The organism is Actinosynnema sp. NPDC037264 (assembly GCF_055603705.1).
This window is the reverse complement of the sequence record NZ_JBVJVK010000037.1, coordinates 1-55,877: the sequence shown is the minus strand read 5'-3', so window position 1 is coordinate 55,877 and position 55,877 is coordinate 1. Positions and strand designations below refer to the sequence as shown.

The 55,877-nt window shown below is 71.6% G+C and carries 55 protein-coding genes and 1 riboswitch (1 of these 56 running past the window's edge); of the genes, 38 read left to right on the top strand and 17 right to left on the bottom strand.

What is annotated here, in order from left to right:
* Together mraY and murD are read left to right on the top strand one after the other, a co-directional pair.
* Positions 1–378, top strand: the end of a protein-coding gene (mraY, locus tag ACZ7GX_RS31020; RefSeq protein WP_230570221.1) for a phospho-N-acetylmuramoyl-pentapeptide-transferase. The gene continues 711 nt to the left of window position 1, outside the view; 378 of the gene's 1,089 nt are visible here — the last part of the coding sequence; the start codon falls outside the window, past its left edge; its stop codon occupies positions 376–378.
* 2 nt (positions 379–380) lie between these two features.
* Positions 381–1,745 (top strand): UDP-N-acetylmuramoyl-L-alanine--D-glutamate ligase, encoded by a 1,365-nt coding sequence (murD, locus tag ACZ7GX_RS31015; protein ID WP_498781757.1) that lies wholly within the window; start codon positions 381–383, stop codon positions 1,743–1,745.
* Here the strand turns inward: murD and ACZ7GX_RS31010 are convergent.
* Positions 1,733–2,053 carry a hypothetical protein gene (locus ACZ7GX_RS31010; protein WP_498781756.1) on the bottom strand — a complete coding sequence of 107 codons (321 nt, stop codon included), beginning with the start codon at positions 2,051–2,053 and terminating at the stop codon, positions 1,733–1,735. The two genes, murD and ACZ7GX_RS31010, sit on opposite strands and share 13 nt — an antisense overlap.
* Positions 2,054–2,156: 103 nt before the next feature.
* Here ACZ7GX_RS31010 and ACZ7GX_RS31005 point away from each other — a divergent pair, with 103 nt between their 5' ends.
* Both ACZ7GX_RS31005 and ACZ7GX_RS31000 read left to right on the top strand, forming a co-directional pair.
* On the top strand, positions 2,157–3,002 hold the full coding sequence (locus tag ACZ7GX_RS31005; protein ID WP_498781755.1) for a helix-turn-helix domain-containing protein: 846 nt from the start codon (positions 2,157–2,159) through the stop codon (positions 3,000–3,002).
* Between the two features lie 19 nt (positions 3,003–3,021).
* The gene (locus tag ACZ7GX_RS31000; RefSeq protein ID WP_498781754.1) at positions 3,022–3,255 is read left to right on the top strand and encodes a DUF397 domain-containing protein; all 234 of its coding nucleotides are present in this window, start codon (positions 3,022–3,024) and stop codon (positions 3,253–3,255) included.
* A 90-nt stretch (positions 3,256–3,345) separates the two neighbouring features.
* Here ACZ7GX_RS31000 and ACZ7GX_RS30995 read toward each other — a convergent pair whose 3' ends face one another.
* Positions 3,346–3,834 carry a hypothetical protein gene (locus ACZ7GX_RS30995; protein WP_498781753.1) on the bottom strand — a complete coding sequence of 163 codons (489 nt, stop codon included), beginning with the start codon at positions 3,832–3,834 and terminating at the stop codon, positions 3,346–3,348.
* A gap of 125 nt (positions 3,835–3,959) precedes the next feature.
* Between ACZ7GX_RS30995 and ftsW the strand changes: the two genes are divergently transcribed.
* The 14 genes from ftsW to ACZ7GX_RS30925 all read left to right on the top strand — a co-directional run bounded on the left by ftsW (position 3,960) and on the right by ACZ7GX_RS30925 (position 19,957).
* Positions 3,960–5,408, top strand: a complete 1,449-nt coding sequence (gene ftsW, locus ACZ7GX_RS30990; RefSeq protein ID WP_498781752.1) for a putative lipid II flippase FtsW — start codon at positions 3,960–3,962, stop codon at positions 5,406–5,408.
* A gap of 42 nt (positions 5,409–5,450) precedes the next feature.
* Positions 5,451–6,554 (top strand): undecaprenyldiphospho-muramoylpentapeptide beta-N-acetylglucosaminyltransferase, encoded by a 1,104-nt coding sequence (gene murG, locus ACZ7GX_RS30985; RefSeq protein WP_498781751.1) that lies wholly within the window; start codon positions 5,451–5,453, stop codon positions 6,552–6,554.
* A complete protein-coding gene (murC, locus tag ACZ7GX_RS30980; protein WP_498781750.1) occupies positions 6,551–7,948 on the top strand; it encodes a UDP-N-acetylmuramate--L-alanine ligase in 1,398 nt (465 codons plus the stop codon). Before murG ends, murC begins: the two co-directional genes overlap by 4 nt.
* A gap of 63 nt (positions 7,949–8,011) precedes the next feature.
* The gene (locus tag ACZ7GX_RS30975) at positions 8,012–8,773 is read left to right on the top strand and encodes a cell division protein FtsQ/DivIB (protein ID WP_498781749.1); all 762 of its coding nucleotides are present in this window, start codon (positions 8,012–8,014) and stop codon (positions 8,771–8,773) included.
* A gap of 111 nt (positions 8,774–8,884) precedes the next feature.
* Positions 8,885–9,397: a DinB family protein gene (locus tag ACZ7GX_RS30970; protein ID WP_498781748.1), complete on the top strand. Its 513-nt coding sequence runs from the start codon at positions 8,885–8,887 to the stop codon at positions 9,395–9,397.
* A gap of 209 nt (positions 9,398–9,606) precedes the next feature.
* A complete protein-coding gene (gene ftsZ, locus ACZ7GX_RS30965) occupies positions 9,607–10,947 on the top strand; it encodes a cell division protein FtsZ (protein WP_498781746.1) in 1,341 nt (446 codons plus the stop codon).
* A gap of 187 nt (positions 10,948–11,134) precedes the next feature.
* Positions 11,135–11,839 carry a peptidoglycan editing factor PgeF gene (gene pgeF / locus ACZ7GX_RS30960; RefSeq protein ID WP_498781744.1) on the top strand — a complete coding sequence of 235 codons (705 nt, stop codon included), beginning with the start codon at positions 11,135–11,137 and terminating at the stop codon, positions 11,837–11,839.
* Positions 11,836–12,534 (top strand): YggS family pyridoxal phosphate-dependent enzyme, encoded by a 699-nt coding sequence (locus ACZ7GX_RS30955; protein WP_498781743.1) that lies wholly within the window; start codon positions 11,836–11,838, stop codon positions 12,532–12,534. Before pgeF ends, ACZ7GX_RS30955 begins: the two co-directional genes overlap by 4 nt.
* Positions 12,535–12,604: 70 nt before the next feature.
* On the top strand, positions 12,605–13,222 hold the full coding sequence (locus ACZ7GX_RS30950; RefSeq protein ID WP_498781741.1) for a cell division protein SepF: 618 nt from the start codon (positions 12,605–12,607) through the stop codon (positions 13,220–13,222).
* Between the two features lie 20 nt (positions 13,223–13,242).
* Positions 13,243–13,527, top strand: coding sequence for a YggT family protein (locus ACZ7GX_RS30945; protein ID WP_033437765.1), 285 nt, complete (start codon positions 13,243–13,245; stop codon positions 13,525–13,527).
* Positions 13,528–13,572: 45 nt separating this feature from the next.
* On the top strand, positions 13,573–14,388 hold the full coding sequence (gene wag31, locus ACZ7GX_RS30940) for a DivIVA-like cell division protein Wag31 (protein ID WP_106613404.1): 816 nt from the start codon (positions 13,573–13,575) through the stop codon (positions 14,386–14,388).
* Between the two features lie 28 nt (positions 14,389–14,416).
* Positions 14,417–14,941, top strand: coding sequence for a hypothetical protein (locus ACZ7GX_RS30935; RefSeq protein ID WP_498781739.1), 525 nt, complete (start codon positions 14,417–14,419; stop codon positions 14,939–14,941).
* A gap of 318 nt (positions 14,942–15,259) precedes the next feature.
* Complete coding sequence (gene ileS, locus ACZ7GX_RS30930) at positions 15,260–18,367, top strand: isoleucine--tRNA ligase (RefSeq protein WP_498781737.1); 3,108 nt, start codon at positions 15,260–15,262, stop codon at positions 18,365–18,367.
* A 366-nt stretch (positions 18,368–18,733) separates the two neighbouring features.
* Positions 18,734–19,957 carry a chymotrypsin family serine protease gene (locus ACZ7GX_RS30925; RefSeq protein ID WP_498781735.1) on the top strand — a complete coding sequence of 408 codons (1,224 nt, stop codon included), beginning with the start codon at positions 18,734–18,736 and terminating at the stop codon, positions 19,955–19,957.
* A 75-nt stretch (positions 19,958–20,032) separates the two neighbouring features.
* On the opposite strand, the gene ACZ7GX_RS30920 is transcribed toward ACZ7GX_RS30925, so the two are convergent.
* Complete coding sequence (locus tag ACZ7GX_RS30920) at positions 20,033–20,599, bottom strand: RNA polymerase sigma factor (protein ID WP_498781783.1); 567 nt, start codon at positions 20,597–20,599, stop codon at positions 20,033–20,035.
* Between the two features lie 98 nt (positions 20,600–20,697).
* Entirely contained in the window at positions 20,698–21,258 is a 561-nt protein-coding gene (locus tag ACZ7GX_RS30915) for an RNA polymerase sigma factor (RefSeq protein WP_498781734.1), read from the bottom strand.
* 125 nt (positions 21,259–21,383) lie between these two features.
* On the opposite strand from ACZ7GX_RS30915, the gene ACZ7GX_RS30910 reads away from it, so the two are divergent.
* Both ACZ7GX_RS30910 and ACZ7GX_RS30905 read left to right on the top strand, forming a co-directional pair.
* Positions 21,384–21,932, top strand: a complete 549-nt coding sequence (locus ACZ7GX_RS30910; RefSeq protein WP_498781732.1) for a TetR/AcrR family transcriptional regulator — start codon at positions 21,384–21,386, stop codon at positions 21,930–21,932.
* Entirely contained in the window at positions 21,925–22,206 is a 282-nt protein-coding gene (locus tag ACZ7GX_RS30905; RefSeq protein WP_498781731.1) for a DUF167 domain-containing protein, read from the top strand. The genes ACZ7GX_RS30910 and ACZ7GX_RS30905 overlap by 8 nt, the downstream gene beginning before the upstream one ends.
* On the opposite strand, the gene ACZ7GX_RS30900 is transcribed toward ACZ7GX_RS30905, so the two are convergent.
* On the bottom strand, positions 22,203–23,150 hold the full coding sequence (locus tag ACZ7GX_RS30900; RefSeq protein WP_498781730.1) for a M28 family metallopeptidase: 948 nt from the start codon (positions 23,148–23,150) through the stop codon (positions 22,203–22,205). The genes ACZ7GX_RS30905 and ACZ7GX_RS30900 overlap by 4 nt on opposite strands.
* A gap of 197 nt (positions 23,151–23,347) precedes the next feature.
* On the opposite strand from ACZ7GX_RS30900, the gene ACZ7GX_RS30895 reads away from it, so the two are divergent.
* From ACZ7GX_RS30895 to ACZ7GX_RS30875, 5 genes are all read left to right on the top strand, one after another.
* Positions 23,348–24,829, top strand: coding sequence for a potassium/proton antiporter (locus ACZ7GX_RS30895; protein ID WP_498781728.1), 1,482 nt, complete (start codon positions 23,348–23,350; stop codon positions 24,827–24,829).
* 139 nt (positions 24,830–24,968) lie between these two features.
* Positions 24,969–25,083: riboswitch (SAM riboswitch) on the top strand.
* A 40-nt stretch (positions 25,084–25,123) separates the two neighbouring features.
* Positions 25,124–26,446 carry an aminotransferase class V-fold PLP-dependent enzyme gene (locus ACZ7GX_RS30890; RefSeq protein ID WP_498781727.1) on the top strand — a complete coding sequence of 441 codons (1,323 nt, stop codon included), beginning with the start codon at positions 25,124–25,126 and terminating at the stop codon, positions 26,444–26,446.
* Positions 26,447–26,469: 23 nt separating this feature from the next.
* A complete protein-coding gene (gene lspA, locus ACZ7GX_RS30885; RefSeq protein ID WP_498781726.1) occupies positions 26,470–27,054 on the top strand; it encodes a signal peptidase II in 585 nt (194 codons plus the stop codon).
* Positions 27,055–27,127: 73 nt separating this feature from the next.
* Complete coding sequence (locus tag ACZ7GX_RS30880; protein WP_498781724.1) at positions 27,128–28,063, top strand: RluA family pseudouridine synthase; 936 nt, start codon at positions 27,128–27,130, stop codon at positions 28,061–28,063.
* Positions 28,064–28,171: 108 nt separating this feature from the next.
* The gene (locus ACZ7GX_RS30875) at positions 28,172–29,404 is read left to right on the top strand and encodes a multidrug effflux MFS transporter (RefSeq protein WP_498781723.1); all 1,233 of its coding nucleotides are present in this window, start codon (positions 28,172–28,174) and stop codon (positions 29,402–29,404) included.
* 25 nt (positions 29,405–29,429) lie between these two features.
* On the opposite strand, the gene ACZ7GX_RS30870 is transcribed toward ACZ7GX_RS30875, so the two are convergent.
* Positions 29,430–30,341 carry an AsnC family protein gene (locus ACZ7GX_RS30870; protein ID WP_498781722.1) on the bottom strand — a complete coding sequence of 304 codons (912 nt, stop codon included), beginning with the start codon at positions 30,339–30,341 and terminating at the stop codon, positions 29,430–29,432.
* Between the two features lie 155 nt (positions 30,342–30,496).
* On the opposite strand from ACZ7GX_RS30870, the gene dnaE reads away from it, so the two are divergent.
* From dnaE to ACZ7GX_RS30855, 3 genes are all read left to right on the top strand, one after another.
* Positions 30,497–34,027 (top strand): DNA polymerase III subunit alpha, encoded by a 3,531-nt coding sequence (gene dnaE / locus ACZ7GX_RS30865; RefSeq protein ID WP_498781721.1) that lies wholly within the window; start codon positions 30,497–30,499, stop codon positions 34,025–34,027.
* An 88-nt stretch (positions 34,028–34,115) separates the two neighbouring features.
* A complete protein-coding gene (locus ACZ7GX_RS30860) occupies positions 34,116–35,345 on the top strand; it encodes a cytochrome P450 family protein (RefSeq protein ID WP_498781719.1) in 1,230 nt (409 codons plus the stop codon).
* Complete coding sequence (locus tag ACZ7GX_RS30855) at positions 35,332–36,600, top strand: adenosylmethionine--8-amino-7-oxononanoate transaminase (protein ID WP_498781717.1); 1,269 nt, start codon at positions 35,332–35,334, stop codon at positions 36,598–36,600. The genes ACZ7GX_RS30860 and ACZ7GX_RS30855 overlap by 14 nt, the downstream gene beginning before the upstream one ends.
* On the opposite strand, the gene ACZ7GX_RS30850 is transcribed toward ACZ7GX_RS30855, so the two are convergent.
* Positions 36,580–37,203: a hypothetical protein gene (locus tag ACZ7GX_RS30850; RefSeq protein WP_498781716.1), complete on the bottom strand. Its 624-nt coding sequence runs from the start codon at positions 37,201–37,203 to the stop codon at positions 36,580–36,582. The two genes, ACZ7GX_RS30855 and ACZ7GX_RS30850, sit on opposite strands and share 21 nt — an antisense overlap.
* A 1-nt stretch (position 37,204) precedes the next feature.
* Complete coding sequence (locus ACZ7GX_RS30845; protein ID WP_498781715.1) at positions 37,205–37,444, bottom strand: glutaredoxin family protein; 240 nt, start codon at positions 37,442–37,444, stop codon at positions 37,205–37,207.
* A 60-nt stretch (positions 37,445–37,504) separates the two neighbouring features.
* Here ACZ7GX_RS30845 and bioD point away from each other — a divergent pair, with 60 nt between their 5' ends.
* The 5 genes from bioD to ACZ7GX_RS30820 all read left to right on the top strand — a co-directional run bounded on the left by bioD (position 37,505) and on the right by ACZ7GX_RS30820 (position 41,470).
* Positions 37,505–38,221, top strand: coding sequence for a dethiobiotin synthase (gene bioD / locus ACZ7GX_RS30840; RefSeq protein WP_498781714.1), 717 nt, complete (start codon positions 37,505–37,507; stop codon positions 38,219–38,221).
* Positions 38,222–38,333: 112 nt separating this feature from the next.
* On the top strand, positions 38,334–39,557 hold the full coding sequence (locus ACZ7GX_RS30835) for an RNA-guided endonuclease InsQ/TnpB family protein (protein ID WP_498781712.1): 1,224 nt from the start codon (positions 38,334–38,336) through the stop codon (positions 39,555–39,557).
* Between the two features lie 53 nt (positions 39,558–39,610).
* Positions 39,611–40,627 (top strand): biotin synthase BioB, encoded by a 1,017-nt coding sequence (bioB, locus tag ACZ7GX_RS30830; RefSeq protein ID WP_498781711.1) that lies wholly within the window; start codon positions 39,611–39,613, stop codon positions 40,625–40,627.
* The gene (gene bsaP, locus ACZ7GX_RS30825) at positions 40,624–40,833 is read left to right on the top strand and encodes a biotin synthase auxiliary protein BsaP (protein ID WP_498781709.1); all 210 of its coding nucleotides are present in this window, start codon (positions 40,624–40,626) and stop codon (positions 40,831–40,833) included. The genes bioB and bsaP overlap by 4 nt, the downstream gene beginning before the upstream one ends.
* 40 nt (positions 40,834–40,873) lie before the next feature.
* Complete coding sequence (locus ACZ7GX_RS30820; RefSeq protein WP_498781708.1) at positions 40,874–41,470, top strand: DUF2567 domain-containing protein; 597 nt, start codon at positions 40,874–40,876, stop codon at positions 41,468–41,470.
* Between the two features lie 12 nt (positions 41,471–41,482).
* Here ACZ7GX_RS30820 and ACZ7GX_RS30815 read toward each other — a convergent pair whose 3' ends face one another.
* The 5 genes from ACZ7GX_RS30815 to ACZ7GX_RS30795 all read right to left on the bottom strand — a co-directional run bounded on the left by ACZ7GX_RS30815 (position 41,483) and on the right by ACZ7GX_RS30795 (position 45,834).
* Positions 41,483–42,235, bottom strand: a complete 753-nt coding sequence (locus ACZ7GX_RS30815) for a putative hydro-lyase (protein ID WP_498781782.1) — start codon at positions 42,233–42,235, stop codon at positions 41,483–41,485.
* A 2-nt stretch (positions 42,236–42,237) separates the two neighbouring features.
* The gene (locus ACZ7GX_RS30810; protein WP_498781706.1) at positions 42,238–43,497 is read right to left on the bottom strand and encodes an MFS transporter; all 1,260 of its coding nucleotides are present in this window, start codon (positions 43,495–43,497) and stop codon (positions 42,238–42,240) included.
* A gap of 204 nt (positions 43,498–43,701) precedes the next feature.
* Positions 43,702–44,427: a type I 3-dehydroquinate dehydratase gene (gene aroD / locus ACZ7GX_RS30805; RefSeq protein ID WP_498781781.1), complete on the bottom strand. Its 726-nt coding sequence runs from the start codon at positions 44,425–44,427 to the stop codon at positions 43,702–43,704.
* A gap of 40 nt (positions 44,428–44,467) precedes the next feature.
* A complete protein-coding gene (locus ACZ7GX_RS30800) occupies positions 44,468–45,148 on the bottom strand; it encodes an LON peptidase substrate-binding domain-containing protein (RefSeq protein ID WP_498781704.1) in 681 nt (226 codons plus the stop codon).
* Entirely contained in the window at positions 45,145–45,834 is a 690-nt protein-coding gene (locus ACZ7GX_RS30795; RefSeq protein ID WP_498781702.1) for an NUDIX hydrolase, read from the bottom strand. Before ACZ7GX_RS30795 ends, ACZ7GX_RS30800 begins: the two co-directional genes overlap by 4 nt.
* Before the next feature lie 64 nt (positions 45,835–45,898).
* Here ACZ7GX_RS30795 and nadA point away from each other — a divergent pair, with 64 nt between their 5' ends.
* The 3 genes from nadA to nadC are packed head-to-tail and all read left to right on the top strand — an operon-like array spanning position 45,899 to position 49,397.
* Positions 45,899–46,918, top strand: a complete 1,020-nt coding sequence (gene nadA, locus ACZ7GX_RS30790) for a quinolinate synthase NadA (RefSeq protein ID WP_498781700.1) — start codon at positions 45,899–45,901, stop codon at positions 46,916–46,918.
* Positions 46,915–48,537 (top strand): L-aspartate oxidase, encoded by a 1,623-nt coding sequence (locus ACZ7GX_RS30785; RefSeq protein ID WP_498781699.1) that lies wholly within the window; start codon positions 46,915–46,917, stop codon positions 48,535–48,537. Before nadA ends, ACZ7GX_RS30785 begins: the two co-directional genes overlap by 4 nt.
* Positions 48,534–49,397: a carboxylating nicotinate-nucleotide diphosphorylase gene (gene nadC, locus ACZ7GX_RS30780; RefSeq protein ID WP_498781698.1), complete on the top strand. Its 864-nt coding sequence runs from the start codon at positions 48,534–48,536 to the stop codon at positions 49,395–49,397. Before ACZ7GX_RS30785 ends, nadC begins: the two co-directional genes overlap by 4 nt.
* Positions 49,398–49,455: 58 nt before the next feature.
* On the opposite strand, the gene ACZ7GX_RS30775 is transcribed toward nadC, so the two are convergent.
* Complete coding sequence (locus ACZ7GX_RS30775; RefSeq protein ID WP_498781697.1) at positions 49,456–50,391, bottom strand: DUF2382 domain-containing protein; 936 nt, start codon at positions 50,389–50,391, stop codon at positions 49,456–49,458.
* A gap of 113 nt (positions 50,392–50,504) precedes the next feature.
* Positions 50,505–51,284 (bottom strand): carbon-nitrogen hydrolase family protein, encoded by a 780-nt coding sequence (locus ACZ7GX_RS30770; RefSeq protein WP_498781695.1) that lies wholly within the window; start codon positions 51,282–51,284, stop codon positions 50,505–50,507.
* 29 nt (positions 51,285–51,313) lie between these two features.
* On the opposite strand from ACZ7GX_RS30770, the gene ACZ7GX_RS30765 reads away from it, so the two are divergent.
* On the top strand, positions 51,314–52,858 hold the full coding sequence (locus tag ACZ7GX_RS30765; RefSeq protein WP_498781693.1) for an ABC transporter substrate-binding protein: 1,545 nt from the start codon (positions 51,314–51,316) through the stop codon (positions 52,856–52,858).
* A gap of 63 nt (positions 52,859–52,921) precedes the next feature.
* Complete coding sequence (locus ACZ7GX_RS30760) at positions 52,922–54,052, top strand: aminotransferase class V-fold PLP-dependent enzyme (RefSeq protein WP_498781691.1); 1,131 nt, start codon at positions 52,922–52,924, stop codon at positions 54,050–54,052.
* Between the two features lie 24 nt (positions 54,053–54,076).
* On the opposite strand, the gene ACZ7GX_RS30755 is transcribed toward ACZ7GX_RS30760, so the two are convergent.
* On the bottom strand, positions 54,077–55,075 hold the full coding sequence (locus ACZ7GX_RS30755) for a hypothetical protein (RefSeq protein ID WP_498781689.1): 999 nt from the start codon (positions 55,073–55,075) through the stop codon (positions 54,077–54,079).
* Positions 55,072–55,686 carry an RNA polymerase sigma factor gene (locus ACZ7GX_RS30750; protein WP_498781688.1) on the bottom strand — a complete coding sequence of 205 codons (615 nt, stop codon included), beginning with the start codon at positions 55,684–55,686 and terminating at the stop codon, positions 55,072–55,074. Before ACZ7GX_RS30750 ends, ACZ7GX_RS30755 begins: the two co-directional genes overlap by 4 nt.
* Positions 55,687–55,877: the final 191 nt, after the last annotated feature.

The following is a 55,877-nucleotide window of genomic DNA, read 5'->3' as shown; positions in this document are numbered from 1 at the left end:
GCCGCCGCCGCGATGGCCGGCTGCATCGGCTTCCTGTGGTGGAACGCCGCGCCGGCCAAGATCTTCATGGGTGACACGGGCTCGCTCGCGCTGGGCGGTCTGGTCGCCGGCCTGTCCATCGCCACGCGCACCGAGCTGCTGATGGTCGTCATCGGCGGTCTGTTCGTGGTCGAGGCGCTGTCGGTGGTCCTGCAGGTCGCGGTCTTCCGGACGTCACGACGGCGGTTGTTCCGCATGGCGCCGTTCCACCACCACTTCGAACTCGCCGGGTGGGCGGAAACCACGGTGATCATCAGGTTCTGGCTGCTCGCGGGCATGTGCTGCATGCTCGGGCTCGGCCTGTTCTACAGCGAGTGGCTGACCGCGGTCGAGAGCTGACGATGGGATTCCTCGCAGGTCGTCACGTCCTCGTGGCCGGCGCCGGGGTGACCGGCCGGTCGGCGGCGGAGGCGTTGCTGGCGGCGGACGCGGTCGTCACCGTCACCGACGGTTCGGCCGACCGCCTCGCCGCGCTGGAACAGCTGCTGCCCGGCGTGACGCTGACGCCCGGCCTGGTCGAGCCGCCCTCGGGGACGGACCTGGTCGTGACCAGCCCGGGGTGGCGTCCGTCCAGCCCGCTGCTGGAGGCGGCGACGTCGGCGGGCATCGAGGTGATCGGCGAGGTCGAGCTGGCCTGGCGGATGGGGCTGGAGCTGGCCGACCCGCCGACGTGGCTGGCCGTGACGGGGACGAACGGCAAGACCACGACCGTCGGGATGCTGGAGTCGATCCTGCGCGCGGCCGGGATCGACGCGGTGGCGTGCGGCAACGTGGGCCTGCCCGTGGTGGACGCCCTGCTGGCCGGGCGCCGGGTGCTGGCGGTGGAGCTGTCGAGCTTCCAGCTGCACTGGTCGCCGTCCGTGCGGCCGTTCGCCGGGGTGCTGCTGAACCTGGCCGAGGACCACCTCGACTGGCACGGCACGTTCGAGGCGTACGCGGAGGCGAAGGCCGGTGTCCTGACCGGTGAGGTCGCCGTCGGCGGGGTGGACGACCCCGTGGTGGCGCGGCTGCTGGCCTCGTCGCCGGCCGCCGCGCACGTCGGGTTCACGCTCTCCTCGCCGGAGGAAGGCCAGCTCGGCGTCCACGACGGGCAGTTGGTCGACCGGGCGTTCGGGCCTGCCGACGAGGTGTTGCTGCCGGTCGCCGACGTCCACCCCGGTGGGCCTCCCGGGATCGCCGACGCCCTGGCGGCGGCGGCGCTGGCCCGTGCGCACGGCGTGTCGGCGGCGGCGGTGGCCCAGGGCCTGCGCGACTTCACGCCGGGGGCGCACCGGGCCGTGCTCGTGGCGACGGTGGACGGGGTTTCGTACGTCAACGACTCGAAGGCCACGAACCCCCACGCGGCGGCGGCGTCGTTGCGGTCGCACGAGAGCGTCGTGTGGTTGGCGGGTGGGCTGCTCAAGGGTGCGTCGGTGGACGAGCTGGTGCGGGATGAAGGTCATCGGTTGCGCGGGGCGGTGCTGATCGGCGCGGACCGCGAGGTGATCGCTTCGGCGCTGGCCCGGCACGCGCCGTCGGTGCCGGTGGTGGTGCTGGACGAGGGCTCCATGGCCGACGCCGTGCACGAGGCCCGTGCGATGGCGAAGCCCGGGGACGCCGTGGTGCTCGCCCCGGCCGCCGCGTCGATGGACATGTTCACCGACTACGCCCATCGCGGGCAGGCGTTCGCCGACGCGGTGGTGGGGCTGGTCGGTCAGCGCGGGTAGATGCTGTCCGGGTCTTTCAGGTAGGTGTGGGCGGCGTCGACCACCGGGCACGGCCACGGCGTGCGCGTGAACCGGCCGTCGAGCCAGGTCGGCGCGCAGCCCAGGCACAGCCCGAAGGCGTCGGCCTGGTGGTTGCCGAGCGTGCCGCGCAGGGCCGCGACCAGGCGCGGGACTTCCGTGCGTGCGATGGCGCGGACCGTGTCGTCGTCGGTTTCGTGCTCGTTGGTCAGCAGTTCGACGGCGTCCAGGTAGCCGAGCATGTCCTGGTCGAGCAGGTGGAAGGCGCGGGCGAGCGCATCGGAGATCATGCGCCCAAAGGTGCTCTTCAGCGGCTTTCGATGCAACACGGCAATGTGCGTATCGGCAGAAGTTCACCCGGTCAGTGGCCCTGTTTCCCGCTAATGTCGCACCATGCCGCAGAACCAAGGCCCTGGAGTCCGGCGGCGCGTCCTGGCGAGCGCGCTGACCCAACTCCGCGAGGAGGCAGGGCTCGACTTCGACGACGTGGTCGAGAACCTGGGCTACTCGAAGTCGAAGATCAGTCGCATCGAGTCGGCGTACACCGGTGTGTCCATAGTGGACACCCGGGCGCTCGCGGAGCTCTACGGGGCCACACCCGAGAAGACGTCCTGGTTGCTGCGGTTGGCGAAGGTCGCCAAGAAGCGCGGCTGGTGGCACGTGTACGGCGATGTCCTGTTCGACTGGTTCTCCGAGTACGTGGTCCTGGAGTCCGAAGCCACGGCGGTCAACATCTTCGAGATCGACCTCATCCCAGGCCTGTTCCAAACCCCGGCCTACTCGTGGTGGTCGATGCGCGCCTACGCACCCGATGCGACGGACGAAGTCATCAACAAGCGCGCTGAGCTGCGCCAGACCCGGCAGCGCCGAGTGGAAGACGGGTCGCTGTCGGTGTGGGCGATTGTCGACGAGGCAGCGCTGCGCCGGGCGGTCGGCGGCCGCGAGGTGCATCTGGAACAGCTGAACCACCTGTCGAAGGTGGTCGAGCGGCCCAATGTGACACTCCAGGTGTTGCCTTTCGGCAAGGGCCAGCACATGGCCATGGGCACCGCGTTCCACCTGTTGAAGTTCGAGGACTTCCCGAGTGTGGTCTACATCGAGAACCTGACCGGCGGCCTCTATTTGGATGAAGAGGCCGAGGTCGAGCGGTATAGCCTGGTGTTGGATCACCTGCGAGCTGCGGCGCTCGACCCACACGAGTCGGTCGCGCTGATCAGGAGGGTGATCGAAGATCTTTAGCTCGCCGAGGGGGAACGCGATGTGGTCGGAGTGGCGGAAGAGCACCCGTAGCAACGGCGGCGGTGCCTGCGTCGAGGTGGCCGTGTGGCGTAAGAGCAGCCGCAGCAACGGCACCGGTGCCTGCGTCGAGGTGGCGGTTTCGGCTGACGCGTTCCGGGTTCGGGACAGCAAGAACACCGCCGGCCCGGCCTTGACGTTCGGCGGCCGGGCCATGGCGATCTTCCTGGCCGGTGTCAAGCGGGACAACGTCTAGCGTTCAGGGTCTAGTCGGTGGGTGGTGCAGTGGCGAACGCGCCACTCCGCGCCCACGGCGGTGGTGCGACCGGGTCGCCCTTCTTCGGGCTCACGCGGTGGTCGCTCCCGGTTCGGGGACGTCACCCGGGTCCTCGCCGTCCTGCTGAAGGATCGCGAGGAGCCGTGGATCGGCGTGGACCTCGGCTGTGTGCTGCCACTCGCTGATGAGCTGCGTGACCGGGGCCGGCGTGCCCAGGGAGTCGGCGGCCTCCAACGTCTCCACGAGTTCCACGACGAACGCCCGCATGTCCTCGCGCGGCAGGAACCGAACCCACGGGAACGCCTTGGGCATCACGTCGGTCACCAGGTCCCGGACGCTTTCGCTGTGCTGCACAAGAGCCACGAAGAGGGCGGTCGTGGTCGAGATGACCTCGCGCACCTCCTCGGCTCTGCTCACGGTGGTGAGCACCAGGTCTTCCTCGTCGCCGCGCCGGTGCACGAGCAGCGTCCGGCTCGGCGACTCCTGGAGCTTGCGGACCGAGTCGGCCGGCTTGTTCGACAGGTCGCTGAAGTTGATCTCGGACGCCGAGATGCCCATAGTTGCAAAGTACTTTGAAACTCGCGGGAGTGCCATCCGGGCCACCGGGCAGTGATCGCGGTCGCGTCGCGCGACACGCGGCCGATTGGCGGCGTTCGCCGGGCCGCGCGGGAGACGATGGGCGCATGACTGCGGTGGACCGGAAGCCGGTGGGGGAGCGACCGCCCAGAGCGCAGCGCAAGCGCGTGGTCGCGGTGCGGACGTCGTTGACCGCTTGGCTCGGCCGTCCGCTGGCGGACTTCCACCTGCTGCTCGCGATCTTCGGCATGCTCACCGTGCTCGGGCTGATCATGGTGCTGTCCGCGTCCGCGCCGGGCGAGGTCGCGGAGGGCGCGTCGGCCTACAGCGTCTTCAAGAAGCAACTGCTGTACGTGGGCGTCGGCGCGATCGTCTTCCTGATCGTCCTGCGCATCCCGCTGCGCACGATCCGGCACGGCAGCACGATGGCGATGCTCGTCTGCGTCATCCTGCTCGTCCTCGTGCTGACCCCGCTCGGCTCGGTCCTGGGCGGCGCGCAGTCGTGGTTCACCATCGGACCCGTCTCGTTCCAACCCATCGAACCCGCGAAGCTCGCCCTCGCGCTCTGGGGCGCGCACGTCCTGGTGACCAAGCGCGCCCTCCTCGACCAGTACCGGCACCTGCTGGTCCCGGTCGTCCCCGTGGCGATGCTGGTGTTCGCGCTGGTGATGCTGCAACCCGACCTCGGCGGCACGATCACGCTGGGTGTCGTGCTGATGAGCCTGCTCTGGTTCGTGGGCGCGCCCATGCGGATCTTCGGGATCATCGCGATCGGCGCGGTGACGGGCGCGTTGGTGCTCGCGCTCGGCTCGGACTACCGGTTCAAGCGCGTGCAGACCTTCCTGAACCCCGCCGCCGACCCGCAGGGCGACGGGCTCCAGGCGTTGCAGGCGCTCTACGCCCTGGCCGAGGGCGGGTTCTTCGGCAAGGGCCTCACCAACGGCAGCTCGAAGTGGCGCTACCTGCCGAACGTGCACAGCGACTTCATCTTCGCCGTGATCGGCGAGGAGCTGGGCTTCATCGGCTGCGTGCTGGTGCTCGGCCTGTTCGTCCTGCTCGCGGTGGTAGGCCTGCGGATCGCGGCGCGCAACACCGACCCGTGGATCCGCATGGTGTCCGCGACGCTGACGGTGTGGCTGGTCGCGCAGGCCGCGATCAACATCGGCTACGTCGTGCAGCTGCTACCGGTCACCGGCATCACGCTGCCGATGATCTCCTCCGGCGGCACGTCGGTCGTCACGACGATGTTCGTGTTCGGCATCCTCGCCAACTGCGCACGTCACGAGCCGGACGCGGTCTCGGCGTTGCGGTCGTTGGGCCCCGGCCGGGTCGGCGGGGTGCTGAAGCTGCCCGCGCCCGTGGTCTACAAGCCGCCGCCGAAGCGGCGCCCGGTGCGGCCGTCACCGCCTCCCCGCGGCCGCAAGGCCGCGCCGCCTCCCGTCGACGAGCGGAGGATGGCCGGTCGTCACGCTCCGCCGTCGGAGTACCGTCGTCGCGAATCCCGAAAGGCCGGCCAGGACCGGGACGCGCGGTCCAGGCGGCGTGACGGGCGTTAGCGGTACCGGACACAGCGGTACACCGACGCGAGGAGGAAATGCGTGACCGGGGTTCCCCAGCAGGCCGGACCGTGCGTGGTGGTCGCCGGAGGCGGCACCGCCGGGCACATCGAGCCAGCCCTGGCCCTGGCCGACGCGGTCATGCGGCTTCGGCCCGACGCGCGGGTCGTCGCGCTCGGCACAGAGCGCGGTCTGGAGAACAGACTCGTGCCGGCCCGCGGCTACCCGCTGGAGCTGATCCCGCCGGTGCCGATGCCGCGCAAGCCGACGCCCGACCTGCTCAAGCTGCCCCTGCGGGTGCGCGGCGCCGTGAAGCACACCCGTGAGGTGCTCGAACGGGTCCGCGCCGACGTCGTGGTGGGCTTCGGCGGCTACGTCGCCCTGCCCGCCTACCTCGCCGCGCGCGGCCGGGTGCCGATCGTGGTGCACGAGGCCAACGCCAAGGCGGGCCTGGCCAACAAGGTCGGTGCGAAGTTCGCCGAACGGGTCGCCGCCGCCGTGCCCGACTCGGGCCTGACCGACGCCGAGATCATCGGCATCCCCCTGCGCTACTCGATCACCTCGCTCAAGCGCGCCGAGCTGCGGCAGCAGGCCCGCGCCCACTTCGGCCTGCACCCGACCGCGCCCACGCTGCTGGTGTTCGGCGGCTCGCAGGGCGCCCGGTCGATCAACAACGCGGTGTCCGGCGCCGCGTCGGCGTTCGCCCAGGCCGGTATCGGGGTGCTGCACGCGCACGGCCCCAAGAACACCGTCGCGGTGCAGTCGGTGCCGGGCGCGCCGCCGTACGTGCCGGTGCCGTACCTGGACCGGATGGACCTCGCCTACGCGGCGGCGGACGCGGTGCTGTGCCGGTCCGGTGCGATGACGGTGGCCGAGGTGTCCGCCGTGGGCCTGCCCGCGGTGTTCGTGCCCCTGCCGATCGGCAACGGCGAGCAGTCGCTCAACGCGAGCGCGGTCGTGGCCGCCGGCGGCGGCCTGCTGGTGCCCGACGAGCAGCTGACGCCGGACTGGATCACGGCGAACGTGGTCCCCCTGGTGTCCGACCGCAACCGGCTGGCCGCGATGACCGCGGCCACGCTGAGCACCGGTCACCGCGAGGCGGACGAGGTGCTGGCCCGCATGGTGCTCGAGGTGGTCAAGAAGTGAGCGACGTCCTGGACCGCGTGCACCTCGTCGGCATCGGCGGGGCGGGCATGAGCGGCATCGCCCGGATCCTCCTCGCCCGCGGGGCCCAGGTGTCCGGCTCGGACGCCAAGGACTCGCGCACCGTGCTCGCGCTGCGCGCGCAGGGCGCGGCGATCGCGGTCGGCCACGCCGGCGCGAACCTCGACCAGCTGCCCGACGGCCCCACGGCGGTCGTGGTGTCCACCGCGATCCGCGAGGACAACCCGGAGCTGGTGGAAGCCCGCGCCCGCGGCACGGTCGTGCTGCGGCGGGCCGAGGCGCTGGCCGCGTTGATGCTCGACCACCGGGTGGCGTGCGTCGCCGGCACGCACGGCAAGACGTCGACCACGTCCATGCTCACGGTCGCGCTGCAGCACTGCCGGATGGACCCGTCGTTCGCGATCGGCGGCGACCTCAACGAGTCCGGCGCGAACGCGCACCAGGGCGCCGGCGGCGTGTTCGTCGCCGAGGCCGACGAGAGCGACGGCTCGTTCCTCTACTTCTCGCCGTCGGTCGCGGTCGTGACCAACGTCGAGGCCGACCACCTCGACCACCACGGCACCGTCGAGGCGTACGTGGCGGTGTTCGACTCGTTCCTGGAGCGCATCACGCCCGACGGCGTGCTGATCGCGTGCGCGGACGACCCGGGCTCGGCGGCGCTGGCCGAACGGGCCGCCAAGCTCGGCATCCGGGTCCGCACCTACGGCCGCACGGCCACCGGCGACGGCTCGGTCCGCATGCTCGACTACCGGCCCGCCGACTCCGGCGGCGTCGCCAGGGTCGAGCTGGACGGCGAGGTCGTGGACGTGCGCGTGGCCGTGCCGGGCGAGCACATGGCGGGCAACGCCATCGCCGCCCTGATCGCCGCGCTGGAGCTGGGCGCGGACCGCCAGGGCGTGCTGATCGGGCTGGCCGCGTTCGGCGGCGTCCGGCGGCGGTTCGAGTTCAAGGGCCAGGCCAGGGGGGTGCGGGTCTACGACGACTACGCCCACCACCCCACCGAGGTCGCCGCCCAGATCGCCGCCGCCCGGCCGGTCGCGGGCGACGGCAAGCTGGTCGTGGTGTTCCAGCCGCACCTGTACTCGCGGACGCGGCTGTTCGCCGAGGAGTTCGCCGCCGCGCTCGGCGCCGCCGACGGCGTCGTCGTGCTCGACGTCTACGGCGCGCGGGAGGAGCCGGAGCCCGGCGTCACCGGCGCGCTGGTCTCGGGCCTGGTGCCGCTCGACGTCGGCAAGGTGGTCTACGAGCCGTCGTTCGACCGGGTGCCCGCGCTGGTCGCGAGCATGGTCGGCGAGGGCGACCTGGTGGTGACCATGGGCGCGGGCGACGTGACCATGCTCGGGCCGGAGATCGTCGGCGAGCTGGACCGGGCATGAGCGGGCTCGCGAGCGCGGCGCCCGGCGCCCCGGTCCCGTCGTCGGGCGCGGGCGAGGCGTGACATGAGCACACAGGCGGCGCGTCGTCGTCCGGGCGCTTCCTCCGGCCCGGGTTCCCGGCCGCCGGCGCGCCGTCGTCCCACCCGACGTCCGACGCGGGCCGAGCTGTACCGGCGCAAGGTGGTCCGCCGCCGCGTCGGCGCGATCCTCGCGATGCTCGTGGTGACCGTCGTCGTCTGCACGGTCTGGTTCACGCCCGCGCTCGGCGTCCGCGAGGTCGAGGTGCGCGGCGTGGCCAACCTGACCGGCGACGAGGTCCGCACGGCCGCCGCGATCGAGCCGGGCACGCCCCTGGTGCGGCTGGACGTCGACGCGGTCGCCGCCCGGGTCCGGGAACTGCCGCGCGTGGCCGGTGTCGAGGTCGAGCGGGTCGTGCCCGGCACCGTGCGGCTCACCGTGGACGAGCGGGAACCGGTCGCGGTGGTCATCGCGCCCGACGGCGCGCACCTGGTCGACGTGACCGGCAAGGACTACGCGACCGTCGTGCAGCCGCCGGCCGGCCTGCCGGAGCTGAAGGTGTCCGCGGACGCGGTCGCCGCGGCGGTGTCCGTGCTCACGCAGGTGCCCGGGGCGTTGCGGGAGGACGTGCTCAGCGTCACCGCGGACTCGCCTTCGGACATCCGGCTGATGCTGAGCGGCAGCCGTGAGGCCCGCTGGGGCTCGTCCGCCGACACCGTGCGCAAGGCCGCCGTGCTCGACGTGCTGATGACCCGCAAGGGCACCGTGTTCGACGTGTCCAGCCCCGAACTGCCCACGGTGTCGTGAACCCGGTCCCGGGAACGGGGCCGGTAAACCCGGTCACGTGGTGAAACCCGCCACACGAGGTATCCGGGAAAGTCGATCGTCCGGGCGTGGTCGCGCGGTGATACTTCCGGTATGACGCAGACGCCGGTGGACAACCGGATCGAACTCCCGTACACCGGCGACGAACGCGCCCTGCTGTCGGGTTTCCTCGACTTCCTGCGCGGGACGATCGAGTTCAAGTGCGCCGGGCTGTCCGACGACGACGCCGCGCGATCGGTGCTCCCGTCGCAGCTCAACACGGCCGCGGGCATCGTCAAGCACCTGCGGTGGGTCGAGCACTACTGGTTCGAGGTGGCGCTGGCCGGCCGGCCTTCGCGCGCCCCCTACACCCGCGAGGACCCGGACGCCGATTGGCGCATCGAGCCGGGCGAGACGATCTCGGGATTGATCGCCGACTACGCTGAGCAGTGCACGGCGAGTCGGGAACTCGTCGCGGGCCTCGACCTCGACCACGAGGTGGCGTTCCGCGGCGACAAGCGGCTTTCGGTGCGCTGGGTGCTGATCCACATGATCGAGGAAACGGGTCGGCACGCGGGGCACCTGGACGTGGTGCGGGAACTGCTCGACGGGGTGACCGGCGAGTAGAGACCGCTCACCCGGTCAGGACACAACACGGCGTGGCTGCTGGACCGAGGCATTCGCGATGCATAACGTCCAGCAGGAACATACGGGGTTGACATAACTCTGAACCTCTGGTTGAGAGTTTCAATCCGGGTGGAGATCCGTCCGGGCTGTGACACCGGTGGTCATCCACTCCAGCACATGAGCACGGACACGATCAGGAAGGCGGACCGATGACGCCCCCGCACAACTACCTCGCGGTGATAAAGGTCGTCGGCATCGGCGGTGGCGGTGTCAACGCCGTCAACCGCATGATCGAGGTCGGGCTCAAGGGCGTCGAGTTCATCGCGGTGAACACCGACGCCCAGGCGCTGCTCATGTCGGATGCCGACGTGAAGCTCGACATCGGCCGCGAACTCACCCGCGGCCTCGGTGCAGGCGCCAACCCCGAAGTCGGCCACAAGGCCGCCGAAGACCACCGCGAGGAGATCGAGGAAGTCCTCAAGGGCGCGGACATGGTGTTCGTGACCGCCGGCGAGGGCGGTGGCACGGGCACCGGTGGCGCGCCCGTGGTCGCCTCGATCGCCCGCAAGCTCGGCGCGCTGACCATCGGTGTGGTCACGCGACCGTTCTCGTTCGAGGGCAAGCGCCGCGCCAAGCAGGCCGAGGAAGGCATCCAGGCCCTGCGCAACGAGTGCGACACCCTCATCGTGATCCCGAACGACCGGCTGCTGCAGCTCGGCGACATCGGCGTCTCGCTGATGGACGCGTTCCGCTCCGCGGACGAGGTGCTGCTGTCCGGTGTCCAGGGCATCACCGACCTGATCACCACGCCCGGTCTGATCAACCTGGACTTCGCCGACGTCAAGTCGGTCATGTCCGGCGCGGGCAGCGCGTTGATGGGCATCGGCTCGGCCCGAGGCGAGGGCCGAGCGGTCCAAGCCGCCCAGAAGGCGATCAACTCGCCGTTGCTGGAAGCCTCGATGGAGGGCGCGCACGGCGTGCTGCTCTCGATCGCCGGTGGCAGCGACCTCGGGCTGTTCGAGATCAACGAGTCGGCTTCGCTGGTGCAGGAAGCCGCGCACCCCGACGCGAACATCATCTTCGGCACGGTCATCGACGACTCGCTCGGTGACGAGGTCCGGGTGACGGTGATCGCGGCGGGTTTTGACAGTGGCGGGCCGACGCACAAGAAGCTGGAGCCGCAGGCTCTGTCCAGCCCGCCGCGTGGCACGCCCGTGGCCTCGGCCGCCGCGGGTCAGGTGAACCACAACCCGCAGCCGCAGCCGGTGCCGCAGGTCCAGCAACCGCCGCCCGTGCACCAGCACCAGCCGCAGCCGCAGCCCGTGCAGCAGGTGGAGCAGCCGGTGCCGCCGCGGCCGACCGTGCCGCAGCAGCCGCAGTCCGGCCAGGGCAACGGCCAGTCCCCGTACGCCGCGCCGCAGCCGACCATGCCGAGGTCGCTGTCGCCGGGCGTGCCGGGGAGCACCAGCGGGTCGTTGCCGAACCGGGCCGTGCCGGTGACGGACGACCCCGACGACGAGGTCGACGTGCCGCCGTTCATGCGTCGCTGACCTCGCGAGTCGAACACTCAGGACCCCCGAGTTCAACGCTCAGGACGGCCGATCGGCCGTCGAGAGCGTCGGACCCGGGGGTTTTGCGCGTTCGACACGCCCGACCTGAACGGCGAATTCCGAGGTCCCGGAGGCTCGACTCGCGGGACCCGGGAGTTCGGCACGCGGGGTCTGGGAAGCTTGGGTGGTGCGCATCCGTCGTGTCCTGACCACCCGCGAAGGCGGCGTGTCGAAACCCCCCTACGACTCCTTCAACCTCGGCGACCACGTCGGTGACGACCCGGCGGCCGTCGAGGCCAACCGGCAGCGGCTCGCCGAGGGGATCGGGCTCGAACCGGACCGGCTGGTCTGGATGGAGCAGGTGCACGGCCGCACGGTCGGCGTCGTGGACGGGCCGGTGAGCGAGCCGCTGGAGGCCACCGACGCCGTCGTCACGAGCCAGGAGCGGCTCGGCCTGGTCGTGCTGACCGCCGACTGCGTGCCGGTGCTGCTCGGCGACCCCGAGGCGGGCGTGATCGCCGCCGTCCACGCCGGACGCGTCGGCGCACGGGTCGGCGTCGTCCCGGCGACCCTGGACCGCATGGTCGAGCTGGGCGCGCGGGTGGACCGCGTCGAGGTCCTGCTCGGCCCGGCGGTCTGCGGCCAGTGCTACGAGGTGCCCGCCGCGATGCGCGACGACGTCGAGAAGCACCTGCCCGGCAGCGCGTCCAAGACCCGCGCCGGCAAGCCCGCCCTGGACCTGCGCGCGGGCCTCTGGCAGCAGCTCGCCGACGCGGGCGTGGGCCGGATCGGGGTCGACCCGCGCTGCACGGTCGAGGAGAAGTCCCTGTTCAGCCACCGCCGCGACCCGGGGACGGGACGGCTGGCGGGCGTCGTCTGGATGGAGCCGTGAACCGGCGCGAGGAGCTGGCCCTGTCACTCGCGGAGGTCAGGGAACGCATCGCCAAGGCGTGCGCGGCCGTCGGAAGATCACCCGATGAGGTCGACTTGCTGGCCGTCACGAAGACCTTCCCGGCGCAGGACGTGGCCATCCTGAGCGACCTCGGCCTCACCGCCTTCGCCGAGAACCGCGACCAGGAGGCGAGCCGCAAGACCGCCGAGTTCGCCGAACTGCGCCCGGACGCCGCGGCGAAGTGGCACATGGTCGGCTCGCTCCAGCGGAACAAGGCCAAGTCCGTCCTCCGCTGGGCCGACCGGATCGACACCGTCGACTCGGTCCGGCTCGCCGACGCCATCGCCAAGGCCGCGACCGAGCCGACCGAGGTGCTGGTCCAGGTCAGCATCGACGGTGACGAGACCCGCGGCGGTCACCCGATCGGTGACCTTCCGCGACTGGCCGATCACGTAGCACGTTCAGGTGAACTTATTTTTCGAGGTGTGATGACCGTCGCACCCCTCGGGATGTCTCCACAGCAGGCGTTTGCCGCTCTATACGAAGCGGTAACCCGCTTGCGGGTCGATCATCCCGATGCCACCGTGATCTCGGCGGGGATGAGCGGTGACCTGGAGGATGCGATAGCGCACGGTTCCACGTGCGTGCGTGTCGGAACAGCGTTGCTGGGCAGCCGGAGACTAGCCTCGCCGTAACTGTCTGGAACCTCTGGGACGGCCGCGACGTCCTTCGGGTAGGGATCTCGGCGGAGGAAGGGCTCGAGCCATGAGCGGGTTTCACAAGCTGAAGGCCTACTTCGGGATGGTTCCCGCCGAGTACGCCGACGACCCGGCCGCCTACGACGACGACCGGCGCTACGCGGACTACCGGTCCGACTACGCCGACCCGGAAGAGTACGAGACCTACCCGGAGCAGCGCACCGCCCGTCGCCGCTCGTTCAACGGCTACCGCGCCGAGCTGGACGACGGGGACGACTTCGAGCCGGAGCGCGGCGCCCGCCCGCGTCGGCCGTGGAGCCCGGACACGCACGGCGCACTGGCCGTGGAGCCGCAGCGCGAGCCCGTGGGCAGGCTGCGGCCCGCCCCGGAGCCCGCCGGCAACCCGCTCGCCCGCATCACCACGCTGCATCCGCGCAGCTACAACGAGGCGCGGACGATCGGGGAGCACTACCGCGACGGCACGCCGGTGATCATGAACCTCACCGACATGAACGACGCGGACGCCAAGCGGCTGGTCGACTTCGCGGCCGGTCTGGCGTTCGCGCTGCGCGGCTCGATCGACAAGGTCACCAACAAGGTGTTCCTTCTCTCACCCCCGAACATCGACGTCACAGCGGAGGACCGCAGGCGACTCGCGGAGGGCGGGTTCCTCAACCAGGGCTGAGTGGTGGCACAGTTGAGCATGTGGATGCCCTCTGGCTCGTGGTCTACTACGTGTTGTTCTCGTTCTGGCTGCTGCTCACGGCGCGTGTCGTCGTGGAGCTCGTCCGTAGTTTCGCCAGGGGATGGCGGCCTGCGGGCGGGGTCGCGGTGGCGCTTGAGACCGTCTACACCGTGACCGATCCTCCGGTCCGCTTGCTGCGTCGGATCATCCCGACGGTGCGGATCGGCGGCATCGGTCTGGACTTGTCCATTATTGTGCTGTTGCTGGTCGTTATCATTCTGATGCGAGTAGCCGATCCCAGGTGAGGGGACCAGGGATGTCCACAGCCCAGGAGTGCGTGAGGTGATCTGATGCCGTTGACCCCCGCGGACGTGCACAACGTCGCGTTCAGCAAGCCGCCGATTGGCAAGCGGGGCTACAACGAGGACGAGGTGGACGCGTTCCTCGACCTGGTTGAGGGCGAACTGGCCCGCCTGATCGAGGAGAACAACGACCTGCGCCAGCAGGTCGAGCAGCTCGACCAGCAGGTCGAGACCGCGCGTGCCGACCTCGAAGACGCCCGGGCGAAGGTTGCCGCGGGCGTCGGCCCGAGCCGCGTCGTGGACGAGCCCCGCAGGCTCGCTCCGGTGCCGCCCCCTTCGGCGCTGGAGCAGACATCGCCCGGCGGTGGTGGTGACCACCACGTCCAGGCCGCCAAGGTGCTCGGCCTGGCCCAGGAGATGGCCGACCGGCTCACCGGCGAGGCCAAGGCCGAGGCCGACGGGATGCTGTCGGAGGCCAGGACCAAGTCGGAGCAGTTGTTGTCCGAGGCGCGGTCCAAGGCCGACACGATGGTCAACGAGGCGCGCACGCGTGCCGAGACCATGCTGAACGACGCGCGGACCCGCGCCGAGACGTTGGAGCGGCAGGCCCGTGAGAAGGCCAGCGCGCTCGACCGCGACGCGCAGCGCAAGCACGCCGAGGTGATGGGCAACATCACCCAGGAGAAGAACACGCTCGAGAAGCAGATCGACAAGCTGCAGACCTTCGAGCGCGAGTACCGCACGAGGCTCAAGACGATGCTCGAGTCGTCGCTGCGCGACCTGCAGGACCGCGGCCCCGCCGCGCCGTCCGACGGCCGTCAGCAGGGTGGGTACTCGTTCGGGGCGCGCGCCGAAGCCGGCTGATCGGCGTTGCTGATCTAGTCTGCTCGACGTGCTCTACACAGTCCTGCTGTTGGTGCTGGCAGCCCTGGGGTTGCTCGTGCCCGCGCTCACCAGCGCCCAGACGCACTGGGCCTGGTTGTCCGTGGGTGCGAGCGGGGCCGCTGCCGTGGTCCTGGTGCTCGACTGGTGGCTTCGCCGCCGGTCGGGCCCCCAGGCTGCCGGCGCCGCAGTTGTTGATCACCAGGTTAGCGCCGGCGATCAACACGAGGTGCCGCGGGGCACCGAGGGCGAAACCCCGGAAAGTCCACCCGATCAGGCACATCTCGAACCTGGCGAGGAGGACACGGACGCGGCCGACGCCTTGATCGTGAGCGAGCTCACGGACGAGGTGCGGGTGCTGGACGAGCGTCCTCGCTACCACCTCGCCGACTGCTCCTGGCTCGCCTCACGGGCGTCGCTGGGCCTGCCGGTCGACGAGGCGCGCCAACTGGGCTTCACGCCGTGCGCGGTGTGCCGCCCGGACGCCGGCCTCGCCGCCCGCAAGCGGACCGCGGACCGGTCGGAAGCCGACTGAGTCCCGCTGCACGGGATCGCGTGCGCGGAGGACGCCCCTGCTCGGCAACGGGTCGGGAGGCCCTTCCGAGGGGAACGGCTCAAAGTGGTTTGCGCGGTTCGGCTACCCTGGGTGGCAGCACGGCGTTGATCCGGCCATCACCGGGGAGCCTCCGGAAGAACGGGCGCGAGCCCCAGTAGAACCGGACGGGAGCGGCCCGTCACAGCCGTCGAAGAGAGGCCAGTGCCTTCGCGCCCTGGCAAGCGGGGTGGTACCGCGGTGCGCCTGACCGGCGTGTCGTCCCCGTGAGCCGGTTGGACGCACGCGAGGAGCAGCACGATGGCCTACCCGAAGGCAGGCGAGGGTTCCGTTCCCTCCCAGCCGTCCTTCCCCGCCCTCGAGGAGGGTGTCCTCGACTTCTGGAAGTCCGACCGGACGTTCCAGGCCTCGATCGACGCCCGCCCGGCCGGGGAGAACGGGGCGAACGAGTTCGTCTTCTACGACGGCCCGCCGTTCGCCAACGGCCTGCCGCACTACGGCCACCTGCTCACCGGCTACGTCAAGGACGTCGTCCCGCGCTACCAGACCATGCGCGGCAAGCACGTCGAGCGCCGCTTCGGCTGGGACACCCACGGCCTGCCCGCCGAGGTGGAGGCGGAGAAGCAGCTCGGGTTCTCGTCCAAGAGCGAGATCGAGGCGTTCGGGATCGAGAAGTTCAACGAGGCCTGCCGCACCTCGGTGCTCCGCTACACCGGCCAGTGGCGCGACTACGTGACCCGGCAGGCCCGCTGGGTGGACTTCGACAACGACTACAAGACCCTCGACCTGGACTACATGGAAAGCGTCATGTGGGCCTTCAAGACCCTGTGGGACAAGGGCCTGGTCTACGAGGGCTTCCGGGTGCTCTGGTACTGCTGGCGCTGCGAGACGCCGCTGTCCAACACCGAGACCAAGATGGACGACACCTACCGGGACCGGCAGGACCCGGCGGTGACCGTCGGCCTGCGCCTGGAGACCGGCGAGCTGGCCCTGGTCTGGACGACCACGCCGTGGACGCTGCCGTCGAACCTGGCCGCCGCCGTGCACCCGGACGTCGACTACGTGACCGTCGAGGCGAACGGCGAGCGCTACCTGCTCGCCGAGGCCCGCGTGCCCGCGTACGCCCGCGAGCTGGGCGAGGAGCCGCCGGTCGTGGCCCGGTACAAGGGCGCCGACCTGGTGGGGCGCAAGTACGCGCCGCCGTTCGACTTCTTCGTCGGCCGGGAGAACGCGCACCAGGTGCTGGCCGCCGACTACGTCACCACCGAGGACGGCACGGGCATGGTGCACATCGCGCCCGCGTTCGGTGAGGAGGACAAGGCCGTCACCGACGCGGCGGGCATCGAGGTCGTCGTGCCGGTCGACGCGCACGGCCGGTTCACCGCCGAGGTGCCGCCGTACGAGGGGCTGCAGGTCTTCGAGGCCAACAAGCCGATCATCCGCGACCTGAAGGAAGCGGGCCTGCTGCTGCGGCACGAGACCTACGACCACCCGTACCCGCACTGCTGGCGGTGCGACAACGCGCTGATCCAGCGCGCCGTGTCGTCGTGGTTCGTCGCGGTCTCGCGGTTCAAGGACCGCATGGTCGAGTTGAACCAGCAGATCAACTGGGTGCCCGAGCACATCAAGGACGGCCAGTTCGGCAAGTGGCTGGAGAACGCCCGCGACTGGAACATCTCCCGCAACCGGTTCTGGGGCTCGCCGATCCCGGTGTGGGTGTCGGACGACCCGGCGTACCCGCGGGTGGACGTCTACGGCTCGCTGGACGAGCTGGAGCGCGACTTCGGCGTGCGCCCGACCGACCTGCACCGGCCCACGATCGACGACCTGACCCGGCCGAACCCGGACGACCCGTCCGGGAAGTCCGTGATGCGGCGGGTGCCGGAGGTGCTGGACTGCTGGTTCGAGTCCGGCTCGATGTCGTTCGCCCAGGTCCACTACCCGTTCGAGAACGCGCAGTGGTTCGAGGACCACTACCCGGGCGACTTCATCGTCGAGTACAACGGCCAGACGCGCGGCTGGTTCTACACCATGCACGTGCTGGCCACGGCGCTGTTCGACCGGCCCGCGTTCCGCAACTGCGTGGCGCACGGGATCGTGCTGGGCGACGACGGGCAGAAGATGTCCAAGTCGCGCCAGAACTACCCGGACGTCAACGAGGTGTTCCACCGCGACGGCTCGGACGCCATGCGCTGGTTCCTGATGGCGTCGCCGATCCTGCGCGGCGGCGACCTGGTGGTGACCGAGCGCGGCATCCGCGACGCGGTGCGGCAGGCCGTGCTGCCGCTGTGGAACTCCTGGTACTTCCTGGCCCTGTACGCCAACGCGGACGGGGTCGAGGGGCAGTGGCGGACGTCGTCGGAGCACGTGCTGGACCGGTACGTGCTGGCGAAGACGCACGACCTGGTGGCCGGGGTGACGGCGCAGCTGGACGTGTACGACATCTCGGGCGCGTGCGCCTCGATCCGGGAGTTCCTGGAGGTGCTGACCAACTGGTACGTGCGGCGTTCGCGCGACCGGTTCTGGTCCGGCGACCAGGACGCGATCGACACGCTGCACACCGTGCTGGAGGTCGTGTGCCGCGTGGCGGCGCCGCTGCTGCCGCTGACCGCGGAGTCGGTGTGGCGCGGGTTGACCGGCGGCCGGTCGGTGCACCTGGCCGACTACCCGTCGGCGGCGGACCTGCCCGCGGACGACGCCCTGGTGGCCGCGATGGACCAGGTGCGGCAGGTGGCGTCCACGGCGTTGTCGCTGCGGAAGTCGAACAAGCTGCGGGTGCGGTTGCCGTTGGCGAAGCTCGTGATCGCCTCGGGCGAGGTGGCGCAGCTGGAGGCGTTCACCGGGATCCTGCGGGACGAGGTGAACGTCAAGGAGGTCGAGCTCACCACGGACGTGGACGCGCACGGCCACTTCCAGCTGGCGGTCAACGCGCGTGCCGCCGGTCCCCGCCTCGGGCCGGACGTGCAGAAGGTCATCAAGGCCGTCAAGGCGGGTGACTGGCAGGAGGTGGACGGTCGCGTCGTGGCCGCCGGGATCGAGCTGTTCCCGGAGGAGTACGAGCAGCGGCTGGTCGCCACCGACCAGGGCGCGACGGCGGCGCTGCCGAACAGCGGCGGGCTGGTCGTGCTGGACACCGCGGTGACGGAGGACCTGGCGGCCGAGGGCGTGGCCCGCGACCTGGTGCGCGTGGTGCAGCAGGCGCGCAAGGACGCCGGGCTGGACGTGTCGGACCGGATCGCGCTGACGGTGCAGCTGCCGGCGGCGGTGGCGGACGCGGTGCGCCGGTTCGAGGCGTTCGTGAAGGAGGAGACGCTCGCCGAGTCGGTCGAGCACGGCGAGGTCGCCGAGGGCTCGGACGGCGTGGTCGGCGAGGGCCAGAAGGTCCGGGTCGCGGTCGTCCGCGCCTGACCCGTCCCGGGTCGAACGGGCCGGCTTTGCTCCATTTCCCGCCGGCGGGAATTCCCATCCCGCCGGCGGGAAACGCTTTTCCGGGCCCTTCCCCGCTTTCCGGCCGATTCCTCGGTCATTCGGAGTCGGGTGGCTGCTCCTTCCCGGTGCGGGCGGTGCGCCTTTCGCACTACACTGGCGCCCGTGGTGGCCGCGGCACCGGGAAAGGGGGTTGTCGGTCCCCTCGCGCGTCCATGATCCTGCTGATCGGAAGATTCCTTCCGGACAGTACGGTCAGCGTGTGGGGGAATGGTGTTCACAACTGGTGGAACTTCGCGTGTCAGACGTGTCGCGGTAGTGGCCGCGGGGATTGTCGTCGCGGCGGCGGTGGCCGCGCTGCCGTCGGCGGCGGACACGTCGGAGTCCTTGCCGGACAAGGTCAGGTCGGCGTTGGGAGGTGTTCCCTCGGTGACACAGGACAAGAACGTCGCGCCACCCCGTGGCGGTGCGACGCCCGATTCGAAGACAACCCGCCAGCAGCCGCTGCTCAGGCTGGTGGAGCAGGTCGCGAACGCACCGGACCGCACGGGTTACGTGGACGCGAAGATCGACGTCGACCGGCTCGCGGTCACGTTCTTCTGGCACGGTGACGTGCCCACGGCGGTGCGGGAGCTGGTGGCCGCCGAGAAGGGCGCGGGCATCGCGGTCGAGTTCAAGGACGTGCCGTACACGCTGGAGGAACTGCACGCGGAGTCGCGGCGGATCCTCGAGACCTACGAGCCGGCCGTCACGGCGGCGCCCAACGACGACTACACGGGCCTCAAGGTGGGCGTCGACCCCGCGGTGGTCTCGGTCGCGTCGGCGCGCATCGAGAGCATGATGGCGATCGAGGTGTTCGAGAGGGGGAAGCGCGAGCGCGCCGTGCGCTATGCCGATTCAGCCCCTTTCTGGGGCGGCGCCCTCCTGATCGACCGGACGCAGACTAGTATCTGCTCGGCCGGGTGGGCCGTCGACCTGCCCGATGGCGGCACGGGCGCCGTTACCGCGGAACACTGCTTCAGCCCGGACGGATTCTGGATGGCGGGCGTCTCCGACCGGGTTTACGGGATTTCGGTCGACGACGATTACCAATCCGACTCCCGGCTGCTGGTGGGGCCCGGGTACAGCCCCGTCCTCTACACCGGGGCCTGGGATTCGTCGATGGGCACCGGAAAGCAGGTGCACGCGTGGAGCCAGGCGGTCGAAGGTGAATACGTGTGCCACGGTGGCGCGCTTTCCGGCGAGGTGTGCAATGACGTCCTCGTGTACGAGACCGGGGTCTGGTACGACTACCCCGAAGGTGTCGTGGGGCCCGGTTTCGAGACGCTCAAGCAGTCGCGCATCGGCTCGGCGGGCAACGGTGACAGCGGTGGCCCGACCTATCGGCCCCGGACCAGCGACGGGCTCGACAAGGCCGTCATCCTCGGCATGATCGAGAGCATCGACACGTTCTACGAGGACGACTGCCAGGGCCTGCCGGCCGGTGACGGGCGGACGTGCTCGCTGATGGTCTTCAGCGTCGACGTCAACGCCATCAACGAGGCCCTCGGGGTGGTGCCCAGCACCCAGTGACACCGCGCCGCGCGAGCGACGTGAGCGGGGTGGCAGGTCGAGGCCTGCCACCCCGCTCGGCGCGAGGATCGGGTGTCAGCGCACGTCGTCCCGTTCCAACCGGGCCTTCAGCTGGTTCAGGCAGCGGCCCCGGGTGGGGCCGATCGAGCCGCGCGGCATGGACAGGGCCTCGGCCACGGCCCGGTACTCGGCCCGGCCCGCCAGGACGGTCAGGCGCAGCAGCTCCTGGCAGCGCCGGGACATCGCGTTGAACGCGTGCCAGAGCCGCCGGTCGCGGTCGTCGCGCAGGGCTTCCGGCTCCGGCAGCCACCGGTCGTCGGGCATGTCGAGGGCTGAGTCGGTGGACAGGGCCGGGCGGCCGTTGAGGTCGCGCCAGGCGCGTTGCGCCTCCCGGCGGGTGGCGACGATCAGCCAGCCCGCGACGGCCTTCGGGTCGGCCAGCCGGTCCAGGTGCCGCAGCAGGCTCAGCCACACCGTCTGCACGACGTCCTCGGCGGTGGGCTGGTCCAGGCCGTTGCCCCTGGCCACGTGCCACACCAACGGCGTCAGCTCGGCGACCAGGGAGTCCAGCGCCGCCCGTGAACCGGACCGCGCGGCCTGCACCAGGGCGGCCTGCCGCTCGTACCGGGACGCCTGCGCCATGATCGCCGCCACGCCGAGGTCGTCCGTGCCGGGGTCCTCCGGGATGGCTTCGGCCAGTTCGGCGCGCAGGTGGTCGAGTCGGGGATCCAGCTCGTCGGTCATGACGTCTCCTTCCCGCGCTGGGAGCCGCGCACCCGTCGCTCCTCGTTGCCGACCCGCTCGCTGACCCGCGCCCGCGCCTGCGACACGTACCGCCGCACGGACGCGCGCCGACAGCCCAGCACGTCGGCGATCTCGTCGTCGTCGAAGTCCCAGAACCGCAGGACCAGCGCGGTGCGCAGGTGGTCCGGCAGGTTCGCGACCGCCGCCAGCGTGCTGACCAGCTCGTGCCACGCCTCGGCGTCCCGCTGCTTTGGCACCAGGATCCGGTACGTGCCGCGCTGCCGGGCGAGGACCTCGTCGGTGAGGTCGCCCGGCCGCTCCCGCCGACGGGCCTGGTCCACCAGCAGGTTGCGGATCGTCTTCACCAGCCAAGCACGTCGGGCGCCGGGAGCGATCACCGGCCAGTTCCGCCACGCGCCGACGAACGCCTCCTGGACCGCCGACTCGTGGTCCAGGTGGGGTGACATCACGGCCGCGAAGCGGAACAGCCGGGTGCGCTCCCGGTGGTAGAAGTCGCTGAAGGTGGCCGCGTGGTCGTCGGGATCCTCCGGCGTCACGAACCCTCCCCCCTCCGGTCCCGTACCGGGTAGACGGACGAGACCGGAGGTTGTGGAGGAAATCCGGTCGGGGGCCACCGCTGCGACGGCCGCGGCCGGGCTTCCATTCGATAGCGTATGGGGACATGGCACGGCGGACGCGCGACGACTGGACCGAGGTGGCCCTGCGGGCGCTGGTCGAGGGCGGGGTCGCGGCGGTCGCGGTGGAACCGCTCGCGGCGCGCATCGGGGCGACCAAGGGCAGCGCCTACTGGCACTTCCCCAACCGGGAAGCCCTGCTCAAGGCCACCCTGGAACGCTGGGAGCGCGAGCACACCGAGGCCGTGATCGAGCTCGTCGAGTCGGTGTCGGAGCCGTCGGAGAGGCTGCGGCTGCTGTTCGCCACCGTGCTGGAGGACGTCGAGCACAGCGCGGTCGAGCTGGCCATGCTCGCGGCCAAGGACGACCCGGCGGTGGCGCCGGTGCTCGGCCGCGTCACGGAGCGCCGCATCGGCTACTTGGAGGAGCTGTTCGTCGGTTTGGGCTTTGCCGCCGACGTCGCGCGCCGGCGGGCCGTGCTCGCCTACTCGGTCTACCTGGGGCAGGCCCAGCTGCTGGCGGCCGGCCCGCACCTGGTGCGGGCGCGGCGGGCGTTGGTGGAGGAGACGTTGACCCTGGTGCTGTGCCGTGGCTGACGCCTTCCGGTTCTCGATCAGGGTCAAGCCGGGCGCGAAGCGCGAGGCCGTCGGCGGCCGGTGGGGTGACGGCGCGCTGGTCGTCGCGGTCGCCGCGCCCGCCGTGGAGGGCAAGGCGAACGAGGCCGTCCGCAAGGCGCTGGCCAAGGCGTTCGGCGTGCGCAGGCAGGACGTCGAGGTGGTCGCGGGCGAGCGCGGCCGGGACAAGGTCGTGCGGGTCGACCCCGCCCCGGCCGGCGCCGCCGAGCTGCTGGCGCGGCTGCTGGACGGCTAGGCCGCCAGCGTCCACAGGGTGTGCGCGATGGCGTCGGTGTGGCGGTCGAGCGCGGTCGCGTTCACGTTCGACGAGGTGTCGCACGAGCGGTGGTAGCAGCGGTCGAACGCGACACCGGCCGAACCGCCCCACTTCTGCGCCTGGGCGGAGGTCTTGATGCCCTCGGCGCCGGTGAACGTGCCGCCGACCGGGATGCCCGCCCGCGCGAACGCGGCGTGGTCGGACCGCCCGCCCACGCTGGTCAGCTCGGTCGGCACGCCGATCGAGCCGAAGTAGCCCTGGAGCGTCTGCTGGAGCTGCAGGGAGCCCGACGGCTGGCCGGACGCGCTGTAGACGAAGTAGCCCGGGTTCGGCGAGCCGATCATGTCGAAGTTGAGGTAGGCGTCGATCCGGGAGCGGTCCGTTGTGGACAGCGAGTTCACGTAGTACGTCGAGCCGACCAGGCCCAGCTCCTCCGCGCCCCACCAGGCGAAGCGCAGGTGCTTGGTCGGCTGGAAGCCGGTGGACCGCACGGCCAGCGCGACCTCCAGCAGCCCGGCCGAGCCGGTGCCGTTGTCGTTGATGCCCGGGCCCGCCGACACGCTGTCGAGGTGGCCGCCGAGCATGACCACGTTGTTCAGGTCGCCGCCCGGCCAGTCGGCGATCAGGTTGTAGCCGGTGGCGCCGTTGCTGGTGAACGACTGCACCCTGGTGGTGAACCCGGCGGCGTCCAACTTGGACTTCACCCAGTTCACCGAGGCCAGGTAGCCCGGACGGCCGTGCGCCCGGTTGCCGCCGTTCGAGGTGGCGATGCTCTGGAGCTGGGCCAGGTCGGCCTGCACGGCGGAGACCGGGATGTTCGGCCCGGCCAGGGCGGAGGGCGGCGCGGCGGTGGCCGGGCCGGTGCCCGAGCCGAGGAGCGCGCCGGTGGTGACCAGCGCGATGGAGATCGTTCGCAGCTTCACGGTGACTCCAGCAGGGAGGTGCGGGGACGTGGAGGTGACCGGGGGCGGCGGACCCTGTCGTCAACATGCACGGTTTCGCATGGTTCCCGCTAGCGACGTTCGGCTGGTGACGCTGCGTGCGGTGCCGGATTCGTCCATTTCGGTATCACCGGGGAGAATGACCCCGTCGGGTGACGCAGCGGCGGCGTGGAGGTCGAGTGGGCGATGTGACGGGCTACTTGGGCATAGCCGCCGCGGTCCTGCTGCTCTCGGTCATCGCGGTCAGGGTGTCGATCCGGCTCGGTCTGCCGTCCCTCCTGCTCTACCTCGGCATCGGGGTGCTGCTCGGCGAAGCCGTGGTGGGCATCCAGTTCGAGGACGCCGACCTGACCCGCTCGCTCGGCACGGTGGCGCTCGTGCTGATCCTCACCGAGGGTGGTCTCACCACCCGGTGGAGCGCGGTGAAGCCCGCGCTCGGCCTCGGCATCGCGCTGTCGACGGTCGCCGTCGGCGTGAGCATCGCGGTCACCGGGTTCGCGCTGCACTTCCTGCTGGACATGGACTGGCGCACGGCGCTGCTGTGGGGCGCCGTGCTGTCGTCCACCGACGCGGCGGCCGTGTTCAGCGTGTTGCGCGGGGTGGGCGTCGGCAAGCGGCTCATCGGCTCGCTGGAACTGGAGTCCGGCATCAACGACGCGCCGGTCTACATCGCCGTCGTGCTGCTCGCCGCGCCGGACCCGATCACGTGGACCGCGCCGCTGCTGATGGGCTACGAGCTGATCGCGGGCGGGGTGATCGGGATCGTGCTCGGCTGGCTCGGCGGCGTCGGCCTGCGCCGGGCCGCGCTGCCCGCCACCGGCCTGTACCCGCTGGCCACGGTCGCGGTGTGCCTGCTCGCCTACACCGTCGGCGACCTCGCGCACGCGTCCGGCTTCCTGGCCGTCTACATCGCCGCCCTCGTGCTCGGCAACGCCCGCCTGCCGCACCGGGCGGACACCCTGTCGTTCGCCGAAGGGCTGGGCTGGATCGCGCAGATCGGCCTGTTCGTGCTGCTCGGCCTGTACGCGTCGCCGGGACGGCTGCTCGACGCGCTGGTGCCCGCGCTGGTGGCGGGCGCGGTGCTGGTGCTGCTGGCCCGGCCGCTGTCGGTGGCGTTCGCGGCGCTGCCGTTCCGGGTGCCGTGGCGGGAGCAGGTGTTCATCTCGTGGTCCGGGCTGCGCGGGGCCGTGCCGATCGTGTTCGCCCTGATCCCGCTGATCCAGGGCGTGCGCGGGGCGCAGCAGCTGGTGGACGCGGTGTTCGTGCTGGTCGTGGTGCTGACCGTGGTGCAGGGCACGAGCCTGCCGTGGCTGGCCAAGTGGCTGGGGCTGGTCAAGTCCGGCGAGGCGCACGAGGTGCAGGTCGACTCGTCGGCGCTGGACGACCTGGGCGCGGAGCTGCTCCAGGTCCGCATCCAGCCCGGCTCCAAGCTGCACGGCGTGTACCTGTCCGAGCTGCGGCTGCCGCCGGGCTCGTCGGTGAGCCTCGTGGTGCGGGACGCGAACGGCTTCACGCCGCAGCCGACGACCCGCTTGCAGGAGCACGACCAGCTGCTGGTGGTGTGCACCGAGGCCATGCGCACGGCGACCGAGCGCCGCATCCGCGCCGTGGACCGGGCGGGTCGGTTCGCGCGCTGGAAGGGCGACGTCGGTCTGCCGTGACGTGCCCGGGACGGCTCGTGACGTCCCGCGCCGGCCCGTCGTGACGCCCCAGGATCGCGACGCCGGCCCCGCCGTGGCGCTCCCAGGATGTGAACGCCCCTCGACGGGGACGCGCGGGCTGGGTTAGCTTCGGGGCGAAGGTCATGAGTGCCAGCGCTAAGCCCAGGCTTGCTGGCCGGCAACCCTCCTACCGCGGTGGGGTGCCCCTGGTGAGGACCTGGCCTGGCGCGCAGGGCGCCCGGCAAGCGCGGGCTCCCTCTCCGGTGGGGTGTCCCCGGACCCCCGGAGGGCGTCATGACGATCGCAGTTCCCCTCACCACCACCGTCGCGGCTCTGCCCCGTGTGGTCGGCGCGTCGCTGCGCGTGCCGCTGGTCACCGGTGAGCGCGTCGAGTACGCCAACCTCGACCACGCGGCCAGCGCGCCGTGCCTGGAGCAGGTCCGCGACGCCGTGGACGAGGTGCTGCCCTGGTACGCCAGCGTGCACCGGGGCGCGGGCTTCGCCTCGCAGGTCAGCACCAAGGTCTACGAGCAGGCCCGCTCGTCGGTCCGGCGGTTCCTCAACGCCCGCGACAGTGACGCCGTGGTGTTCGCCCGCAACACCACCGACGCGCTGAACCTGCTGGCCAGGAGCCTGCCGAAGCACACCGCCGTGATCCTCTTCGACACCGAGCACCACGCCGCGCTGCTGCCGTGGCGCGGCCCGAACGTGCGTCGCCTGCGCACGCCGGCCTCGCCCGCGCAGGCCGTGCTGGAGCTGGACCGGGCGCTGCGCGCGGCGCCGGTCGGCCCGCGGCTGGTCGTGGTGACCGGCGCGTCCAACGTGACCGGCGAGATCTGGCCGGTGGCCGAGCTGGCCCGGGTGGCCCGCCGGCACGGCGCCCGGATCGCCCTGGACGCCGCCCAGCTCGCGCCGCACCGGCCGGTGGACGTGCGTGCGCTGGACGTCGACTACACCGTGCTCTCGGGGCACAAGATCTACGCCCCGTTCGGCGCGGGCGTGCTGGTCGGCCGGTCCGACTGGTTGCAGGCCGCCGAGCCGTACCTGGTGGGCGGTGGTGCGACGGCCCGCGTCACCGACCACGGCGACCGGCTGGGCGTGGCCTGGTCGGCGGTGCCCGAGCGGCACGAGGCGGGCACGCCGAACGTGGTGGGCGTGCACGCGCTGGCCGTGGCGTGCGACGTGCTGGGCAGGCACTGGGAGCAGACCACCGAGCACGAGCGCGTGCTGCTGGCGCGGCTGCGCGAGGGCCTGAAGACCGTGCCCGGCGTGCACGAGCTGACGCTGTTCGGCTCGGACCAGGACCGGGTGGGTGTGGTGAGCTTCACCGTCGGTGGCCAGGACGCCGGTTACCTGGCCGCCGCGCTGTCCGCCGAACATGGCATCGGCGTGCGTGACGGCGCGTTCTGCGCGCACGTGGCCGTGCACCGGCTCGCCCACGGCGAACGCGCGCTGCGCGCGTCGATCGGGCTGGGCACCACCGAGGAGCACGTGGACCGGTTCGTGGCCGCGTTGCGCGCGCTCGTGGTCGAGGGCTCGCGGTGGGAGTACGAGGTCCGGGAGGGTCGTTGGGCGCCGCTGGACGACCAGCGCGCGCTCCCGCCGTTCCTGCGCTGACTCCGATGCTGGACAATGGCCCGGTGAGCACCGATCCCAACACCGAGCCGGACACGCCGGACCAGCCGGACGCACCGCTGCCGAAGCGACGGGTCCTGCTGCTGGCCGTCATCGCGCCGCTGGTGTTGGCGCTCGACCTGGTCAGCAAGATCATCGCGGTGGACAAGCTGGAGGGGCGCGAGCCGATCGAGCTGTTCGGCGGCCTGCTCTACCTGCCGCTGATCCGCAACACCGGCGCCGCGTTCGGCCTGGCCGAGGGCTGGACGGTGATCCTCGCCCTGATCGCCTCCGGCGTGGTCGTGTTCATCCTGTGGATCGCGCGCCGGCTGCGGTCGGTCGGCTGGGCCATCGGCCTCGGCCTGGTCCTGGGCGGCGCGATGGGCAACCTGGTCGACCGGATCTTCCGCGGCCCCGGCCCGCTGCGCGGCGGCGTGGTCGACTTCATCTCGGTGCTCGACCCGTGGGGCAACTTCTTCCCCGTGTTCAACCTGGCGGACTCCGCCATCTGCGTGGGCGGCGGCGTGATCGTGCTGATGGCGTTGCTCCAGCGCGACTACGACGGCACCCGCGTGGAGAAGAAGTCCAGCGAGAAGAAGGCGGGCGCATGAGCGAGCTTGCGAGCGAGTCATTCAACGCAGCCGGCCCCGCTCTTGCCACGCCGAGCGTCAGCGAGGTGTGCGCATGAGCGGCGACTACCGGTCCCTTCCGGTGCCGGACGGCTTGGACGGGATGAGGGTCGACGCCGGTCTGGCCAAGCTTCTCGGCCTGTCGCGGACCGTGGTGGCGGCGTTGACCGAATCGGGTGACGTCGTGCTCGACGGGCAGCCCGCCGGCAAGTCGGACCGCCTGGTCGCGGGCTCCGTGCTGGAGATCACCCTCCCCGAGCCGGAACGCCCGGTGCAGGTGCAGGCCGTGCCCGTGGAGGGCCTGGTGGTCCTGCACGAGGACGACGACGTGATCGTGGTCGACAAGCCGGTCGGCGTGGCCGTGCACCCCAGCCCCGGCTGGACCGGTCCGACCGTGGTCGGCGGCCTGGCCGCGGCGGGCGTCCGGATCGCCACCTCGGGCGCCGCCGAGCGCCAGGGCGTCGTGCACCGGCTGGACGTCGGCACGACCGGCGTCATGGTGGTGGCCAAGAGCGAGCACGCGTACTCGGCGTTGAAACACGCGTTCAAGGAGCGCACGGTCGACAAGCTCTACCACGCGCTCGTGCAGGGCCACCCGGACCCGATCAAGGGCACCATCGACGCGCCGATCGACCGGCACCCCAAGCACGACTACAAGTTCGCCGTGATGGCGAACGGCAAGCCGAGCATCACGCACTACGAGGTGGTGGAGGCGTTCCGCGCCGCGTCGCTGCTCGACGTGCACCTGGAAACCGGTCGCACGCACCAGATCCGGGTGCACTTCTCCGCGTTGCGGCACCCGTGCGTCGGCGACATCACCTACGGCGCGGACCCGGTGCTGGCCAAGCGCCTCGGCGTCACCAGGCAGTGGCTGCACGCCCGCACGCTCGGCTTCCACCACCCGGCCGACAACCAGTGGGTGTCGTTCACCAGCGAGTACCCCGACGACCTCGCCGCCGCCCTGGAATTCCTGCGCGCAGAGGGATATTGAGCCGTCCGGGGCGAAACACTTGCGCCCAGCGCGTGACCTCGGACATATCGCTTTCCCCGGATCGTTTGGCTTGCGAAGCTTTTGCCAGACGAGCACTGGGGGTTGGCGATGGACAACAGGTCCCGACTGGTGGTGCTGCTGGGCACCCTGTGCCTGCTCGGCCCGCTCTCGATCGACACCTACCTGCCCGCGTTCCCGGGCATCGCGGCGGAGTTCGGCTCGACCGAGTCGCAGATCCAGCTGTCGCTGACCACGTTCATCATCGGTCTGTCGGTCGGGCAGCTGCTCGTGGGCCCGCTGTCGGACTCGTGGGGCAGGCGGCGTCCGCTGCTGGTCGGGATCGGCAGCTACGTCGTGACCTCGCTGTTCTGCGCGGTGGCGCCCAGCGCGCTCGCGCTCTCCGGCCTGCGGCTGCTGCAAGGGCTCGGCGTGGCGGCCGGGTTCGTGGTCGCGATGGCGGTGGCGCGCGACCGGTTCGAGGGTCTCGCGATGGCGCGGTTCATGTCGTTGATGATGCTGGTCAACAGCCTGGGGCCGGTGGCGGCCCCGGTGCTGGGCGGTCAGCTGCTGAGGTTCACCAGTTGGCGCGGCACGTTCATCGCGCTCGCGTTGATCGGGTTGGCCCTGCTGATCGCCCTGGCCGTGGGCCTGCCGGAGACGTTGCCGCGGAACAAGCGGCGGCCGGCGAACCTGCTGCTCACGATCAAGGTGTTCGGCGGGCTGCTGGCCGACCGCAAGTTCGTCGGCTACGCGCTGGCGTCGGCGCTGGCGCTGGGCTCCCTGTTCGGCTACGTCGCAGGGGCGTCGTTCGTGCTCCAGGGCGTGTACGGGTTGAGCCCGCAGCAGTTCAGCCTGGTGTTCGGCGCGAACTCGGTGGCGATCGTCCTGGCGGGGCTGCTCAACACCAGGCTGACGGGCCGGATCATGCCGCGTCCGCTGCTCAAGATCGGGCTGGCGGGTGCGGCGACCGGTGGGATCGGGTTGCTGGTGGGCGGGCTCGTCGGCGGCGGGCTGGCGACGTTCCTGCCACCGCTGTTCGTGCTGACGATGAGCGTCGGCCTGCTCATGCCGAACGCCGGGTCGCTGGCGATGGCGCGGCACCCGGAGGCGGCGGGCAGCGCGTCGGCCGTGCTGGGCGTGACGACGTTCATGGTCGGTGGCCTGATGGCGCCGCTGGTCGGCGCGGGCGGTTCGGCGAGCGTGCTGCCGATGGTGACCGTGATGGCGGGCGCGACGGTCCTGGCCGTGATCCTGTTCGCCGTCCTGACCAGGGGCGACGTGGGCATCACCCGGGACGCCGAACCGACCGCCCGCCGCGAGCCCGACACCCAGCACGCGTGAGCCCGACGTCGGACACGCGGGCCGGTCAGTCGTCGATGGTCCAGACCAGGGTGTTCAGGTCGGTCTCGGGGCGGGAGCTCCAGCGCACCGAGAAGATCACGGTGTCCTCGGGCAGCACGTAGACGGTGTGGCCGCCGGCCGTCTCGCCCGGCTGCACGCCGATCTTGTGCGGCGGCCGGGACGACAGCGACACCGGCGCCTTGCCGACCGTCTCACCCTTGTTGGTCATCAGCACGAGGTACATGTCGGGCAGGGCGTTGAACGGCACCTGGCCGATGTTCGCCAGCTCCGTGTGCACGACCACGGCCCGCTCGCCGTCGGCCAGCTTGTACCCGGCCGCGGTGAACAGGAAGTCCGCCGGGTCGACCACCTCGACCAGCTGGATGGTGAACCGGGCGCCCTCCAGGCCCTCGGTCTCCAACGTGCTGCCGATCTTGCCGGTGCGCGAGCGCGGCGCGGGCGCCTGGTCGCCGCGAGCCCAGCCGGACGTGCCCGGCACGCCCCACGTGCTGACCGGCTCCGGCACGCGCACCGGACCGGACGCCGCGGGCTGCGGACCGGTCTGCGGCTGCGCCGGGAACGGGGTGCTCGGCGGCCCCTGCGGACCGGGGTAGCCGGGGTAGGAGCCGGACGGCGTGCCCTGCACCGTGCCCGGCGGCGGCGGGTACGGCCCGCTCGGCGTGCCGCGGGCGGCCTGGCCGCCGGGCCCCGAGTAGTTGCCCCACGCCACGCTGTTGGCCAGCGCCTTGCGAATGCCGTTCGGGTCGCACTCCACGCCGACGAGCAGCGGCAACCCGCTGCCGGACAACGTGATCAGCCGGGTGGCGGCCTCCCGGGGGTCCATGCCCAGCCGTGCGGCCACCTCGTGCACGGCGGCACGACCCATCTCGGCGATCATGGCCAGGAGACGGGCGTCGACGGGGTCCGGCGCTACCACACCTCGAACGCTACCCGCCCGGGGAGATCTTCGCGGCATCGGCCCGCACGACACGCACACCCCTTGTCCCGATTACGGAGTGTTCTCGGGATAGGCTCGCCGATGTCTTGCCCGCGCTTCGTCCCGGGCCCGCTGCGATCTTCAGGGGGGTTTGGGTGTCCGACTCGTTTGTGCACCTCCACGTGCACACCGAGTACTCGATGCTCGACGGCGCGGCCAAGCTGAAGGACATGTTCGCCGAGTGCGAGCGGATGGGCATGCCCGCCGCCGCGATCACCGACCACGGCAACATGTACGGCGCGTACGACTTCTACAAGCAGGCGACCGCGGCCGGCATCAAGCCGGTGGTCGGCATCGAGGCGTACCTGGCGCCGGAGTCCCGCTTCAACAAGAAGCGCGTCCTGTGGGGCGACCCCGGGCAGAAGGCCGACGACGTCTCCGCCAGCGGCGCGTACACGCACCAGACGATCTGGGCTCGCAACAACGAGGGCCTGCACAACCTGATGAAGATGTCCAGCCGCGCCTCCACCGAGGGCCAGCTGGGCAAGTGGCCCCGGATGGACGTCGAGCTGATCGCCGAGCACTCGGCGGGGCTGATGGCGACGACCGGCTGCCCGTCCGGCGAGGTGCAGACCAGGCTCCGCCTCGGCCACGAGAAGGAGGCCTTGGAGGCCGCCGCGAAGTGGCGCGACATCTACGGCGCCGACAACTTCTTCGTCGAGCTCATGGACCACGGCATCGAGATCGAGAGCCGCGTCCGGGGCGGGCTGCTGGACATCGCCAAGAAGCTCAGCATCCCGTTCGTGGTGACCAACGACTCGCACTACACCTACTCCGAGGACCGCGACGCGCACGCGGCGCTGCTGTGCGTGCAGACCGGCAAGACGCTCGCGGACCCGAACCGGTTCAAGTTCGACGGCACGGGCTACCACCTGAAGTCGCCCGACGAGATGCGCGCGATCGACTCCTCCGACGCCTGGCAGGAGGGGTGCCGCAACACCCTGCTGGTGGCCGAGAAGGTCGACACCACCGGCATGTTCGCCTTCCAGAACCTGATGCCGCGCTACCCGACCCCCGAGGGCAAGACCGAGGCGGACTACTTCCGCGACGAGGTCTGGGAGGGCATGCGCCGCCGGTTCCCGGACGGCGTCGACGAGGTCCACCGCAAGCAGGTCGAGTTCGAGATCGACGTGATCCTGCAGATGGGCTTCCCGTCGTACTTCCTGGTGGTCGCCGACTTCATCAACTGGGCCAAGGCCAACGGCATCCGCGTGGGTCCGGGCCGCGGTTCCGCCGCGGGCGCGCTGATCGCGTACGCGATGGGCATCACCGACCTCGACCCGCTGGCGCACGGCCTGATCTTCGAGCGGTTCCTCAACCCCGACCGCGTCAGCCCGCCCGACATCGACATCGACTTCGACGAGCGCAGGCGCGGCGACGTGATCCGGTACGTCACCGAGAAGTGGGGCGTCGACAAGGTCGCCCAGGTGATCACGTTCGGCACGATCAAGGCGAAGGCGGCGATCAAGGACTCCGCCCGCGTGCTGTACGGGCAGCCGGGCTACGCGGTGGCCGACCGCATCTCCAAGGCCATGCCGCCCGCCGTGATGGGCAAGGACATCCCGCTGGCCGGCGTCTTCGACCCGTCGCACAAGCGGTACTCCGAGGCCGCCGAGGTGCGCGCGCTGTACGAGACCGACCCGCAGGTCAAGGAGATCATCGACACCGGCCGCGGGCTGGAGGGCCTGATCCGCAACGCGGGCGTGCACGCCTGCGCGGTGATCATGTCCGCGGAGCCGCTGACCGACCACATCCCGGTCTGGATGCGCCCGCAGGACGGGTCGATCATCACCCAGTTCGACTACCCGACGTGCGAGACGCTCGGCCTGCTGAAGATGGACTTCCTCGGCCTGAGCAACCTGACCACGATCGACGACGCGCTGAAGAACATCGCGCTCAACGGCAAGGGCGACGTCGACATCTCGACGGTGCCCCTGGACGACCGCAAGACCTACGAGCTGCTGGGCCGCGGCGACACCCTGGGCGTGTTCCAGCTCGACGGCGGCGCCCTGCGCGACCTGCTGCGGCTGATGCGGCCGGACAACTTCGAGGACGTCTCGGCCGTCATCGCGCTGTACCGGCCGGGCCCGATGGGCGCGAACTCGCACACGAACTACGCGCTGCGCAAGAACAAGCAGCAGGAGATCGTGCCGATCCACGAGGAGCTGCGCGAGCCGCTGGCCGAGATCCTGGACACGACGTACGGCCTGATCGTGTACCAGGAGCAGGTCATGGCGATCGCGCGGAAGGTGGCGGGCTACTCGCTGGCCCAAGCGGACCTGCTCCGCCGCGCGATGGGCAAGAAGAAGAAGGAGATCCTCGACAAGGAGTACGAGGGCTTCGAGGCGGGCATGATCGCCAACGGCTACTCGCCCGAGGCGATCAAGACGCTGTGGGACATCCTGGTCCCCTTCGCGGACTACGCGTTCAACAAGGCGCACTCCGCCGCGTACGGCCTGATCGCGTACTGGACGGCGTACCTCAAGGCCAACTACCCCGGCGAGTACATGGCCGCGCTGCTCACCACGAACTCGGACAACAAGGACAAGTCGGCCATCTACCTGGCCGAGTGCCGGCGGATGGGCATCACCGTGCTGCCGCCGGACGTCAACGAGTCCGAGCGCGAGTTCGTCGCGGTCGGCAACGACATCCGGTTCGGCCTGGGCGCGATCCGCAACGTCGGCGCGAACGTGGTCGACGCCATCATCAAGACCCGCAAGGAGAAGGGGAAGTTCGCCGACTTCTCCGACTTCCTGCGCAAGGTCGACGTGCAGGCGTGCAACAAGAAGGTCGTCGAATCGCTGATCAAGGCGGGCGCGTTCGACTCGCTCGGCCACCCGCGCAAGGGCCTGCACATGGTGCACGTCGAGGCGGTCGACGCGATCATGCTGACCAAGAAGGAAGAGGCGCGCGGCCAATTCGACCTGTTCGGCGACGGTGGCGGCGACGACGGCACGAGCGTGTTCGACGTCAAGATCCCCGACGAGCACTGGGAGTCCAAGCACCAGCTCACGCTGGAGCGGGAGATGCTGGGCCTGTACGTGTCCGGCCACCCGCTCAACGGCGTGGAGCAGGTGCTCAGCTCCTACTCCGACACCACGATCCCGCGCATCCTGGAAGGCGACGTGCCGGACGGCACGCAGGTCACGCTCGGCGGCATCCTCGCGACGGTCACCCGCCGGGTGAACAAGAACGGCGAGCCGTGGGCGTCGGCGATGCTCGAAGACCTCGCCGGCGGCATCGAGGTGCTGTTCTTCCCCAAGAGCTACGTGGTGCACGGCATGTCGGTGGCCGAGGACGCGATCGTGCTGGTCAAGGCGCGGGTGGCCAAGCGGGAGGACCGGATCTCGCTGATCGCCAACGACCTGGTCGTGCCGGACCTGTCGGAGCTGGGCGCGCAGGCGTTGAGGCTGAAGGTGGCGGCGTCGCGCTGCGACCCGAAGCTCGTGACGTCGCTCAAGGAAGTCCTCTCCGCGCACCCCGGCACCACCGAGGTGCACCTGAACCTGGTCATCAACAGCAGCCGCAACACGTTGCTGAAGCTGGACGACGCCCTCCGGGTTACGCCCACACCGTCCCTTATGGGTGATTTGAAGGCTCTGCTCGGCCCTGGGTGCTTGGGCTGATCGGGTGACAAAGTCCGCAATCGGGGACAAGAGGGAGCCTCGGATCGTTTGAGTGAACAGGGTTAACTCAAACGAGGAGGGGATCCCTGTGGGGGAGAAGATCGCCGGTCTCGACGTGCTCGGCGAGGACTACTTCGCCGATCCGCACGCGTACCACGCCCGGCTGCGCGAGCAGGCGGCGGCGTCGCAGATCGTGCTGCCGCGAGGCACGAAGGCGTGGCTGGTCACCCGGTACGAGGAGGCGCGGTCGGCGCTGGCCGACCCGCGGTTCAGCAAGCACTTCGAGCGCTTCCCGGAGGTCATGGAGCGCAACCGGGTCGACGGCGGTGACGCGCCCGCGTTCGACGAGTCCTTGGTGCAGCACATGCTCAACATGGACCCGCCGCACCACACCCGGCTGCGCAAGCTGGTCATGAAGGCGTTCACCGCCCGGCGGGTCGAGCAGCTGAGGCCGCGCATCCAGGAGATCACCGACCAACTGCTGGACGAGGCGGGGGAGAAGGGCGACGTCGACCTGGTCGACGCGCTGGCGTTCCCGCTGCCCATCACGGTGATCTGCGAGATGCTCGACGTGCCGATGGACGAGCGCGACGAGTTCCGCGTCTGGTCCAACGTGCTGGTCGGCGGCAACGGGGAGCCGGAGGAGCTCCAGCAGGCGGGCGCCCAGATGGCGGGTTACCTGGCGAAGCTGGTCGAGCACAAGCGGACCGCGCCCGGTGACGACTTCTTCTCGGCGCTGGTCCAGGCCGACGAGGACGGCGACCGGCTGGAACCGATGGAGCTGATCGCCATGGCGTTCCTGCTCCTGGTCGCCGGGCACGAGACGACGGTCAACCTGATCGCCAACGGCGTGTACCACCTGCTGCGCAACCCGGAGCAGCTGGACAAGCTGCGCGCCGACCGCTCGTTGCTGCCCGGCGCGGTGGAGGAGTTCCTGCGCTTCGAGAGCCCGGTCAACCAGGCCACGTTCCGCTACACCAACGAGGACGTGGAACTGGGTGACGTGGTCATCCCGAAGGACAGCGTGGTGGTGGTGTCGCTGTCCGGCGGCAACCGCGACGCCTCCCGGTTCCCGGACCCGGACCGGCTCGACATCACCCGGCAGGCCGCCGGGCACCTGGCGTTCGGCCACGGCGTCCACTACTGCCTGGGCGCCCCGCTGGCCCGGATGGAGGGCGAGATCGCGATCGGGACGCTGCTGGACCGGTTCGACGTCGCCTTCGCCGCGGACCCGGACGCGCTGAAGTGGCGGCCGGGAGTGCTCATCCGCGGGCTCCAGTCGCTGCCGGTTAGCCTGACCCCTCGTGGAGCGCGATGAGCTGCTGAAGCTGGACCAGGCGCACGTCTGGCACCCGTACGGCCCGATGCCGGGCACCCTGGAGCCGCTGGTGGTCTCCTCGGCCGAGGGTGTCCGGCTCCGGCTGGACGACGGGCGCGAGCTGGTCGACGGCATGTCGTCGTGGTGGGCCGCCATCCACGGCTACCGGCACCCCGTGCTGGACGGGGCGCTGCGCGACCAGCTCGGCCGGATGAGCCACGTGATGTTCGGCGGCCTGACCCACGAGCCCGCGGTGGCGTTGGCGGCACGGCTGGTGGAGATCACGCCCGAGCCGTTGCAGCACGTGTTCCTGTGCGACTCGGGGTCGGTGTCGGTCGAGGTCGCGATCAAGATGGCGCTGCAGCACTGGCGGTCGCGGCGCCGACCGGAGAAGCGGCGGCTGCTGACCTGGCGCGGCGGGTACCACGGCGACACGTTCCAGCCGATGGCGGTGTGCGACCCGGAGGGCGGGATGCACTCGCTGTGGCGCGGCGTGCTGCCGGAGCAGGTGTTCGCGTCCGCGCCGCCGCGCGACCTCGACACCGCGTACGTGCAGGAGCTGGCGGACCTGATCGAGGCGCACGCCGACGAGCTGGCCGCGGTCATCGTGGAGCCGGTGGTGCAGGGCGCGGGCGGGATGCGCTTCCACGACCCGCGCTACCTGCACGTGCTGCGCGAGCTGACCCTGGCGCACGACGTGCTGCTGATCTTCGACGAGATCGCCACCGGCTTCGGCCGCACCGGCGAGCTGTTCGCCGCCGACCACGCCGGGATCAGCCCGGACATCATGTGCCTGGGCAAGGCGCTGACCGGCGGTTACCTGTCGATGGCCGCGACGCTGTGCACGTCACGGGTGGCGGACGGCATCTCCCAGGGCGAGGTGCCGGTGCTCGCGCACGGGCCGACGTTCATGGGCAACCCGCTGGCCTCGGCGGTCGCGCTGGCGTCGACCGACCTGCTGCTGGCGCAGGACTGGCGGTCGTCGGTGCGGCGGATCGAGGCCGGCCTGCGGTCGGGCCTCGCGGACGCGCTCGGTGACGTCCGGGTGCTCGGGGCGATCGGCGTCGTGCAGCTGGACCACCCGGTGGACCTGGCCGCCGCCACCGCCGCGGCCGTCGACCACGGCGTGTGGCTGCGGCCGTTCCGCGACCTGATCTACACCATGCCGCCGTTCATCAGCACGGACGACGACGTGGCGACGATCGCCGCCGCCGTCGTCGCCGCGGCCGAGGCGTCACACGCGCAGCAGCGTTGAGCCCCACACGAGCAGCAACGTCGCGTAGCCGACGCAGATCCAGCCGACCGCCTGGTTGGTCGGCTCCGCCTTGTGCCCGGCCAGCTTGTTGACCAGCAGCCACCAGCCCAGCGCGACCACGCCGAGGGCGACCGGCGTCAGGATCACGCCGTACGCGCCCGCGTAGACGCCCGCCCAGAAGTCCACCGGCAGGCTGATGCCGTTGGCGTAGCCGGTCGGGAACAGCTGCACGGCGATCGCCGACCACACCCACGCCACTACCCGGAGCCGTTTGAGCGTCCCCGGCTTGGCGGTGTCGTGGTTGATCGCCACCACGCCCCACGCGACGAACGCGCCGCCGCCGAACAGCCAGCCCGTCGCGGTCGACACGACCGGCACCCGGCCGACCGCCGCGCCCACCGCCGGGAACACCACGCCCCACAGGAAGAAGTGCCCGCCGACCACCAGTGCGGTGACACCCAGGACGATGAGGGTCTGGACGCCGCCGCCCTGCTGCTGGAACCAGCTCTTCGGCTTCGGCGGGCCCGCGGTGCGGACCGACGAGCTGTCCCGCGCGCGTTGCGCACCCCGCTGGCGCTCCTTGCGCCTGCCGTTCTTCGCCACGTCAGCCGTCGACCGCTGCGGCCAGCTCGGTGTTCGTCGGCTCCACCAGGACACGACCGTCCGGCAGCGCGATGACCGGGATGTTCTTGCGCCCGCCGGCGAGCTCGATCGCGCGGTCGCGGGCCGCGTCGTCCTGCTCGACGTCGATGTCGGTGAACGGCACTTCGTGCTCCCGCAGCCACGCCTTGGCCCGCCGGCAGTCGCCGCACCAGTTCGCCCCGTAGAGAACGATCTCACTCATAGCGGTGACTGTAGAACGCGGAGGACCACAACGCTCCGTATAGGCCTAGGGTGAGTCGCCGTGAGCGTCCTCGTGATCACCGGCACCGGCACCGAGGTCGGCAAGACCGTGGTCGTCGCCGCCCTGGCGGCCCTGGCCGCGGCCGACGGTCGACGGGTCGCCGTGCTCAAGCCCGCGCAGACCGGTGTCGCCGACGGCGAGCCCGGCGACCTCGCCGAGGTGGCCCGCCTCGCCGGCTCCGTCACCACCCGTGAACTGCGCCGCTACCCGGAACCGCTGGCACCGGCCACGGCCGCGCGCCGCTCCGGGCGGCCCGCGTTGCACCCCAGCGAGGTCGCCTCGGCGGCCGTGGCGCTGGACGAGACGCACGACCTCGTGCTGGTGGAGGGCGCGGGCGGGCTGCTGGTCCGCTTCGACGACGCGGGCTCGACCATCGCCGACGCGGCGTGGGCGCTCAACGCGCCGGTGCTCATCGTCGCGCACCCGGGCCTGGGCACGTTGAACATGACCGCGCTGACCGCCGAGGCCCTGCTGCGCCGAGGCCTGGAGTCGGTCGGCGTGGTGGTGGGCCGCTGGCCCGCCGTGCCCGACCTGGCCGCCCGCACGAACCTGGTCGACCTGCCCGAGGCGGCGGGCGCGCCGCTGCTGGGCGTGCTGCCCGACGGCATGGCGGCGCTGGGCCGGTCCGAGTTCGCGGACCGGGCGAGGGAAGGCCTGTCGCCGTGGTTCGGCGGTACGTTCGACCCGGAGAAGTTCGCCGCGCCGCACACCTGCTGACGGTATCGGCTCGATCGAGCACTTCGCGGCTCGGATTCGTCAGTCAGCGCCGGACCACGAGTCGCAGGATCACCTGATCGTGATCTTGTCATACTCGAACTTGAGTTCGAATATGAACGACATGACGACCTTGGTCGGGTATCGCTACCGGATCGAGCCGGGAAGGGCTCAACGGGCGATGCTGACGCGCACATTCGGGTGCGCTCGAACCGTGTTCAACGACGCCATCCGTTGCCGACAGGAAGCACGTGCGGCAGGGGAGAAGATCAGCGGGACCGAGGTGCAACGGCGGGTGATCACCGTCGCGAAGGGCACCGAGCCACGGGCGTGGTTGTCGGAGGTCGCGTCGGTGGCGCTGGTGCAGGCGGTGCAGGACGCGCACCGCGCGTACCGGAACTTCTTCGACTCCGTGAGCGGCAAGCGGCGCGGTCGCAAGGTCGGCAAGCCTCGGTTCAAGTCTCGCAAGGACAACCGGCAATCCGTCCGGTTCACCCGCAACGGGTTCTCCATCCGGCCTGACGGCCGGCTCTACCTGGCCAAGGTCGGGGAGGTGCGCGTCCGCTGGTCACGGCGCCTGCCGTCCGAACCGAGTTCGGTGACGATCATTCTCGAGCCGGACGGGCACTACTACGCCTCGTTCGTGGTTCGGGTCGAGCCCGCACCGCTGCCGAGTGTGGAGCGGGAAGCCGGGGTGGACCTGGGTATCGGCCGCTTGGTGGTGGTGGCCGACACCGAAGGCGGGCGGCGGGACATCGCGAACCCGAAGTTCCTGGCTCGGAAGTTGCGAAGGCTGCGGAAGCTGGAGCGGGAGAAGTCGCGTCGCGCCAAGGGCGGCGCGAACCGGGCCAAGACTCGGCGAAGGGTTGCCGTGCTGCACGGCAAGGTCACCCGCGCACGGCGGGACCATCACCACAAGCAGGCCCTCGACCTGGTGCGCGAGAACCAAGCGGTCTACGTCGAGGACCTCAACGTCGCCGGCATGGTGCGCAACCGCAGCCTGGCGCGCGCCATCTCGGATGCTGGATGGGGTCAGTTCGTCCGGCTGTTGGAGGAGAAGGCGCAACGGTACGGCCGCAGCGTGACCAAGGTCTCGCGGTGGCTGCCGTCGTCGAAGACCTGCTCTGCCTGCGGGCACGTCATGGACGACATGCCGCTGAGGGTCCGCGAATGGTGCTGTCCGGCATGTGGGACGGCGCACGACAGGGACCACAATGCCGCGATCAACATCCTCGCCGCCGGGCGGGCGGAGAGGCTAAACGCCTGTGGAGCCGGTGTGAGCCCTCCTCTCGGGGAGGCGGTCGGTGACGAAGCAGGAAGCACCCCGGACGTGGCATAGTCGCGTCGGAATCCCGGACGTTCACGCCGGGGAGCACGTCAAGAGGAGACGTTGTGACCGCAGCCCCTGAACAGGTCGATGTCCTCGGCGTTGCCCGCGAGCAGGTGCTGGAGCGGGGGGTCGGGCTGACCGAGGAACAGGTGCTCGAAGTCCTCCGACTGCCCGACGAGCGCATCCCGGAGCTGCTGGAGCTGGCGCACGAGGTGCGGATGCGGTGGTGCGGCCCGGAGGTCGAGGTCGAGGGCATCGTGTCGCTCAAGACCGGCGGCTGCCCCGAGGACTGCCACTTCTGCTCGCAGTCCGGTCAGTTCCCCTCGCCGGTGCGCTCGGCGTGGCTGGACATCCCCGGCCTGGTGCGCGCGGCCCGGCAGACCGCGGAGACCGGCGCGTCCGAGTTCTGCATCGTCGCCGCCGTGCGCGGGCCGGACAAGCGGCTGCTCTCGCAGGTGCGCGACGGCATCAAGGCCATCCGCGAGGACGGCAACGACATCCAGATCGCGTGCTCGCTCGGCATGCTCACGCAGGAGCAGGTGGACGAGCTGGTGGACATGGGCGTCCACCGCTACAACCACAACCTGGAGACCGCCCGCTCCCACTTCCCGAACGTGGTCACCACGCACTCGTGGGAGGAGCGCTGGGACACGCTGAAGATGATCAGCACGGCCGGCATGGAGGTCTGCTGCGGCGGCATCATCGGCATGGGGGAGACGCTGGAGCAGCGCGCCGAGTTCGCCGTGCAGCTGGCGGAGCTGAAGCCCGACGAGGTGCCGCTCAACTTCCTGATCCCCAACCCGGGCACCCCGTACGAGAACTACCCGGTGGTCGAGGGCCCCGAGGCGCTGCGGACCGTGGGCGCGTTCCGGCTCGCCCTGCCGCGCACGATCCTGCGCTTCGCCGGCGGCCGTGAGCTGACCTTCGGCGACCTCGGCGCCAAGCAGGGCATGCTCGGCGGCGTCAACGCGATCATCGTCGGCAACTACCTGACCAACCTCGGCCGGCCTGCCCAGCAGGACCTCGACATGCTGACCGAGCTGTCCATGCCGATCAAGGAACTGAGCAAGACCCTGTGACGAGCGGGCTGGGTGCTGTGGCGTACTGCGGATTTTGCGGCAAGGCGAGCGCGGAGGCCGACCACTCCGCGTGCGCGTCGCGGCTGGGTCTGATCGATCCGCCGCGGTTCTGCGCGGAGTGCGCGCGCCGGATGGTCGTGCAGGTGACACCCGCCGGGTGGACGGCCACGTGCAGCCGCCACGGCGAGATCACCTCCGCGCGGTAACCTGCCCTGCATCTGGTCACGGGTGCAGGGAGGTCGTCGGGTGGCGGAGCAACCGGTGGACGAGCGGGCGACGCCCGTTCGGGTGCCACCCGCGCCGGCGTTCGAGTACTACTACGTGGTCCGACGGCCGCGGGTCGTGGTGAAGCGCGACCTGCTGCCCTCGTTCTCCGTGCTGTCCGTGATCTCGCTGTTCGGGCTGCCCGCGGGGTGGCTGTGGGCGAGGCTCGCGCCGCCGCAGAACGTGGTGGCGCAGCAGGACGGCTCGCTGATCCCGGTGACCGGCGAGAGCTACCACCGGCTCGACGGGCTGATGCTGTTCGTGCTGATCGGGCTGGCCGCCGGGCTGGTCACGGGCATCGCGGTGTGGCTGCTGCGGGAGCGCCGCGGCCCGGTGGTGATGCTCGCCGCCACGCTCGGCGCGCTCGTGGCGGCCTACCTCGCCCAGCTGACCGGGATCGGCGCGGCGGGCAGCCGGTACGCCGTCGACGCCGCGCCCGCGGTGGGTGACGTGATCGCCCTGGCCCCGGTGCTGGAGACGTGGTGGGGCTTGCTGGCGTGGCCCTTGGGCACGGCGCTGGCGTACGGCTGCCTGGCCGCGTGGAACGGTCTGGACGACCTCGGCCGCCGGCTCGGCTAGCGCCGGCCGGGCCTAGAGCTGGTAGGCCAGGTCGGGCACGTCGGTGACGAACATGTGCCCCGGCGCGTGGGTGATCGCGAACGGCGGTTTGGACGCCATCACGGCCGCCTGCGGCGTCACGCCGCAGGCCCAGAACACCGGCACGTCGCCCTCGTGCGGCTCGGTGCGGTCGCCGAAGTCCGGCTGGTCCAGGTCGTCGATGCCGAGCGCGCCCGGGTCGCCCACGTGCACCGGCGCGCCGTGGACGGCGGGCATCCGGGCGGTGACCCGCTTCGCGGTGTCGACCAGGTCGGCCGGGATGTAGCGCATCGAGACCACCATCGGCCCGTGCAGCCGGCCCGCGGGGCGGCACTCGCGGTCGGTCACGTACATCGGCACGTTGCGCCGCTGCTCGACGTGCCGCAGCGGGACGTCGGCCTGCTTGAGCGCGGACTCGAACGTGAAGCTGCACCCGATGAGGAACGCGACGAGGTCGTCGCGCCAGTAGCGGGAGGCGTCGGTCGGCTCGTCGACCAGGTCGCCGTGCTCCCAGATCCGGTAGCGGGGCACGTCGCGCATCAGGTCGGCGTTGCCCGCGAGGAACGTCGTGGTGCTGCCCCGGTCGGTGACGTCGAGGACCGGGCACGGCCTGGGGTTGCGCTGGGTGAACAGCAGCACGTCGTAGGCCCAGTCCTCGGGGACCGCGATGAGGTTGGCCTGCGCGTAGCCGTCCGCGAGCCCGGCCGTCGGCCCCTGGTGCCCCCGGCGCACCTGTTCCGGTGTCATCGTCATCGCAGTTCGACTCCTTTCGTCTCGGGGAGGCCGAGCAGGGCGAGGACGGCGATGCCGTAGGCGATCGCGCCGAAGATCATCGCGCCGCCGACGCCCATGCCCTGCGCCAGGAAGCCCACCAGGGCGGGGAAGAACGCGCCGACCGCGCGGCCGAAGTTGTAGGTGAAGCCCTGGCCGGTGCCGCGCAGCTCGGTCGGGTACAGCTCGGCGAGGAACGAGCCGAACCCGCTGAAGATCGCCGACGTGGTGAACCCGAGCGGGAACGTGACCAGCAGGATCAGGCCGTTGGCGCCCGGCGGGATGTTGGTGAACAGCACGATGAGGATGGCGCTGAGCACGGCGAACAGGGCGAACGTGCGCTTGCGGCCCAGCAGGTCGGTCAGGTAGCCGCCGGTGACGTAGCCCGCGAACGCGCCGCTGATGAGCAGCGCCAGGTACCCGCCGGTGCCGACCACGCTGAGGCCGCGTTCGGTCTTGAGGAACGTCGGCACCCAGCCGGCCAGGGTGTAGTAGCCGCCCTGGACGCCGGTGGCGAGGATCGCGGCGAACACCGTGGTGCGGCCGAGGCTGCCCCGGAACACGGCCTTGAAGCTGCCCTTGGCCGGGCTGGTCCGCAACGCCTGCTCGGCCCGCGGCGCGTCCTTGACGTTGCGGCGGACGTAGAAGACCAGGATCGCGGGGATCGCGCCGGTCCAGAACAGCACCCGCCAGGCCAGGTCCTGGGGCAGGAAGCTGAACACGGCGGTGTAGACGATGACGCTCAGGCCCCAGCCGACGGCCCACGAGCTCTGGATGAACGCCACCGTCCGGCCCCGGTACTGCGGCTTGCAGTACTCGGCGACGAGGATGGCGCCCGCGGCCCACTCGCCGCCGAAGCCGAGGCCTTGCAGGGCGCGGAACACCATCAGCATCTCGTAGCTGGTGGCGAAGCCGCACAGCACCGTGAAGACGGCGTAGGTGACGACCGTGATCATCAGGGTGCGGACGCGGCCGATCCGGTCCGCGAGGATGCCCGCGATCGCGCCGCCGAGGGCGGAGACGACCAGGGTGACGGTGTTGAGCAGGCCCGCTTGGCCCGTGGTGAGGCCGAAGTAGGCGGTGATGGCGAACAGGCTCAGGGGCAGGACCTGGAAGTCGTAGGCGTCCAGGCCGAAGCCGCCGAACGCGCCGACGAACGCCCGCTTGCCGTTGCGGCCCAGGGTGTGGAACCAGGCGAACGGGCCGTCCTTGGTCGTGTCTACGTCTGTGGTGCTCATGTGGGTCACCTCGCAGCCGTGAGGGTGTGCCGTGGCCCACACCGTAGGGGATTGTTGAACAATCCCACTAGAGGGCAATAGGACGAATCAACACCCCACCGTGAGTGCACGCTCCCGCACGCCCGCGCGAGTCGTCCCCCCGCGTCGTGCGTGTCCCACGTTCAGGACGGCCGTGCCCTACGTCCGGACCTCCGAGTCGAACGCTCAGGCGTCGACGGCGCCCCTCCGGTCGTACCCCGGGTAGAACTGCCGGACGAGCCGGGACGTCTCGGCGTAATCGAGTTGGCCCGACGTCGGCTGGTGCCCGATGAACGTGTAGGTCAACCGCGAACCGAGCGCGGGGAAGAAGATGCGGGACGCGGTGCCGATCTCGCCCATGGCGATCACGATCATTCCCGTGTCGTCCCCGGAATTCACCAACAAAGAAGCCAACTTCTTCACGTCGGCACCGGTGTTCGCCATCGTGGAAATCTTCACGATATCCGCACCGGCGTCCTTCGCGGCACGCACGGTGTTTTCGAGTTCACCGATGTCGGGCGTGCGGTCGAAATCGTGGAACGACACGATCGCCACCGCGTCGTGCGCGTGCGCGGCGGCGATCACGTCAGCCACGACCTCCCGCGACGACAGCTCCACGTCCACCGCGTCCACCAGCGGCGCGACCTCGCGGAACAGCTCGAGCCGGGCCTCCTCGGAACCGCTCCACCCGCCGCCCTCCGCCGCCGAGCGCACGGTCGCCAGCACGGGCAGCCCGTCGAACGCGCGCACCTGGTCGAGCACGTGCCCGACCTCGGTCCGCGAGAACCGGTCGATGCGCAATTCGGCCACGTCGACCCCGAGGGAACGCGCTTCCGCCGCCGCCCGCGCGCTGTCGTCGTCGGCGAAGCTGACCGCGATCAACGGGAGGTCGAGCCCGAGCAGCGCACGCATGGTATTCACCCGCGGCATCCTACACCGCCCGCTTGACGGGTCAGTTGCGATGAGGTAGTTGGCCCAATTCCGACAACGGCGCGGGCACGGCGCTCAACGCGTCCAGAATGCCCGCCTCGCGGTGCAGCACTTTCCGCACCATCCGCAGCCGCCGGGCGGGCGAGGTCTCCTCCAGCAGCCGCTGCCGGTCCTCGAACGTCAGCAGGCAGTCGCCGGCCAACGCGTACGCCAGGTCGGCCAACGCCGTGTCCGGACCGGGCGGCCGACGCCCCACCGCCTGGTACGCCGCCTGCCGGTACCGGCCGTGCGCCGCCCGCGCGCTCTCCGCCAACAGCGGCAGCACGGCCTCGACCTCCGGCGGCGCCGCGGTGTCCGGCAGCCACTGCACCGACGCGACCAGGTACGGCGCGCTGTCCTCGTCCACGTCGAGCAGCCGGAACCGCCGACCGCCCTTCGTGGTCAGGTCGTACCGCCCGTCCGGCAGCCGTCGCGCCTCCTCCAGCACCGCCGTGCAGCCGATGTCGGACAGCGCCTCGACGTTCTCCGCGCCGACCTCCCACCCCTGCTTGATCGACACCACGCCGAACGTCCGCTCCGGCACCGCGCCCGTCACCAGGTCGACGGTCAGCTGGCGGTACCTCGGCTCGAACACGTGCAGCGGCAGCGACGCCCCGGGCAGCAGCACGGTGCCCAGCGGGAACAGCGGGAGGGTCGTCGTCACGAACCCAAGCTACGGGCGGACGGTGGCCGCAGCACGGCGAACGGGTCCGTGATCCGCATTTCCCCCGACACGAACCGGAACAGCGCCGCCGGCCTGCCACCGGACGGCCCCGGCTGCACGGTCCCGCCGGTCGGCTCCAGCAGCCCCCGCCGCGCCAGCACGCGTTGCAGGTTGGTCGCCGACACCTTGTAGCCCAGGGCCGCCGAGTACAGCGACCGCAGCGCGGAGATGGTGAACTCCGGCGGGGCCAGCGCGAACCCCAGGTTCGTGTACGACAGCTTCGACGCGAGCCGGTTGCGGGCGCGGCGGCAGATCGCCTCGTGGTCGAACGCGGTCGCGGGCAGCGCGTCCACCGGGTGCCACGTCGTGTCCGACGGCACCACGGGGTCGATGTGCGACGGGACCAGGCCGAGGAACGCGGTCGCCACCACCCGGGGCCCCGGCACCCGCGACGGGTTGCTGAACACGGCCAGCTGCTCGACGTGTGACAACTGTCGCACATCGACTTTTTCCGCCAGCTGACGGCGGATCGAAGCCTCGACGTCCTCGTCGTCGCCGAGCCCGCCACCGGGCAGTGACCAGCGGTGAGCGTGCGGTTCCCGAGCGCGCTCCCACAGCATGACCTGGAGTGATCCGGCTCTCACCTGGAGCACCGCGGCCAGCACCTCATGTCCCGCCAGTCCCACTCGGCTGATACTATCGGCCACGTTTTCGACCGTTAGGCGAAAACCTGGCTCAAGGGAGGAACCCATGGTCGCTACCGCCTACGTGGAGCGAACCTCGGACGGCGCCTACGACGGCATCGCGCCGGACGCCGCCTGGCGTGACGAGGTGCTGGAGCTGGCCCGCGAGCGGGACGCGGTCATCCTCGCGCACAACTACCAGCTGCCCGAGATCCAGGACATCGCCCACCACACCGGTGACTCGCTGGCGCTCAGCCGCATCGCGGCCGCGAGCGACGCGTCCACCATCGTGTTCTGCGGTGTGCACTTCATGGCCGAGACCGCCAAGATCCTCGCGCCGCACAAGACCGTGCTGATCCCGGACGAGCGGGCGGGCTGCTCGCTGGCCGACTCGATCACCGGCGAGCAGCTGCGCGCGTGGAAGGCCGAGCACCCCGGCGCGATCGTCGTCTCCTACGTCAACACCACGGCCGAGGTGAAGGCGGAGACCGACATCTGCTGCACCTCGTCGAACGCGGTGGACGTGGTGAGGTCGATCCCGGCCGACCGGGAGGTGCTGTTCCTGCCGGACCAGTTCCTCGGCGCGCACGTCAAGCGCGAGACCGGCCGGGAGAACCTGCACATCTGGGCAGGCGAGTGCCACGTGCACGCGGGCATCAACGGCCCGGAGCTGGCCGAGCGCGCGGCGGCGAACCCGGACGCCGACCTGTTCATCCACCCCGAGTGCGGGTGCGCCACGTCGGCGCTCTACCTCGCGGGCGAGGGCACCGTGCCGGCCGAGAAGGTGAAGATCCTCTCGACCGGCGACATGATCACCGCCGCCCGTGAGACCAGCGCGAAGTCGGTACTGGTGGCCACCGAGATCGGCATGCTGCACCAGCTGCGCCGGGCCGCGCCGGAGATCGACTTCCGCGCGGTGAACGACCGGGCGTCGTGCCGGTACATGAAGATGATCACCCCGGCCGCCCTGCTGCGGGGCCTGCGGGAGAACAAGGACGAGGTGCACGTGGACCTGGAGACCGCGAAGCGGGCCCAGGGCGCGGTGCAGCGCATGATCGAGATCGGGCAGCCCGGCGGCGGCGAATGAACACGCCGTTGTGGGAGGCCCGCGCCGACCTCCTGGTGGTCGGCACGGGCGTGGCCGGTCTGACGGCGGCGCTGCGCGCGCGTGAGCTGGGACTCCGGGTCCTCGTGGTGACGAAGGCCGCCGGCGAGGACGGCAACACCCGGTGGGCGCAGGGCGGCGTGGCCGTCGTGCTGCCCGGCGAGCACGACGAGGGCGACACGGTCGACGCGCACGTCCGCGACACGCTGGTCGCCGGCGCCGGGCTGTGCGACGAGGCCGCGGTCGAGGCGATCATCGCCGGCGGACCGGCCGCGGTGGCGCGGTTGCGGGAGCGGGGCGCGGTGTTCGACGCCGCGCCGACCGGTGGCCTGGCCCGCACGCGGGAGGGCGGGCACAGCGCGTTCCGGGTGGTGCACGCGGGCGGTGACGCGACCGGCGCGGAGGTGGAGCGCGCGTTGTTGGCGGCGGCGTCCGACGGACGGGTGCCGGTGCTGGAGAACCACGTCGCGGTGGACGCGGTGCGCACACCGCTCGGCCAGGTGTGCGGCCTGCTGGTGCTGGACGGCAACGGCGTGCCCGGCGTGCTCGGGGCGCCCGCCGTGCTGCTGGCCAGCGGCGGCCTCGGCCAGCTCTACCAGGCCACGTCCAACCCGGAGGTGGCCACCGGCGACGGCCTCGCGCTGGCGCTGCGCGCGGGCGCGGTGGCGGCGGACGTCGAGTTCGTCCAGTTCCACCCGACCGTGCTCTACACCGGGCGCGGCGCGCGTGGCCGCTGCCCGCTGGTCACCGAGGCGGTGCGCGGCGAGGGCGCGGTGCTGGTCGACGCGACCGGCGCACGGGTCATGCGGGGCGTGCACCCGTTGGCGGACCTCGCGCCGCGCGACGTGGTGGCCGCGGCGATCACCCGGCACCTGGCGGGCGCCCCCGGCGGCGTCGACGACCACGTGTTCCTCGACGCCACGGGCATCTCCGACTTCGCGCGCCGGTTCCCGACCGTGCACGCGGCCTGCCTCGCGGCGGGGGTCGACCCGGCGGCCGAGCCGATCCCGGTGACGCCCGCGGCGCACTTCGCGTGCGGCGGCGTGGTGTCCGACGTGTCCGGGCGGACGGGCGTGACCGGCCTGTACGCGGCGGGCGAGGTGGCCCGCACCGGGCTGCACGGCGCGAACCGGCTGGCGTCCAACAGCCTGCTCGAAGGCCTGGTCGTCGGCACGCGGGCGGCCGAGGCGGTCGCGGCGGACCTGGCGCTCGGCGTGCTGGCCCGCCCGTCGGCGTCGGTCGTGGCGGAGCTGCCGACGGCGCCGGTCGCCGAGCGGGACTCGTTGCAGCGGGTCATGTCCCGGTACGCGGCGATCGGCCGTGACGCCGAGGGCCTGGCCGTGGTCGGGTCGGTGCTGGACCTGTCCACCGCGGACCGCGTGCTCGACAGCCGGCAACGGGTCGAGGACGCGGCGCTGACCGTGGCGGCGCGGGCGTTGATCGCGGCGGCGGCGGAACGCGAGGAGTCGCGCGGCTGCCACGTGCGCACCGACTTCACCGAGCGGGACGACGTGCGGTGGCAGCGCGGTCAGGTGGTCCGGCTCAACCCGTCCGGTCAGCCGGTGCTGGCCGATCCGGTGGTGGCGAGGGGAGTGGCATGAGTGCCGAAGACCGGCTTGTCGGGGCGAGCACCGGGCTCGACCTGGACGACGCGCGGCGCGTGATCGCGACGGCGTTGGCGGAAGACCTGCGGTACGGCCCGGACGCGACGACCGAGGCGACCGTGCCCGCGGACGCGGTGGCCGTGGCGGAGCTGACGCCGCGCGCGGCCGGTGTGCTCGCGGGCATCCCGGTGGCGCTGGAGGTGTTCCGCCAGGTCACGGACGTGGAAGTGCTCGAAGAGCGGCGGGACGGCGACAAGGCCGTGCCCGGCGAGCCCGCGCTGGTGCTGCGCGGGCCGGTGCGCGGCCTGCTCACCGCCGAGCGCACCGCGCTGAACCTGCTGTGCCACCTGTCCGGCGTCGCCACGCTCACCGCCGCGTGGGTGGACGAGGTCGCGGGCACCAAGGCGCGCGTGCGCGACTCCCGCAAGACCCTGCCGGGCCTGCGGCTGCTGGAGAAGTACGCGGTGCGGTGCGGCGGCGGCGTCAACCACCGGCTCGGCCTCGGCGACGCGGTGCTGATCAAGGACAACCACGTGCGCGCCGCGGGCTCGGTGCGGGCGGCGTTGGCCGCGGTGCGCGCCCACGCGCCGCACCTGGCGTGCGAGGTCGAGGTCGACTCGCTCGACCAGCTGGACGAGGCCGTCGCCGAGGGCGCGGAGCTCGTGCTGCTGGACAACTTCACCGCCGCCGAGTGCGCGGAGGCGGTGCGCCGGGCGGGCGGTGTCGCGTTGGAGGCGTCCGGCGGGCTCACGCTGGACGTGGCCAGGGCCTACGCCGAGACCGGCGTGGACTACCTGGCCGTCGGCGGCCTGACGCACTCCGCCCCGGCCCTGGACCTGGGCCTGGACCTGCGGTGAGCCGCTGAGCGGACGGGAACGCGCCCGCGCCCGGGGCACAGGCGCGGGCGCGTCCTGTTCAGGAGTCGCGCCGCTTGGTCTTGTCGTCGCGCTCCACGTCCACCCGTTCCTTGCGCACCTCGCCGCGGACGTGCTGCTCCTCGGTCACGGCCTGCTTCTCCAGCCGGACCTTCTCCACCGCCTTGGCCTTCTTCTCCACCACCGGCTCCTGCCGGCGGAGGGTGACCTCGGCCTCCTCGTCGACGAACGCGCGGTCGGTCGACGTGCCCTCGGCGGGCTCGCTCACCACGCGGACCTCTTCGTGCGTCACCGGCACCGTCACGTCCTTCTGCTCCGTCACGGTGTGCTTGACCAGGCGCACGCGGCCTGCCTCGACGTCGCGGGTGCCGACGTCGAGCTCTTCCTCGTAGCGGGTGACCGAGTCGCCCGTGCGGGCCTCGTGGCGGCCGCGCTTGCCGGCGGTGGTGTCCTCCGCGGCCGGCCGGCCCATGGCGGACCTGCCCGCGGCCGTGGTCTTCTCCTCGCGCGCCACGCCGCGTCCCTCCGGACGCGTCTCGCCGGGCATCCCGCCACCGCGCATCTCGCCGCGGCTCAGCCCGGACGTGTGGCCGGCGGCGGGCATGGGCCTGGTCTCCGAGCGCCCGCCCGGCAGCCGGTCGTGGTCGCCGGTGCGGTGCGACGGGATCATGCCGTAGTACTCGTAGAGCTCGTCCTGCTGCTTGTCGGACATGTGCTGGTCCGACACGTCGATCCGGGGCGCGTCCTTGACCTGTTGCTTGTCCACGGGCACGGTGACGACACCGTTGCCCAGGGTCGCGTCCTGGATCGGCACGAACGACTCCTTGAGGCCGAACAAGCCGGTGTGCACCGAGGCCCACATCGGCCGTCCGTCCCGATCATCGAGCCACACCTGTTTGACCGAGCCGATGCGCTCACCGTGCTCATCGATCACTTCGCAGTCGTACAGGCGGTCCACTTCGGCCTGGTTGATCATGGCCAGCGTCCCCTTCGCGTGTCGTGATACGTCCCGCGGAAGGCTTCCCGGTGCCAAGGGCCACCTATTCGGCTGCCACCCGTTCGTGTGAGGCAACGTCCCCCGAAAGAAATTCAGAGACGACGATTCGCCAGGACGGGCAAGGTATTCCTCGCCCGCGTGACACTCTCCGTGTCCACTTCGGACATGATCATCCCGGGTTCGCCCGCCAGCTGCTCGGCCACCTCGCCCAACGGCGAGGCGACCGTGCTGTAGCCCACACCGGTGGGTGCGCCGCCGTGGTCGGCCTTCGGGTCGGCTTGGCCGCACGCCAGCACCCACGACGTGCAGTCCAGCGCCCGCGCGCGCACCAGCAGCTCCCACTGCTCGCGCTTGCCCGGCCCCGAGCCCCACGACGCGCACACCAGCACGGCCGTCGCGCCGCGGTCCGCCAACGCCCGGAACAGCTCCGGGAACCGCACGTCGTAGCAGGTGGCCAGGCCGAACGTGACGCCGTCGACCTCGACGACCACCGGCGCGTCGCCGGGCGCGACCGTGCGCGACTCGGTGAACCCGAACGCGTCGAACAGGTGGATCTTGTCGTAGCCGACGTGGTGGCCGCCGCCCGTGACCAGCAGGGTGTTCGCCACCCGGCCGTCCGGCGCCGGCGTGAACATGCCCGCCACGACGACCACGCCGTGCTCGTCGGCGATGGCGCGCACGGCGCCCGCCCACGGGCCGTCCAACGGCTCGGCCACCGGTCCGAGGGGCACGCCGAACCGGCACATCGTGGCCTCGGGGAACACCACCACGCGGGCGCCGCCGGCCGCGGCGCGCGCGGTTTCCGCCCGCACCAGGTCGAGGTTGGCCGCCGGGTCGCTGGACGAGGTGATCTGGCAGAGGGCGACACGCATGCGGCCCACTCTAGGTAGTGTCGGGTCTCGTGCGCTCCCTCCTCCCCCCGCTGCTCGTCGTAGCTCTTCTCGCCGCCGCGGGGTGCACGGGCGCGGCGACACCGAGCGCCGAGGGCACGTCGGACAACAGCGCGCTCGTGCTGGCCGACCCGATGGAGCCGACCACGCTGAACCCGCTGCTCGGCTACGGCCGCGAGGGCGTGTCGAAGCTGTACGACGGGCTGGTGGAGCACCGCGCGGACGGCTCGGTGCGGCCCCAGCTCGCGGCGGACGCGCCCGAGCCCGCCGCGGACGGGCTGAGCTGGACGGTGACGCTGCGCGAGGACGTGAAGTTCACCGACGGCACGTCGTTCGGGCCCGAGGACGTGGTGGCGACCTACCGGGCGCTGCTCGACCCCGCGTCCGGCTCGACCGAGCGGGCCGCGTTCGCGGAGCTGACCGGCGTGGAGCAGCTGGACGCGCACGCGGTCCGGTTCACGCTGGCCAGGCCGTGGGCGGCGTTCCCGCACGCGCTCGTGCTCGGCATCCTGCCCAGCGAGGCGCTCGGCGGGCCGCTGCGCGACGTGCGCGCGGTCGGCACGGGCCCGTACAAGCTGGTGGACTGGCGCAAGGGCGACCGGATGGTGCTGGAGGCCAACGCCTCCTACTTCGGCGGCGAGCCGAAGATCCGCAAGCTGACCGTGGTGTTCGTGCCGGACGACAACACGCGCGCCCAGCGGATGCAGGCGGGCGAGTTCGACGGCACCGCGCTGCCGCCCCGGCTGGCCGCGTCGTTCAGCGCCGCCAACGGCATGAGGGTGATCACCCACCGCAGCGCCGACCTGCGTGCCGTCACGCTGCCGGGTGGCGCCGTGACGGGTGACAGCGCGATCAGGATGGCGTTGAACCACGCGGTCAACCGCAAGGGCGTGGTGGACAACCTGCTCGGCGGCCAGGGCGCGGTGGTGAGCACGCCGGTGCCGGACGCGCTGCCGGAGTTCGTGGAGACCGGCGCCCGGTTCGCCTACGACAAGGCGCTGGCCGAGCTGCTGCTGGACCAGGCGGGCTGGGCGCGCGGCGCGGACGGCGTGCGCGTGCGCGACGGCGTGGTCGCCCGGTTCACCCTGATGTACCCGATCGGCGACGTGGTGCGCGCCGACCTGGCCACCGCGTTCGCCGCGGACGCCAAGGCGGTCGGCATCGACGTGCAGCTGGCCGGGCTGAGCTGGGAGGCCCTCGCGCCGAGGCTGGGCGCGGACGCGCTGCTGCACGGCGGCGGCACCCCGTTCGACCCGGACCTGATGACCTACCAGCAGCTGCGCTCGCCCAACCCGTGGGGCTACTCGAACCCGCAGGTGGACGCCGCGCTGGACGCCGGGCGCACGTCGCTCGACCCGGCGCAGCGGGCGGCGGCGTACAAGCAGTTCCAGCGCGCGTACGTGGCCGCGCCGGGCATGGTGGTGCTGGCGTCGGTGCGGCACACGTACGTGGTGCGGGAGAACTGGAACGGCTACCAGGAGGTCGTGGACCCGCACGCGCACGGCGCGCTGTCGTGGGGCCCGTGGTGGAACCTGGAGAAGTGGACGCCCCGCTAGCCCCCGTCCTGTTGCATGCTGTTGGCGACAGTGCACGGGAAACCCGCGGACCCTGGGGGCGCCATGACGATCTTCCTCGACTCGGCCGGTTCGTCGCTGCCACCGCGTGAGGTGCTCGACGAGGTGATCGGGCACCTGCGGCGCGAGGCGGAGATCGGCGGGTACGTCGCGGCGCAGGAGCGCGCGGCCGACCTGGAGGCCGGGTACGGGGTGTTCGCCGAGCTGCTGGGCGCGTCGCCGGACGAGATCGCGTTCACCGACAGCGCGACCCGGTCGTGGCTGACCGCGTTCGACGCCGTGCCGCTGGCCGCGGGCGACCGGGTGCTGTTCAGCGAGGCCGAGTACGCGGGCACCGCGATCCCGATCCTGCGCCGGGCGCGCGAGGTCGGCGCCTCCGCCGAGGCGGTGCCGTCGGACGCGTTCGGGCAGATCGACGTGGACGCGTTGAAGGAGGTGCTGGACGAGCGGGTGAAGCTGGTCTCGCTGGTGCACGTGCCGACCAACAGCGGGCTGGTGAACCCGGCGCGCGAGGTCGCCGACGCGGCGCACGAGGTGGGCGCGCTGGTGCTGCTGGACGCGTGCCAGTCGATCGGGCAGCTGCCGGTGCGCGCCGACGAACTGGGCGTGGACCTCATCTCGGGCACCGGCCGCAAGTGGCTGCGCGGGCCCCGCGGCACGGGTGTGCTGGTGGTGCGCCGCGAGGCCGCCGCGCGCATGAACCCCCGGCTGGTCGACCTGCACAGCGCGGAGTGGGTCGCGCCGGACGACATCCGGCTGCGGGACGACGCGCGGGTCTACGAGATTTGGGAGACGAGCGTCGCCGACCGGCTCGGGCTCATCGCGGCGGCACGGCACGCGCTGGCCAAGGGCCTGGACGTGATCGAGCGCGAGGTGGGCGAGCGCGCGCGACGCCTGCGTGACGGGCTGAGCGCGCTGCCGGGCGTGACGGTGCGCGACCCGGGCGTGCGCAAGGCGGGCATCGTCACGTTCACCGTGGACGGCGTGCCGGCCACCGACGTGCGCGACCGGCTGGCCCGCGAGGGCATCACGGTCACCGTCAGCTGGGCGTCGTCCACGCTGCTGGACATGACCAGGCGCGGGCTCGCCGAGGTGGTGAGGGCCTCGCCCCACTACTTCGTCGAGCCCGCGCAGGTCGACCGGGCCGTGGAGGCCGTCAGCCGGGTGCGCCCGTGACGGCGGTCGCCACGCCGGGTCGGCTCAGCCGACGCCCTCGGCCAGCTCGACCACCTGCCGCTCGGTGAACCCGGCGGGCACCTGGAGCTGGAACGCCCGGCCGTCGGGCAGCGGGGCCTGCAGCATCCACCGGTCGTCGGCCAGGTGGACGAGGTCGCCCGGCCGGCCGTCGACGGACACCGGGACGACCGGCAGGGGGCCGCCTTCGACGACCTCGCCGTAGTTCGGCACGAGACCGGCCGTGGTGCTCACGTGGATGACGCGGTCCGGGGCGCGCGGGTCCCGCACGGACGTGACCGCCCCGTCGCCGTCCGGGCCGGGGCCCTTGAAGGCGTACAGCTCCCAACCGGCGGGCGCGACGCTGATGGACAGGCTCAACCGCTTGTCCGTGTCGACGAGGGTGTCGGCGAGGGCGCGCACGGCCCGCTCGTCGGCGAAGTCACCCGTGCCGGTGAGCTTGATCCACTGGTCGGGCGACCGCTCCCAGGTGAGGGACACCGAGTGGAACTCCGGCACGTCCTGATCGACCCGCTCGACCACGGCCGGCTTGCCGGCGTAGGTCGTGTCCCGGCCGCCGTCGCCGCCCTCCGGCCTGGTCCGGTGGGTCTTGACGTAGATGGAGCTCCCCGGCGCTCCGGGTCGCTGGTCGGCGCCGCGGTACACGGCCGCGAGCCAGCCGGGTTCCGCGGTGAAGCCCGGTCCGGTCACCCCGACCGGGATCGGGTTCAGCTCCGGCGGCAGCGTCGGCATGTCGAACCCGACCAGCACCGGCGGCTCGACGCCGGCAGGCGGTGGTGGTGGCGTGCCGCCGCCGGGGGCGACGATCCCGACAACGACGACGACGGCCGCCGAGGCGGCGGCGGCGACCACCGCACGGCGACGGAGGCCGACCGGCCGGTCGGCCGCGGGGCGGGCGCCGGCCCGGATCTCGGCCAGCAGGTCGGCGCGGGCCCTGGCCAGCACGTCCTCGGCCAACGGGGTCGGCTCGGGGCCGTGTTCCCGGAGCGCGGTGAACTCGTTCATGCGGTCTCCTCGGCGGACAGCCGGCGATCGTCGAGCCGGGCGCGGACCTTGCCCCTGGCGCGGTGCAGGCGGGAACGGACGGTGCCGAGCGGAACGCCCAGCGCCGCGGCGATCTCGGCGTAGGACAGCTGCGGGTAGGTCCACAGCAGCAGCACGTCCAGGTCCTCGCGCGGCAGCGCGGCCAGCGCGTCGGCCAGCACGCCCCGCAACGCCAGGGCGTCGACCCGCGCGGCCACCTCGCCGAGCTCCGCGGTCGTCTCCACGTGCCCGGCCGCCCGGCCGAACGCCCGGTACCGCCGTTCCTCGTCCCGGGCGTGCCGGCGCACCAGGTTGGTGGCGATGCCGAACAGCCAGGCCCGCACCGGGGCGCGCCCGGGGATGTAGCCGGTGCGGCCGCGGAACGCGAGCAGGAACGTCTCGCTCATCAGGTCGTCCGCCATCGCGCCCACCCGGCGGGACAGGTAGCCGTGCACGACCGGCGCGTACCGGTCGAAGATCACCGCGAACCGCTCGGGGGTCGTCAGCGACTCGACGATCAGGTGTTCGTCGGTGACACCGGGAGGCGACTCCGTCGGCGGCACGGGCCCGGCGGGGGGATTGCGCGTGGTCATGCTTCCTGTTGCCCGAAGTCGCGATCCGGTTCTCCTCCCGGCAGCCCGCGGCCCGGGATCGCGGAGCCCGGCCGCAGTGCCGGGGTGATCCAACCAGGCGGGGGGGGGGGGGGGGGGGGGGGGGGGGGGGGGGGGGGGGGGGGGGGGGGGGGGGGGGGGGGGGGGGGGGGGGGGGGGGGGGGGGGGGGGGG

Coding starts and splice junctions, on each gene's coding strand:
- murD (WP_498781757.1), top strand. CDS start 381: ATGGGATTCCTCGCAGGTCGTCACGTCCTCGTGGCCGGCGCCGGGGTG.
- ACZ7GX_RS31010 (WP_498781756.1), bottom strand. CDS start 2,053: ATGATCTCCGATGCGCTCGCCCGCGCCTTCCACCTGCTCGACCAGGAC.
- ACZ7GX_RS31005 (WP_498781755.1), top strand. CDS start 2,157: ATGCCGCAGAACCAAGGCCCTGGAGTCCGGCGGCGCGTCCTGGCGAGC.
- ACZ7GX_RS31000 (WP_498781754.1), top strand. CDS start 3,022: ATGTGGTCGGAGTGGCGGAAGAGCACCCGTAGCAACGGCGGCGGTGCC.
- ACZ7GX_RS30995 (WP_498781753.1), bottom strand. CDS start 3,834: ATGGGCATCTCGGCGTCCGAGATCAACTTCAGCGACCTGTCGAACAAG.
- ftsW (WP_498781752.1), top strand. CDS start 3,960: ATGACTGCGGTGGACCGGAAGCCGGTGGGGGAGCGACCGCCCAGAGCG.
- ACZ7GX_RS30975 (WP_498781749.1), top strand. CDS start 8,012: ATGAGCACACAGGCGGCGCGTCGTCGTCCGGGCGCTTCCTCCGGCCCG.
- ACZ7GX_RS30970 (WP_498781748.1), top strand. CDS start 8,885: ATGACGCAGACGCCGGTGGACAACCGGATCGAACTCCCGTACACCGGC.
- ftsZ (WP_498781746.1), top strand. CDS start 9,607: ATGACGCCCCCGCACAACTACCTCGCGGTGATAAAGGTCGTCGGCATC.
- ACZ7GX_RS30950 (WP_498781741.1), top strand. CDS start 12,605: ATGAGCGGGTTTCACAAGCTGAAGGCCTACTTCGGGATGGTTCCCGCC.
- wag31 (WP_106613404.1), top strand. CDS start 13,573: ATGCCGTTGACCCCCGCGGACGTGCACAACGTCGCGTTCAGCAAGCCG.
- ileS (WP_498781737.1), top strand. CDS start 15,260: ATGGCCTACCCGAAGGCAGGCGAGGGTTCCGTTCCCTCCCAGCCGTCC.
- ACZ7GX_RS30920 (WP_498781783.1), bottom strand. CDS start 20,599: ATGGCGCAGGCGTCCCGGTACGAGCGGCAGGCCGCCCTGGTGCAGGCC.
- ACZ7GX_RS30910 (WP_498781732.1), top strand. CDS start 21,384: ATGGCACGGCGGACGCGCGACGACTGGACCGAGGTGGCCCTGCGGGCG.
- ACZ7GX_RS30890 (WP_498781727.1), top strand. CDS start 25,124: ATGACGATCGCAGTTCCCCTCACCACCACCGTCGCGGCTCTGCCCCGT.
- ACZ7GX_RS30880 (WP_498781724.1), top strand. CDS start 27,128: ATGAGCGGCGACTACCGGTCCCTTCCGGTGCCGGACGGCTTGGACGGG.
- ACZ7GX_RS30875 (WP_498781723.1), top strand. CDS start 28,172: ATGGACAACAGGTCCCGACTGGTGGTGCTGCTGGGCACCCTGTGCCTG.
- ACZ7GX_RS30845 (WP_498781715.1), bottom strand. CDS start 37,444: ATGAGTGAGATCGTTCTCTACGGGGCGAACTGGTGCGGCGACTGCCGG.
- ACZ7GX_RS30835 (WP_498781712.1), top strand. CDS start 38,334: ATGAACGACATGACGACCTTGGTCGGGTATCGCTACCGGATCGAGCCG.
- ACZ7GX_RS30815 (WP_498781782.1), bottom strand. CDS start 42,235: ATGACACCGGAACAGGTGCGCCGGGGGCACCAGGGGCCGACGGCCGGG.
- ACZ7GX_RS30810 (WP_498781706.1), bottom strand. CDS start 43,497: ATGAGCACCACAGACGTAGACACGACCAAGGACGGCCCGTTCGCCTGG.
- aroD (WP_498781781.1), bottom strand. CDS start 44,427: ATGCGTGCGCTGCTCGGGCTCGACCTCCCGTTGATCGCGGTCAGCTTC.
- nadA (WP_498781700.1), top strand. CDS start 45,899: ATGGTCGCTACCGCCTACGTGGAGCGAACCTCGGACGGCGCCTACGAC.
- ACZ7GX_RS30785 (WP_498781699.1), top strand. CDS start 46,915: ATGAACACGCCGTTGTGGGAGGCCCGCGCCGACCTCCTGGTGGTCGGC.
- nadC (WP_498781698.1), top strand. CDS start 48,534: ATGAGTGCCGAAGACCGGCTTGTCGGGGCGAGCACCGGGCTCGACCTG.
- ACZ7GX_RS30775 (WP_498781697.1), bottom strand. CDS start 50,391: ATGATCAACCAGGCCGAAGTGGACCGCCTGTACGACTGCGAAGTGATC.
- ACZ7GX_RS30770 (WP_498781695.1), bottom strand. CDS start 51,284: ATGCGTGTCGCCCTCTGCCAGATCACCTCGTCCAGCGACCCGGCGGCC.
- ACZ7GX_RS30760 (WP_498781691.1), top strand. CDS start 52,922: ATGACGATCTTCCTCGACTCGGCCGGTTCGTCGCTGCCACCGCGTGAG.
- ACZ7GX_RS30755 (WP_498781689.1), bottom strand. CDS start 55,075: ATGAACGAGTTCACCGCGCTCCGGGAACACGGCCCCGAGCCGACCCCG.
- ACZ7GX_RS30750 (WP_498781688.1), bottom strand. CDS start 55,686: ATGACCACGCGCAATCCCCCCGCCGGGCCCGTGCCGCCGACGGAGTCG.